Source organism: Campylobacter sp. CNRCH_2013_0855, assembly GCF_025773025.1.
Lineage (GTDB): Bacteria > Campylobacterota > Campylobacteria > Campylobacterales > Campylobacteraceae > Campylobacter_D > Campylobacter_D jejuni_C.
Window position 1 is genome coordinate 1 of record NZ_JAKMTE010000008.1, and the last position, 57671, is coordinate 57671.

The window sequence follows — 57671 nt, forward strand, 5'->3', positions numbered from 1 at the left end:
ATCAAATCCCCCCCCCCGTAAAGTAAGACATTAAAACTCCTTGATTGTTGTATTAAAAATAATTTTATATTATATAAAATAATTATTTATAAAAAGTTTAAATATATAAATATTTGAATATAAAATTAACTATTGAACAATCAATAATTATCTATTTAAAAGCAATGAAGGTTTCAAAATTTACCCATTTAAATACGCTTTCTACTTTAGAAAATCCTGCCTTTTTAAGCATAGTTATGTTTTCATTTTGAGTATAAGGTATGAGGACATTTTCCAAAGCTTCTCTTTTGCTTGAAATTTCTAACTTGCTATAACCTTGCTCTAGTTTATATTGCTCATAAATTTGTATCATTTTTTTAGCTATTTTGACATCTTCATAAAGAATTTTTTCACTAAGCACAAATATACCATTTTCATTTAGGTTTTGATAGATTTTATCAACTAATTCTTGTCTTTTAGGTGGGCGGATAAACTGTAAAGTATAAGTAGCTACAAAAACATCATTTTTAAAAAACTCAAAATCATCTAAATTTTTTTGATAAAATTCCACTCTAGCTCCAAAAGCTTGGCATTTACTTTTAGCAATCTCTAGCATAGCATTAGCCTCATCAACCCCACTTAAAAGAAAATCTTTTCTTTTTTCATAAAGTGCAAGCAGCAAACTAGCCGTAGAACAACCAAGATCGCAAATTTTTGCTTTTTGTGGGGCAAAATGATCTATGAGTTCAACTATGAGTTTTAAATTTTGCGTATAAAAAGGCACGGACCTTGACACCATATCATCAAAAACACTTGCTACGCTTTTATCAAATTCAAATTGTTTCTCTAAAGGTTTTTTAAAAATTTCATCTTTCATTTAATTTTCCTAAAATTTCTTTTGCTTTGTTAATATCTTTACTAATTTGTGCTTTTAATAAGGCTAAATCGTTAAATTTCTCATTAGCTCTTATATAGTCAATAAAACTTAACTCCACTAACTTTGCTTTTGTGTTTGTGAAATTTTCATCTAAAATATGCGTTTCTAGAGCAAAATTTTCATCAGTAGATCTTATGCCTATAAAACTTACACTATGATAACTTTTATTTTCAATCTTTACCAAAGTCGCATATACACCATCTTTAGGTAAAATAAAGTCTTTTGCGTATAAATTTAAAGTTGCAAAAAGCTCTTTAGCACCTATGCCTTGCCCTTTGATGATATTTGCTTGTATAGTATAAAATCTACCTAGAAAATTTTTAGCTTCTTTGACTTTTGCTTCTTTAAGTAAGGTTTTAATCATACTTGTATGAACACTTTTGTTTTGAATTTTAAACTCATCTACGATGATAGTGTTTATACCACAAAGGCCTTGTATGTCTTTGGCACTGCATTTTCTTTCTTTACCAAATTTAAAATCATAACCTACGATGATTTTTTCTAGTTTGGGAAATTCTTGCTTTAAAAGCTTTAAAAAATCCTCGCCTTTATAGTCTTTGATTTTATCAAAATCACAAAAAATCAAAGGAAAATCAACCAAATCTGCCCTAAAATCCTTAGGCGTTAGAGCTTCTTTTTTCTCTTTTGCGATGATAAACAAAGCTCCGTTTTCATCTAAATGCTTAAAAAGCTCAAAATGCCCCAAATGCATACCATCAAAACGCCCTATGGCTAAATTTGTGATTTTAGTTTTTTCTATAGGCGTAGAAAAACTCAACATTGCCTTCTTTTCCTTTTAAGTGCGACTCTTGGCTTGTTTGCAAGATCCAACCAAGCTTTGCGCAGGCTTTTTCAAAGCCCTCTTTGGCAGTTTTAATAGCTTTTATATCTTTTACCACTCCATTTTTATCGCGTTTAGCGTTTTTGCCTACTTCAAATTGAGGTTTAAAAAGCAAGATGATAAGATCTTTAGCAAATTTATCTATATGAAAAATCAAATGTGTTAAAGATATAAAACTCACATCACAAGTGATAACATCATATAAAATTTCACTTTTAAACTCACGCAAATCGGTGTTTTCACAAATTTGGATATTTTCTAAATTTCTTAAGCTTTCATGAAGTTGGTTAGAACCTACATCTAAAGCAGTGATATGTTTAGCATTATTTTGATGTAAAATTTGCACAAAACCCCCAGTCGATGAGCCTATATCTAAACAAATTTTATCTTTTATAGTAAATGCATGCTCTTGTAAAAAATGCTTAAGCTTAAAAGCAGCTCTACTTACAAAAAGCTCTTCTAAAAGCGTGAGTTTTAAACTCTCATCTTCTAAAGGATTTAAAGATGTGATTTTAAAAGAGGTTTTTTTAAACTCACCATTGAGTAAAATTTGCTTGTTTTCTATAAGCTCACAAGCTTTATTGCGAGAAATATTTAACTTTGTGCTTACAAAGACATCATACCTCATCACCACCGCCTAAAAGAGCGTTAAACTCAACTTCATTGATGCACTTAACTCCTAAACTTTGAGCCTTTTCAAGCTTTGAGCCTGCTTCACTTCCATATAATACAAAGTCAGTTTTCTTAGACACACTTGAACTTACTTTTGCTCCAAAGCTTTCGATTAGTTCTTTAAAATGATCGCGTGATTTGCTTAAAGTGCCTGTGATAACAAAGGTTTTATTAGAAATATTATCATTTATAATAAGCTCTTTTTTCTCATCCTCTAAATGCAAAATTTCATAAAAATGCTTAATGCGATTTGCATTAACATGAGTAAATTCTTCTAAGCTTTTAGCCATTTGTGCGCCAAAACCTTCTAAATTTGCATAAGCTTCATAGCTTTGCATAAACCATTCAAAACCAAAAGATTGAGCTAGTTTTTTAGCTGCTACTTCGCCAATATGCTCTATACCCAAAGCAGTGATAAACCTTGATAAAGGGCATTTTTTTGCATTTTCAATAGCGCTTAAAAGATTATTGATTTTTTTCTCTTTAAAGCCTTCCAAGCCTTCAAAATCGCTGTATTTTAAGAAAAATATGCTTTCTATATTAGTGATTTTTCCTTCTTTAAATAAAAGCTCGACGATATTTTCTCCAAGGCCGTCTATATTTAAACACTTTTTAGATACAAAATGTATAATGGAATTTACAAGTCTTGCTTTGCAGTCTAAGTTTTGACATTTTAAAAAAGCACCCTCATCTAAAAGCTCACTTAAACACTCAGGGCAAAGAGTTGGCTTGGCAATTTTACTTTCTAAACCATCACGTCTTTGGGTAAAAACTTTAGTGATTTTAGGTATAACATCTCCACTTCTTATCACACTTACACTATCGCCTATCATCACTCCAAGTCTAGCTATCTCATCAAAATTATGCAAGGTTGCAGACTTTACTATAACCCCGTCTAAATTTACAGGCTCTAGCACTGCTATAGGAGTAACTACCCCACTTCTTCCTACCTGCAAATTCACTCCAAGTAAGGTTGTAGTTTTTTCCAATGCAGGAAATTTAAACGCAGCCATAAATTTTGGAAATTTCACCGTATAACCCAAAAGCTTACAATGAGCTAAATCATCTACCCTTACAACCATACCATCCATCATCATAGGCTTTTGATCTCTTTTTTCTAAAAGCTCGTAGTATTTTTCCAAAACCTCATCTAAAGTTTTCACACAAAAAACAAAATCATCTTTTAAAAAACCAAGACTTCTTACAAACTCCATCACTTCAGAGTGCTTGCTAAATTCTAAAGAATTCTCCCCCACTCCCCAAGGATAAAATTTTAAATTTCTTTCTTTTGTAATACTTGTATCAAGCTGTCTTAGTGAACCACTTGCTGCATTGCGTGGATTTGCAAACAAACTCAAGCCATCTTTAGCTCTTTTTTCATTGATTTTTTCAAAATCTTCTTTTAAAATCACCACCTCACCACGAATTTCTATCTTGTCTTTATAAGGAATTTTTTGAGGTATGTTTGATATTTCTTTCACATTTAAAGTAATATCCTCACCCACTTCTCCATCGCCCCTTGTAGCGCCGCTGATTAAAATACCATTTTCATAAGTAAGATTTAAACTCGCTCCATCAAACTTAGGCTCTATGAAAAAACCAAACTCACATTTAGCTCTTTTTGCCCAAGCTCTAAGTTCAGTTTCATCAAAAACATCTTCCATAGACCACATTTTTGCACTATGTGCAAGTTTGTGAAATTCACTTTGTATAATAGGAGCGATGTTTTGTGTTGGAGAGTCTTTGGAAATCTTTTCTTGATGAAGCGTTTCAAATGCTTTTAACTCTCTTATAAGTTTATCGTATTCTTCATCACTTGCTAAAGGCTCATCATCTTCATAATAAGCCCTCATCCATTCTTTTGCTAATTTTACCTTTTCTAAATACTCTTGATAAATCATCATTACTCCAAAGAAAGTTCATCCATAGCTTTTGCAAGTTCAAACATTTGCTTATGCTCATACACATCATGTGCTCTTATAATGCTTGCACCATTTTTGAAAGCCTCCAAATGCAAATAAAGCGTACCCGCTAGTCTTTGCTCAACACTTGAGTTAAAATAAGCATTTATCACACTTTTCCTACTAGCTCCGATTAAAAGCTCTTTTTCAAAGCGTAAAAAATGCTCTAAATGTTTGATTAACATCATATTATGCCAAGGACTTTTACCAAAACCAATGCCAACATCTAAAATCACATCATCTAAACCAAGCTCACCTAGTCTTTCTAGCTTTTGTGCAAAAAAATCATCAAGCTCGGCTAATACATCTTCATAGAAAGGATTATCTTGCATATTTTGCGGGGTATTTTGTATATGCATGAGTGTGTAGGTAGCTTTGTATTTTAAAGCTAGTTTGGCTAAATTTTCATTTTTAAAACCGGTGATATCATTAATAAGTTTAAAGCCTTTATTTAAAGCATACTCTAAACAATACTCATCAAAGCTATCTAAACTAAAAATACATTTTTCATAAAGTTTTTCTTTATAAATTAAATCTAGGGTATTTTTTAAGCGCTTAAACTCTTCTTCTTTCCCGCAATACACACTACCAGGTCTTGAAGAAACCGCACCTATATCTATATAATCAGCCCCTTGAGAAATCATGAGTTCGATTTTTTCTAAAACTTCATTTTCTTTAACCCTACTTTGAGCATTAAAACTATCTTCATTAACATTAATCACACCCATGATTTTTGCGTGTTTGGGTTTAACGAAATTAGACTTTAAAAACAGTGCTAAATTTTTAAGTTTAAAATCTTGTAATTTTTCTTTTTCTATAAGCTTTTTAGCTTGATCTTGCGTTACCATAAGCAAGGCATTAGTATGTTCTTTACCTAGTATAACTTCTTTATGTGTTACAAGTTCAGCTCCAACCCTTAGTGCATCTTGTTTAAGTATATTTGCAGCAGGCGCTCTTAATTCTTTAATAAGAAAGAAATGAATTTGAGTTTTTTCACTCATAATTTTCTCACCTGCTTTGTGTGGCTTTATGTATTTAGAAATTTGTTCAAAGTCTGTGTTGGGATTGATTTTAATGATTTTCATTTTTTCTCTCGTGTAAAATTAAAGCTATGGTACTTAGTAAAATAGTTGGCTTTGCATTTAATTTAGCTAATTCATAAGCCTTATAAAAAAATTCAATTTCTTCATCATTTAATTTTATATCTTGTTTAAAACATTCATGACTTAAAGCACTAATTAATTCTAAACACTCATGCTTGTCTATATTTTCATATTGTTTTAATAATGAAGCAATTTGAGCTAGATCTATTTTTTTAAGATCTAAATTTAAAGACATTTTTTCTTTTTGAATTTTATGTTTTTCTACGATAAATCTTGAAAGTATAGTAGGCAAAAAAACATTTTTTGAAGGAGCTACGATGATAAAATACACATTTTTTGGTGGCTCTTCAAAAACTTTTAATAAAAAATTTTGTGCTTCTTCACGAAAAGATCTAGCTAGTATAACAATGATTTTAGCTTGTGCTTCAGCCATATAGCTTTCTTTCATAATAGCTCTTGCTGTTGCTTGGCCGTTTTTGTCATAGGTTAAGTCATTTAATCTTAATTCTAAGTCAGGATTTTTAGGTATGAAAAATCTAAGATTTTTTTGACCATATTCTTCTGTAAGCTTTTCTTGCATAAACTCAAAATCATTATGAATAATGATTTTATTTTTTAGATTCAAATTTCTACCTTAGAAAAAAGCACAGCCTCTAAGCTTTGCTCAAATACTTTGTATAAAGAAATAAGTTTATAGTCTAATTCCTTATCGCGCGAGGAAAGATAAAAGCTATTTTGCAACTGCTCATCAAAAAGCCAAAGCATACTTTCTTCTTTAGAATTAGCAATTTTAAATTTAAAACCTGTATTAGTTCCTATATAAAAAAAAGCATAGCCATTAGGAAAAGAAATGCTCAAAAGATCATTGAGTAAATCTATATCTTCTTGGGTATTGCAAGCCTTATTATAAATTCCTTTTAAAGACACAAAAGGCACTAAAGGTCTTGTGGTGTTAGCATTAATTTGGCTTAAAAAATACTCTTCAAACCAAGCTCTTTGCTCATCAGTAATCACAATAAAAGTATAACCTTGTAAAAGCAAAGCTAATTTAGAAGCTATCAAAGGCGACCATTCAAGACGCCTTTCTTCTAACCAACTTGCATAAGTGCCGTTTTCTCGGATTTGCTCTAGGGTAAATTTTAAAAAACTATTACTCATTTATACATCTAGTTTATAAACTTCATGCAATACTCTTACAGCTAATTCACCGTATTTTTCATGCACGATGACTGAAATTTTAATTTCGCTTGTAGAAATCATTTGTATGTTGATATTTTCATTTGCTAATGCTTTAAAAGCTGCCGAAGCTACTCCAGAGTGTGATTTCATACCCACACCCACAACTGAAACTTTTACCACAGCACTATCTGTTTCTATATTAGCATTAGCACCTAAAACTTTTTTCATAGCATTAGTTGCTAAATCAAGCTCGTTTTCAGGCACAGTAAAGCCCAAATTTGTAGCTCCATCTACACCTACATTTTGGATAATCATATCTACATTGATATTTTCATTTGCTAAAGTCCCAAAAATTTCAGCAGCAATTCCTGGCTTATCATCAATATTTCTTAAAGTAACCCTTGCTTGGTTTTTATCTAGTGCTATACCACTAACCAAAGCTTGTTCCATATTTTCCTCCTTAGTAATAATCGTACCTTCATTTTCATTAAAACTACTTCTAGTAACTAATTTTACATTTAATTTTTTAGCAAGCTCTACAGAGCGATTTTGTAAAACTTTAGCTCCTAAACTTGCAAGCTCTAGCATTTCTTCATAAGAAATTTTATCTAGCTTTTTAGCCTTTGGCTCAATTCTAGGATCAGTGGTATATACCCCATCTACATCAGTGTAAATTTCACACAAATCAGCATTTAAAGCTCCAGCTAGCGCTACCGCACTTAAGTCACTTCCACCACGACCCAAAGTAGTAACATTACCCATTCTATCAATACCTTGAAAGCCAGCAACTACTACAATATACCCCTCATCTAAGGCTTTGTTAATGTTTGTAGTATCAATATGTTCAATTCTTGCTTTAGTATAAACATCATCTGTAATAATCCCTGCATTGCGTCCGGAAAATGCAGTAGCTTTTAAACCCATTTCATTTAATGCAATAGCAAGCAAAGATGAAGTTACGCGCTCGCCACTGCTTAAAAGCATATCCATCTCACGACCCGAAGGATTTTTGCTAAAATGATGAGCAAAATCAATAAGCTCATTAGTCACTCCACTCATTGCTGAAACTACTACAACTAGTTTATCGCAAGTTTTTTTACTTTTTGCCACCCTTTTAGCAACTTCATCAATACGTTCAAGCGTTCCTACGCTCGTTCCTCCATATTTTTGTACGATCAGCATTAAATATACCCCCTTTCTTTAAAATATTTTAAAACCTTGATATATATAGGTTTTTTAAAATGGTTAATCATATCATAAACATCTTCTAATGAAGCAAATTTATATGCATCAAATTCAGGATTTTTGGTGTTTAGATTAATAATAGCTTTATTTTTTAATCTAACTAAAAAATATTTTTGGATTTGACCATCGTAAGGATACATTTTTTGTGCAACCTTAACCGGAAAGTCATAACTAATCCACTCAGGATGTTCAGCTAAAATTTCAATCTCATCTGTACCTATTTCTTCTTTTAACTCTCTAAATAATGCACTTTTAATTTCCTCACCATCATCTATACCACCTTGAGGAAATTGCCATATATCTTCCATATCATTACGTTTAGCAAGTAAAATTTTACTTTCAAAAGGATAAGCTGATGATAATATTATGGCGGCTACATTTGGCCTATATTTTTTTTCTTTTTCCATGATTTTCTTATCCTTGACTTTTAAATAATATAATTCTAACAAAAAAATACGAATTTATAATCACATTTTAAAGAAGTTTTATGCATTTATATATACATATACCATTTTGCGAAAGTAAGTGTTTTTATTGTTCTTTTACCTCGCTTAAAAAAAAGGACTTTGAAAAAGATTATTTAAATGCTTTAATGCAAGATATAAAATATCAACTAGATTTTTTTAAACTTGACAAAAATTCTATAAAGACCATTTTTATAGGTGGTGGCACGCCTAGTTTGATGGAAGTTAGTTTTTATGAAAAAATATTTATTTTTTTACAAAGTTATTTACAAAAAGATAGTGAAATCAGTATAGAAGCCAACCCCAACTCGAGTAATTTTTCATGGCTTAAAGAAATAAAAAATTTAGGTTTTAACCGTATTTCTTTTGGCGCGCAAAGTTTTCATGAAAAAAAATTACAATTTCTTGGACGTATTCATGATCAAAAAAGTATTTTTACAAGTATAGAAAATGCAAAAAAAGCAGGATTTAATAATATAAATTTGGACTTAATTTATGATACAAAACTTGATGATAAAAAAATGCTTGATTATGAAATTTCTAAACTAACCCTGCTTGATATTAGCCATGTGAGTGCTTATAATTTAACTATAGAAGAAAAAACTAGATTTGCTAAAAAATTTCATTATAAAAAAAACGCTCCGCGCCTTGCAAAGCATTTTATTAAAGCAATTGAAAGCCTTGGCTATAAACAATATGAAATCAGTAATTTTGGACAAATTTGTAAACACAACCTTGCTTACTGGCAAGGAAAAGACTATATAGGCTGTGGCTTAAGTGCAGTAGGATTTTTAAAAAATCAAAGATTTTACACTAAAAAAAGTTTAAAAGATTATATAGCAAATCCTTGTTTTAGAGAGATTGAAAATTTAAATTCAAAAGATTTGCGTTTAGAGCATATTTTTCTAGGACTTAGAAGTATTATAGGGGTGGATGAAATAAAGCTAGAACCTTTAGAAAAAGAAAAGGCAATGTTTCTTAGCAAAAAAGGAAAATTAGTCTATAAAAATGGAATTTTTTATAACACCAACTACCTCTTAAGCGATGAATTAGCTTTGTATATTAGTACTTAAACCTCAAAGCCCATTTAACAAGTAAAATCAAAACAGGCACCTCAATCAATGGACCTATAATAGCAGTAAAAGATTGTAATGAGCTTATACCAAAAGATGCAATGGATATAGCTATAGCAAGTTCGAAATTATTACCACTAGCACTAAAACTAATAGCTGTATTTTTTTCATAGTTTAAACCTAGTTTTTTACTTATAAACCAAGAACTATAAAACATTATCACAAAATATAAAAACAAAGGAATACAAATTTTAAATACATCCAAAGGTAAACTGAAAATATCACTTGATCTATAAGAACACATAATAATGATAGTAAAAAGCAAAGTAATAAGTGTAATAGGACTAATTTTGGGTAAGAATTTTTGATCAAACCATTCTTTGCTTTTTAAACTAATGAAAATAACCCTACTTAAAATCCCTAATAAAAAAGGTAAACCAAGATAAATTGCCACATTTTTCAAAATTTCATCCATTTTTACTTCTAGGTTATTTTGAAAACTCAAGCCCAAAAGAGAAGGAAAAAATTCTAAAAACAAGTACACATAAAAAGCAAAACACAAAATTTGAAAAATAGTATTAATACCCACTAAAGCAGCGGTGTACTCTTTATCAGCCTTAGCTAAATCACTCCAAACTACCACCATAGCTACACAACGAGCTAAACCTATGATGATAATACCTTGCATATAATCAAGATCATTTTTTAAAAATACCCAAGCTAATATAAACATTAAAATAGGACCAAAAATCCAATTTAAAAACAAAGAAAGTATTAAAGCTTTAATAGAGTGAAAAATTTTAAATATTTTTCTATACTCAACCTTAGCCAAAGGTGGATACATCATTAAAACCAAACACACCATAAGCAAAACATTATTTTGATTATAATTAAAACTCTCCCAAAAATTTGTAATATTAGGAAAAATAAACCCCAAAAACAAACCTAAAGCCATGGCTATAAAAATCCACAAAGTCAAAAATCTATCTATAAAACCAAGCATTTAAAGCTCTCCTTGTGTGATTTTTTCTAAAAGCTCTTTTAAGTTTTAATTCTAAACTTTCCACCACCTTAACAAATTTCTCATCATCAAAATCACTAGGATCTTCCAAACCAAAGTCAAAATGAAACCTTGCTCCAATGTTTGGACAAGCTACCCCACAACCCATTCCTACAACGATATCTAAATCCTTAGGTAAACTATCAAAACCTTTTACCTTGTAAGCACTTATGTCAAGTGCATATTTTTGCTTTAAAATCCTTATAGCTTTAGGATTAATTCCTTTAGAAATATCACTTCCTGCTGAATAAATCTCTAAATTTAAACCAAGTTCTTTACATATTTTCTTACACAAAGCTTCAGCTATTTGAGATCTACAACTATTGTGAATACAAATAAAAGCTATTTTCATTTTATTCCTTAGGGCACTCGCAAGAAAATCTTTTAAGCTCAGGAAGCTTTATAGAAAGCTCATTGATGTTTTTTAACACATCATTACAAAAATTATTTAAATGTTCTTTTACCCCATAATACGCCCAAACACCTTGTCTATCTACTTCTAAAAAATTAGCTTCTTTTAAAATTTTTAAGTGCCTTGAAAGCCTTGACTGACTCATATTTAAAGAGCTTTGTAAATCACATACACAAAGTTTTCCGTATTTTTGTAAAAAAGCTAAGATTAAAATCCTACTTTCATCATTAATCGCACTTGTTATTTTTAAAAATTCTTGCATAAAAATCCTTATATGAAAAATATTAAAAGTCCAAAACTAATTGCTATAGCAACAATCATACTTGTAAATAAAATCAAAAAGCTTGTTTTAAAAATTCTTTTAAGTAAAATAAGCTCAGGCAAAGAACACCCAGCTCCTGCTATTAAAAAACTCATCATTATACCAAGTGGAATTCCGCTAGTAGTTAAAGCTAGTGCTACAGGTATCATAGCCGTACAATTCATATAAAGTAAAACCCCTATAAAAGCTGCTATAAATATGCCAAATACTCCATAATCTTTCATATAATTTTGGAAAAAATCTTGCGGGAAAAAGCCGTGTATAAAAGCTCCAATACCCATACCTATAACAATATAAGGTAATATTTTTTTATATTCTTTAAAGCTTTGCATAAATAGCATTTTGATTTTATTGTCTTTTGTCTTAGACTTAAATTTCAAAACTTTACCGCTAACTTTAGAATTTTTAACAAAAATAGAACTAGATTTTTGACAATATGAGTTTTGAAAAGTATTATTAGAACAACAACTTGACTTTTGCTCTAAATCATTTTTTAAAAAGTCTTCATTAAAAAATCTTTGAGTGTTTATTTTAGAAACACAAAAAGCAAGAAATAAAATCACACAAAATAAAAATCCCACATAAAATAAAGAGATTTTTAAGCCAAAACTCACCACAAACATCACTACTATAATAGGATTGATTAAAGGCGAGGTGATTAAATAAGCTATACATACCCCAAGTGGTACTTTAGCTTTTAAAAATGCGTTTAAAAGCGGTATGCTTGAGCATGAGCAAAATGGAGTTAAACAGCCTAAAAGTATGGCTTTTATATAGCTTGTAAAAGAATCTTTCTTTAAATGCTCATTGAAAAATTTAGCATAGCGCTCATTTAAATAAGCAATAAGCATACTAACTAAAACAAATAAAACAGATATTTCTATGAATAAAATCAAAAAATCTTTTAAAATAAAAACTAATTTTTCCATGCTTTTCCTTTTTATTTTTAATTCATTATAACAAAAATATATCAATATATCAAGATATCTTTATATATTGATATAATAAAAGTAATAATATTTTTAAGTATTTTTATGTAAAATGTAGACCATATATTCAAGCGAAAGAAGACAAAATAATGAGTTTTGGTGAAATTTTAGTTATTTTAGTTGTAGCTATTTTAGTGCTTGGGCCTGAAAAATTACCTTCAACCATAGTTGAAATTGCAAAAATTTTAAAAGCCATTAAAAGCAATATTGATGAAGCAAAAGCAAGTATTAATAAAGAACTAAAAATAGCAGAATTAAAAGATGAAGCACAAAAATACAAAGATGAATTTTCACAAACTAATGAAAATATCAGAAAAAAACTAAGTTTTGAAGAATTTGATCAACTCAAAGAAGATATTTTAAATAATACCAAAGAATTAAAAAGTGAAATTAATGATTTAGAAAAAGATATACAAGAACTTTCTAATCTTGAAGAAAAAATTCAAAAAGATGAAAAAAATACTCAGAAAATGGAAAGCCAAGAATGTTTGAAGAATTAAAACCGCATTTAGTAGAACTTAGAAAAAGATTATTTATAAGTGTTGCTTGTGTTGTTGTGATGTTTTTTGTATGTTTTAGTTTTAATAGTTATATCATAGACATACTAAAAGCGCCTGTTGAAGCAGCCTTACCTGAAATTTCAAGACAAATGACTTTCGTTGAGTTACAAGAGCCTTTATTTACTGCGATGAAAGTTTCATTTTTTACAGCTTTTTTGATTTCTTTACCGGTTATTTTTTGGCAGTTTTGGAAGTTTGTAGCACCTGGACTTTATGATAATGAAAAAAGATTAGTAGTGCCTTTTGTAAGCTTTGCTAGTATTATGTTTGCACTTGGTGCTTTGTTTTGTTATTATATAGTTATACCTTTGGCTTTTAAATTTTTGATTGATTTTGGGGTGCAAACTCAAGATTTTAAACCTTTAATTAGTATAGGTTTATATGTAGGTTTTTTTACTAAATTAGTAATTGCTTTTGGTTTGGCTTTTGAGATGCCTGTAATAACATTTTTCTTTGCTAAACTTGGACTTGTTGATGATACTTTTTTAAAAAAACATTTTAGGGTTTCTGTTTTAGTGATTTTTGTTTTCTCGGCTATGATGACACCACCTGATGTTATATCACAATTTTTAATGGCCGTTCCTTTGTGTGGACTTTATGGGATTTCTATTTATATAGCTAAAAAAGTTAATCCTAGTCAAAAAGAAGATGATGAAAATGATTGATAAAGATCTTTTACTTTCTAGTTATGATTATGATTTACCTAATGAACTTATAGCAAATTTTCCTATTTTACCCAAAGAAAATGCTAAGCTTTTAGTTTATGAAAGATGTAAAGATCAAATTTCACATTTACATTTTAAGGACTTGGCTAAAATTTTACCACCTTGTGAAATCATCTTTAACGATACTAAAGTAATAAAAGCAAGAATTTATGGGAATAAAGAAAGTGGTAGTAAAATAGAACTTTTTATCAACCACCCTTTAAAAAACAATGATTTTTTAGTGCAAATTCGCGGTAAGGTTAAAGAAGGACAAATTTTATATTTTGAAAATTCTTTAAAAACTAAAATCAAAAAATTACACGATGATGGTACAAGAGAAGTGGAATTTTTTAATGATGATAAAAAACTTAATCATCATGAAGTTTTTGAAATTTTAGAAAAAATAGGCCATATACCTTTACCACCTTATATTAAAAGAGCAGATGAAGCACAAGATAGCATTAATTATCAAAGTATTTTTGCTAAAAACCAAGGTGCAGTTGCCGCACCTACTGCAAGCTTACACTTTGATGAAGCGATGATTGATGAACTTAAAATAAATCACAATATCCATACTATCACACTACATGTTGGCGCAGGAACTTTTAAAGGTGTAGAATGTGAAGATATACGTGAGCATAAAATGCATTCAGAATTTTTTCATATTAATGATGAAGTTTGTGCTTTGATTAATTCTTCTAAGAAAATACTAGGTGTTGGCACTACCGTTACTCGTTGCATAGAGTATTATCATAGAAAAAAATTAAAAGAAGGTTTTTGTGATTTGTTTTTACACCCACAAAACACTCCACAAAGACTTGATTATTTACTTACTAATTTTCACTTACCAAAATCGACTTTAATTATGCTTGTAGCAGCATTTATAGGTAGAGAAAAAACCTTAGATCTTTACCATAAAGCCATAGAAAACAACTATCGTTTTTACTCATATGGTGATGGAATGCTAATTATTTAGTCTTTCTCTTAATATATTTTTTATCAATATAACCCAAATCTATAAGTTTTTGATAAATTTTAGCAAGTATAGGTCCTCCTGTGCTACTACCACTTTTTCCATGTTCGATTAAAACCACTACTACATACTGCGGTTTTTCATAAGGCGCATAAGAAGTAATCCAAGCATGAGATCTTAAAAAATACTCTAAATCCTCTTCTTTAATACGCTTTTTTTCACTTTGGGAAATTCCAACTACTTGAGCTGTTCCTGTCTTAGCTGCTATAGTAATAGGAGAATTTCTTAAAAATCTTGCCGTAGTTCCACCATCAACATTGGCCACCTCATACATCGCACGCCTTAAAAGTGGGAGTTTTGATAATTCAAAAGTCGTAAAAACACTTTCATTATTGTCAAAATTTACCTTAGTAACATTATCATCAACACTATGTAAAAAATGCGGTGTGATATTTTTAGCTGTAGCAATCATAGCTGTAAATTTAGCCACTTGCATAGGAGTAGCAAGAAAATCACCTTGTCCTATGCTTGTATTTAAAGTTTCACCTTGATACCATGGTTGGTTGTATTTTTCTTTTTTCCATATTCTATTAGGAACTGTTCCTATAAATTCATTAGGTAAATCAACTCCTGTTTTTGCACCAAAACCTATTCTTTCAAAAACAGAACTAATGATGTCAATACCAACCTCCAAAGCTCCTTTATAAAAATATACATCACAGCTTTCTCTAATAGCATCATTCATATCTACATAACCATGACCTATAGCCTTCCAACATCTAAATTTTCTGCCACCAAGCTCAAAGTTAGAATCGCACAAATATTTGTGATTTTCATTTACTTTACCGCTATCTAAAAAAGCTAAAGCTGTACCCATTTTCACAACCGAACCTGGAGGATAAAGACCATTAATAAGTTTATTAGTAAAAGGATGATTTAAATCATTAGAAAGTTTATCCCATTCTTCTTGGCTAATACCTGTAACAAAAGGATTAAGATTATACTCAGGAAAACTACCCGCTGCTAAAATAGCTCCACTTTTTACATCCATTATTATAGCCGCACCTGCTAAATTTTCAAAAATACTAGCTAAGTATTCTTGTAAATCAAGATCTATGCTTAAAGTGATATTGCTTGAAGTAGGTTTTTTATAAGAAAGTTCTTCTATTTCTTTGTTTAACGCATTTACCTTGCTAACTTTTTCACCTTTTTGACCTTGCAAAATTTCATTATACGAACGCTCTATTCCACTACGTCCTACATAGCTAGTTAATCTTGCAATTTCATTTTCATTCATATCGTTTAAATTTGCTTTTCCAACATAACCTATAACATGACTAGCTAAAGCATCATAAGGATAAAATCTTTGAGTAGTAGATTTAACTTGCATATTTTCACGCAAATTAAGTTTAGTAAAATGCTTAATCATCGCATCATATTCTATAAATGGCACCACTTCTATATAATCTTGATTGTAATAAGAATCAGCTTTTATATAATTTCGTTTTAATTTGGTTATATTTAAATCAGGAAAAGCTTCTACTATAGCTTGCAATTCTTGCTCTAAAAGATTTCTATTTTTCTTTTTTATATGCAAATATGGCTTTATAGAGATTGAAAAACCTAATTTATTTACTGCTAAGGGTCTACCTTTAACATCTAAAATTTGCCCTCTTACAGGCGCTAAAAATTGTGTTTTAATGGCATTTTGCTTGGCTATTTCTTCATAATAAACATTAGATTTTATACTTATATAATACACTCTAGCAAGTAAAAGCATAAAAAAGCAAGCTATAAAACCCATTACTAAACGCATACGCATATTAGATTTTCCCTTTAAAAATAACAAAAGAAATCAAAGCTTCTACAATAAAAAACCATAAATATTCAATACCAAATTTTAAAATTTCACTATTATCCAAATAAGCCAAAAACACATCAAAAAGATAGATAAAAATATAAGCACAAAAAGTAAATATAACGAGTAAATAATGCCCTAACTTTAACTTGCTCTTAAACCAATCGACAAAAAAATGATAAAAGATAAAAAAGGCTATCCAAGAACTAAAAAGATAAAATCCATGGATAATATCAATTAATAAAAGATAAAACAAAGAAAAATACCATCTAAAATCAAGCTTATTAAGGGTTCTTTCTTTTTCTTTTAAAAGCACTATCATGTAACAAAAAAATACCCCGAACAAAGGAGGCATCCAATAATACACAGAACTTAGCACTTGATAAAAAATCAAAGATAAATAAAAAAATAAATAAGAAAAATCAAATCTATTTTTTACTAAATTTCTACTCCTCATTAAAACCCAAGCTCTCTAAAATAATTTTTTGTTCTAATTTATCAATACCACTTTTTTTCAAATTTGACACCAAAATGGCATTTTTATTTGCATTTAAAATTTTTGCTTTTTGACTTTGATTGAGCTTGTCTGCTTTTGTAAAAACTGTTATTTTTTTTTGATCAGCTCTAATAAAAGAATCTAAATATAAATCCAAATTTGCATCAATATCTAAATTTTCATGCCTTGAATCTATTAGATGGATAAAAAGCTTGATAGAACTGCGCTCTTTTAAAAACTCATCTAAATTTTTATTCCAAATAGCCTTAGTTTTTTTGCTCACTTTAGCATAACCAAAACCAGGTAAATCAATAAATATTAGTTTAAATTTATCCTCATCTTTTTTACAATCAACTTCAAAAAAATTAATGAGTTGGGTTTTACCTGGGGTTGAAGAGCTTTTTGCTAAATTTTTATTTTTGCATAGTGTGTTAATCAAAGAACTTTTACCCACATTAGAGCGTCCTAAAAAAGCGATTTCAGTGTATATAGGTTGTGGAGCTTCGTCTATTTTAGAAGCAGAAATTAAAAATTTAGCATTTAATATCATTCTTTTACTTCAAATACAAATTTCACAGGTTTTTTATCTTTACTCACTACTCTATAAGTCATATTTTTTCTATCTACTATGATTTTATCCCCTATGAGTTCTTTTTTTGACTGTACTTCTATAATTTTTGCATTGCCATTAATCTCATATGTATCCTTATCTACATTATAAACAAACTCATCACCACTTCCATGATAAGTTTTATCTTTCATCATGATTTTAAATTTAGCATCTTTAGTAGCTATATACTTAATAGGTTGTTTATTTTTCATATAAATGACTAATTTTTGCGAATTTAAAACATCATTACCTTTTTTAACTTCTACATCACCGGTTAATACACTTGTTTCATTTTTTTCATCTAAATAAAAATCTTTAGCATAAACTTCTATTTTTTGCGCACTAAATGCAAATAAATTTAACAAACACAAAAAAATTATTGCTCTAAAAACCATGCTTTTATTCCTTGAATTTTTAATTCTTTTTGATTCACATCATATAAAAAATTATCCCCAAAAATCTCATTTAAACCTACATATGCTTTAAAATTATCATTAGAAAATAAAATTTTATTTTTCATATCGTAAGTTGCTTTTTGGGTAAAAATAGAAGTTTGATTATGATCAAAATAACTTACATTACCTTCTAAAATGGATTTTTCATCATTTCTTACTAATAAATCCGAACTTAAATTATAATCAAGTGCTTGCACTTTAAAATCATCAAAAATATCTTTATCTTGGTATTTTACCCAACGACTTGCTTGATAGCTAGCTTTTGTAACAGATGTATTAAGCTCATAATCAAACACATCAAACGCTTGCATATTTGCCACATCTACCTTTTGCGGTTTTATGGCGAACAAATAAGGATCTTGAGTACTTAAAATCACCATAACAAAGGCAAATAAACTCATTAATATAGCAAAAATTTTTATCGCCAAAGTTTATCCCATTGAGCTTGCATATTATTATGTTCAATTAAAATTTCTATCATCTCACTTACCGCCCCATTACCACCTTTTCTGTTTAAAACTTTATCAGTTTTTAAAGCCTTATGTGCATCTTTTGGCTTAAAACTATAAGCAACTGCTTCAAGTAAACTCATATCATTATAATAATCCCCAATAGCAGCGCATTGAGAAAAATCTAAATTTAATTTTTCTAAAATTTCTTTAGCACAAGCTAGTTTATCGCTAATACCTTGATATACTAGATCAATTTTTAAATCTCTAGCTCTAAAATACACACACTCGCTAGTCCTGCCTGTAATAATAGCAACTTTTTTACCAAGCTTTTGCCAAGCCTCAATTGCTGCGCCATCTTTTACATTAAACTCTTTAATTTCACCATAATTTTGTGTGTAGATGATTTTACCATCTGTTAGACAACCATCTACATCTAAAAAAATAAGCTCTATCATAATTTTACTCTCTTACTATAAACGCACCTGGGAAAGATCCGCTATCAACAAAATCTCTTGCTTCTTGCTCGCTTCTAAAGCCTTTTAAAAATACTCTATGTAAACCATCTTTAGCACTTGTTTGTATAGTCGAAGTGTAAGAGTTATAGTTTTTATACCTACTTGCTATTAACTCTGCACCGCTTTTATTTCTAAATGCACCAATTTGCACCATAAAAGATCCACCTTGGAAAATATGGCCACTATCAGCAATCTCTCCACTACTACCTAAATTAGAATTAGTATGCACTGAACCTGAGTTTGCACTTGTTCCAAAGCCAATTACTTCAAGTCTTACAGGAGCTGTTCCTGCTTGAATCATATCAATATCTCTTGCAGCCATATTAGATAAATCTATAATCCTACCTGCCACAAAAGGTCCTCTATCATTAATCCTAACAGTAGTTTGACGGTGATTTTTTAAATTAGTTACTTTTACTATAGTATTCATAGGTAAAGTTTTATGAGCTGCAGTATAAGCATGTTGATCATAAGTTTCACCATTAGAAGTTTTTTTACCATGAAAACCCGGTCCATACCAACTAGCTATACCATCAGCAGTCTCACCTACTTCTACTACAGTTGGATAATAAGTTTTGCCATTAATAGTATAAGGCTTCATAGTGCCTTTTAAACTAGTGTTGTTATGTTTTATACTTTTAAAGTCCCTCTCTGGATAATACACAGTAGGCGTACTAATAGGCACCATACTACAAGCACTAAATAAAACTCCTACACAACTAACGACTAACGACTTTTGTATGAGAGTTTTTTGGTAATTTTTGAGTAGTTTTGATTTTTGCATTGTTATTCTCCTTAATTTTTAACACAAGTTTTTGATTAATATTGATTAAATTTCCTTTAATTTTATTATATTCTTTAATACTTTCAACGCTAATTTTGTGTTTTCTTGCAATAGTATAAAGACTATCACCCTCTTTTACTATATAAATTTTTGTATGTGGAATGGTTGTATCCACTTTGGCTAATTTTACATTTTCTAATGCCTTTTCTACTGCCACGCTTTTGCTTAAAGGGATATACATATAATAATCTTTTTTATCAGGTGGAGTAAAGTCATAATTAAAATGTGGATTATAACGCTTAAATTCATTATAAGACATCTTGGCTACTTTAGCAAGCTCTCTTAAAGAAACACTTGGTGGAACTGAAATTTTTTTAACCTCACTTGATAGGGCATAATTAAGCAAAGCACTATCTTGAGAAATCAAAAAGTCATTATTGTTTGCCAAAAATGCCATAGTAAGAATTTTTCTAATAAAAATCCTAGTTTCTAATGGTAAGTATTTTTTATCAGGATCAAGTAAGATTCTTAAATCATCACTTTTTGCTTTTTTTATAGCTTGGCGTAATTTGCCATCACCACAATTATAAGCCAAAATAGCCAAATACCATTTTCCAAATTGCTCTTTTAGTTGTTTTAAATAAGTAATAGCTGCATAAGTTGATTTTACTAAATCTTTTCTCTCATCTACATAAGGATCTATCCTTAAGCCTAAAGTTTGTGCTGTTGGCTTCATAAACTGCCAAACACCCACTGCTTTAGTTCTTGAAATACTGTGAATTTTCAAACCAGATTCTACAATCGCTAAGTATAAAAATTCTTGAGGGATATTTTCTTTTTCTAAGATTTTGCGGATAATCGGGGTAATTTTGTAAAATTCCCTCATAGTATCTACCAAAGTTTTAGAATGCATATCTATGGAAGATTCTTTAAATTCTAAAAAAATCATATCACTAAGATAGCTTGCTTCTATATCTAAATTTCTTAAAATTTGTGCTTGTTGTGTGTAATGCTCTGGAGTAAATTGTAAGGCCTTAGCATTTAAACATAATAATACTAAAATAAAAAATAAAAAACTTTTTTTCATTATAAACCTTGGAAAAATAAACGATTAGCGTTAAAATTAGTAAGTTTTATTATTTCATTTTTAGATAATTTTAAAAGCTCAGCCATTTTTTGAGCTACAAAATGCATCAAAATAGGATCATTTACCTTACCACGATATGGTTCTGGAGTTAAATAAGGTCCATCTGTTTCTAAGACTAGTTTATCCTTTGGAATTTTAGGTAAAATTTCCACTAATTTTTTTGCATTTTTAAAAGTTAAAACTCCACCTATACCAAAATAAAATCCTTCATCAGCTAACTGAAGTAAAAGCTCGCTAGCATTAAAACAATGCAAAACACCGCCTTGTAAATCTTTTGCATACTTTTTTAAAATATTAAAACTATCTTCATTGGCTTCACGCACATGCACAATCAAAGGTTTTTTGTATTCAATAGCTAGTTGTATTTGGGTTATAAAAACTTCTTTTTGCTTTGCTTTTATTTCTTCTTCATCTGCTTTTAAACGATAATAATCAAGTCCACACTCACCCACTGCAACGCATTTTTTATCATCTATAAATTCTTTTAAAACTTCTAAATCAAAATCATCTATATCGTAAGGATGTACCCCACAAGAAAAATACACATTTTTATAATTATGTGCAATTTCTCTTGCTCTTGGTAAATCTTTTATATCTGCACCGGGTATGATGATTTTATCTACTCCATTAGCAAAAGCATGATTTAATATTTCATCTAAATATCCAAAATAAGCTTGACTATCTAGATGACAATGCGTGTCTATGATTTTTTCACTAAAATCACAATCTAAAAACATACCTCTACCCTATTTTTACCATTAGACTTAGCTAAATCTAGTGCCTTTTGAGCATTATCTAATAAATCTTGCATTTGACTTATTTTAGCACCAAAAGCAACTCCTACAGAAACACTATAATCTACTTCATCTAAAGCTATTAAAACACTTTCTTTGGAAATATTAACTCTTATATTTGAAAACACTTTTAAAGCTTCTTTATGTCCAGTATTTTTCAACAACACGTAAAACTTACCATCTTCAATCTTAGTTGCTAAATCCATACCGCGAATTTGGTCTTTGATTTTTTTAGCCGTGTGCTTAATCACTCCATCACCACAATCATAGCTTAACTCATAATTAATTGTTGCAAGATTATCAATATCAATCAAAGCCAAAGCCATCTCTTCGTTTTCTTGCATATCTTCTAAGTAATCTAAAAATCTTTTTTCAAAATTTGCATAATCATCAAGCCCTGTTAGCAAATCCTTACCCAAACTATATTCATCAAGTAAAACGCATTTTTGCATATAATCTAAACAATTATTTACCCTGCAATTAAGCGATTCTTTTTGAAAAGGTCTAATAACATAATCATTCACACCCTTTCTAAAAGCCCTTGCTTCCAATGCATCATCTTTATCTCCAACCATAATTACACCAAGCTCTATTTTAGAATATTTTGAACGAATTTCTACAAGTAAATCTTCTCCATTAATTACTGGCATAGTTGCATCACAAATTACTAATTTTGTATCAGGATTATCACTTAAATAACTTAACGCTTCTTCTCCATGAGCTGCTGCTAAGACATTAAAAAGTTGATTATTTAAATTTTTCTTCATTTCTGCACGTAAAGTTACATTTGCGATTGCTAAAATTATCTTGGTTTTATTGTTTTTTTGAAGCATTCTAATAGAGTTTAGCATTTCATCAATACAGCTTTCACTTTCTTTTTGAATATAACCAATAATATCTTTTTCCATAAATTTCTTACGCGTTTGTCCATCGCTACTTCCTGTAAGAACTATAGCAGGAATATTTTTTTCTAAAATTACATCCACTACTTCTCCATTAGGTGCATCTGGCAAGCAAAGATCCACAAAGGCCATAAAATAATCATTTTTCACCAATTCTTTAGCACTATTCATATCAAAAGCAACATCTACTTTTAAACCTAAAGTATTTTCCACTTTTTTCGCCAAAAGTTTTGTAAGCATTTTATTATCATCAATAATTAAAATTTTTTGTTCCATGAATTAACTCTCTTTAACAATTTAAAATATAATTATATCATATAGAAATTTACTTTTTATTTTTAAAGTAAAGTTCTAGTAAATTCCAAAGCTTCTTGTGTGATATTTTCCCCACTTACCATTCTAGCAAGCTCTCTTACTCTTTCTTCTTTTTCTATTTTTCTTACCCTACTTTCATTTCCTATTTTTTCTACTAAAAAATGATTACTTGCTTTTGATGAAAGCTGCGGTAAATGTGAAATTGCAAAAATTTGATAAAATTTTGCAAGTTCTTTTAATACTTCAGCTATACTCATAGCTTCTTTGCCACTTAAATTTGCATCAATTTCGTCTAAAAATATTATCCCACTAGCCTTATTAGTGACATTACATTCAGTTGCAATAAAAGAAAGTCTTAGACGGTTCATCTCACCCGAGCTTAAATTTTTCAAACTAGCTTCATTGATATTTAAACTCACTTCATCTTTACCTAAAACACTCAAAGCACAGTCTTTAAGTTCTAATTTAACTTCCTTCATATAAAGTTTTTCAAGATAAAAATTAAGTAATTTTTCAAGCTCTTTTAATCTTTTTTTACGCAAAGTGCTTAATTTTTGACTTTTCTCATTTAAAAGTATTTTAGTGTTTTGTACTTTTTCTTCTAATTCCTTTTTTTCAAAACTTAAATTTTCATAATGAGCTAATTCTGCTTTTTTCTTCCCTAAAGCTTCTAAAGCTTCTTCTATGCTTCCATATTTTGAAATCAAAGAAGAAAGTTTTTCTATCCTATCAAGCACTTCTTCTATGTCAAAATCAAAATCATCAAAACTTTGACTTTCCCATACCACCCTTAACTCATTTAAACATTCTGAAAAAAATGAACTATCAACATCACTAATTTGTAAAGCTTCAACCACTGCTGATTCTAACTCAAAAATTCTACTTACCCTATTCCAAGCAGCATCAATTTTGTCTTTTTTTGAAAGCCTTTTTTTAAGACTCATTAATTCATCAAATTCACCAATTTTTGGGTTAATACTTTGGATTTTTTGTATTTCAAAGCTAGTAAATTCTTTTAACTCTTCTACTTTTTTTTCTTCTTCTTGGATTTTTTCTAATTTAATTTTATTTTCTATATATTCTTTATAAATGTTTTTATATTCATTTAAAAAATCTTGAAATTTCTTATCTTCTTTTGATTGCATAAAATCAAGTAAGTTTAAAAACCTTTCATTTGAAAACTCATTATTTTCTTTAGCTGAAAGATGTTTTACAAATTTCTTAGAAAGTAAAGCCAAATTCTTTTTTGAAATAAGTTGATTATTGATAAAATAACGTGAACTTTTATCTTTTAAAAGTTTAAATACATTTATTTCTTCATTTTCAATACCAAACTCATCTAACTCAAGCTCATCATTTAATAAAACTTCCACCATCTTTGCTTCACTCTCACTTAAAGCAAACGCTGCTAAAATAGCCTTAAAAAGCACAGACTTTCCAGCACCACTTAAGCCAGTAAAAACAGTAAGTCCAGCTTCTAAGTCTAATTTTGCTTGTTTAAAACCTAAATTTTCTTTAATTAAAATGCTTTCTATCATTACTTACCCCAATTTAACTTTTCTTTTAAAACTTGGAAATAATCTCTATCTTTTTTATGTATAAAACTAAGTTCTTTTTTACTAAGTCCTATAAGAATTTTATCATATTCTTTAGGATCAATCACTTCTTGTCCATCTAAATATAACAAACAATGCTCAACTTTTAATTCAAGTTCAAAACCATAAGGTAAAACTATAGGCCTTTGAGTTAAAGAATGAGAACAAACTGGAGTTAGAACAAAAATTTCACTCCAAGGATGTACTATAGGCCCACCTGCACTAATATTATAAGCAGTTGAACCACTTGAACTAGCTATGATTAAACCATCTCCATAATAAGCATTAAAAAGTTTATTTTCAAAAAAAACTTCCACATTTGCCATTAAAGCATTATCACGAGAAAAAACCGCGTCATTAAAAGCAAATTTTTTAATGATTTTATTCTTTTTACAAAGTGATATTTGAAGCATTTTGGCTTTTTCTATTTTAAAATCATTTTTAAAAAAATCTTTAAAAAAACTTTCTACCTCACTAAAAGAAAAAGCAGTTAAAAAACCTAAATTTCCCGCATTTATACCTAAAATAGGCTTTTTTGCTTGATAAGCTTGTCTGCATAAAGATAAAAGCGTGCCATCCCCACCTAGAGAAATCAAAAAATCTAATTTTTTTAAATCTTTTAGATTAATTTTTTCTTGATCTAATAACACAAGCTCTATATTTTTTTGCAAAAAAATTGTTTTTAAAAAAGCAATTTGCTCATTTAAATTTGTATTTAACCTGCAAAATAAGCCTATTTTTTGAATTTTTTCTATATTTATATTTTTTTTCATAAAAAAATTATAACAAAACTTAGCTAAGCAAAAGAATAAAATACTATAATAACAAAATTGAACAAAATTAAGCTAAGGAAAAATTTTGAGAACTCATTATAATACAGAGCTTAACATACAAAATGTTGGCGCGGAAGTAACATTATGTGGTTGGGTAAATTCTTACCGTGATCATGGAGGTGTAATTTTTATCGATCTTAGAGATCGTAGCGGACTTATACAGTTAGTATGTGATCCTGCAGATAATCAAGAAGCACATAATATAGCTTCATCAGTGAGAAATGAATATGTTTTAATAGCACAAGGTAAAATTCGCCCACGTGGTGAAGGACTTGTAAATCCAAAATTAAAAACCGGAGAAATAGAAGTTGTTATAAGCAAACTTACTATTGAAAATGAAAGTGCTGTAATACCTTTTGCCATAGGCGATGAAAGTGTAAATGAAGAATTAAGATTAAAATATAGATTTTTAGATTTAAGAAGCAAAAAACTTTATGATAATTTTGCTCTAAGATCAACTGCTTGTATTGCAACAAGAAATTCTTTAGCAAAAATGGGATTTTTAGAGGTTGAAACCCCTATTTTAACTAAAGCAACTCCAGAAGGCGCAAGGGATTATTTAGTACCATCACGCGTACATCAAGGTGAATTTTATGCCCTGCCTCAAAGTCCTCAACTTTTCAAACAACTTTTAATGTGTTCAGGATTTGATAGATATTTTCAAATTGCAAAATGTTTTAGAGATGAGGATTTAAGAGCAGATCGTCAACCTGAATTTACTCAAATAGACATAGAAATGAGTTTTTGTGAGCAAAAAGATATCATAGCTATGGCAGAAAATTTACTCAAAGATATTTTCAAAGCTTGCGGAAAAGAAATTAGCATACCTTTTAGACAAATGAGTTACAAAGAAGCTATGGAAAATTATGGCTCTGATAAACCTGATTTAAGATTTGATATGAAATTTATTGATGTGATTGATATTTTTGCAAAATCAAATAACGAAATTTTTGCAAATATTGCAAAAGATACAAAGAAAAATCGTATTAAAGCTTTAAGAGTTCCAAAAGGTGATACGATTTTCTCTAAACGCCAAATGCAAAGATTTGAAGAATTTGTGCGCAAATTTGGAGCAGCAGGACTTGCATTCATACAAATGAAAGAAGATGGTCCTAAGGGTCCACTTTGTAAATTCTTTAGCGAAGAGGATTTGAATGCTTTAATTCAAAGATGTGAATTAGAAGTTGGAGATGTAGTATTTTTTGGTGCAGGAGCTAAGAAAACTGTGCTTGATTATATGGGTAGATTTAGATTATTCCTTGCTGATGAAATGAAAATTATTGATGAGGATAGATTAGAATTTTTATGGGTTATTGATTTTCCTATGTTTGAGCAAAATGATGATGGAAGCTATTCTGCAATGCACCATCCATTTACTATGCCAAAAAATATTGATGAGCAAGATTTAGAAGAAATTAATTCTATTGCACACGATGTGGTATTAAATGGTGTAGAATTAGGTGGTGGTAGCATAAGAATTCATAAAAGCCCTATCCAACAAAAAGTCTTTAAGCTTTTAAATATTGACGAAGAAGAACAAAGAAAGAAATTTGGCTTCTTGCTTGATGCATTAAGCTTTGGAGCACCGCCACATGGTGGTATAGCGATAGGCCTTGATAGACTTATCATGCTTTTAACAAAATCTTCAAGCATTAGAGAAGTCATAGCATTTCCAAAAACCCAAAGAGCACAATGTCTTATGACTCAAGCTCCAAGCGAAGTAAGCAATGAACAAATGAGAGAACTAGGTATAAGATTAAGGGAGAATACTAAATGAAACAATTATTTTTAATCATAGGTGCACCAGGTAGTGGTAAAACAACCGATGCAAGCATCATAGCTAAAGATGATGCAAACATTACTCATTATTCTACAGGTGATTTACTAAGAGCAGAAGTGGCTAGTGGTAGTGAGCTTGGAAAGACTATTGATAGTTTTATTTCTAAAGGAAATTTAGTTCCTTTGGAAGTAGTAGTTAATACTATCATCACTGCTTTAAAAAATGCACCAACTAATACTATATTAATAGATGGTTATCCAAGAAGTGTTGAACAAATGCTTGAGTTTGATAAGGTATTAAAAAATCAAAATGAAGTAAATTTAAAAGGTGTTATAGAAGTTAAAGTTAGTGAAGAAGTTGCTAGAGAAAGAGTTTTAGGACGTGCTAGAGGTGCTGATGATAACGAAGAAGTTTTCAATAATAGAATGAAAGTTTATTTAGAACCTTTAAAAGAAATAACAAATTTCTATACTAAAGAAAATATCCACCATATAATCAATGGTGAAAGAAGTATTGAAGCTATCGTAACTGATATGAAAAATTTAATCAATGATTTATTAAAATAAAGGATAAAAAATGGATATTAGCAAAATCAAAGTTGGAGAAGTACCAAACAAACTTAATGCAGTTATTGAAATTCCTTATGGATCAAACATTAAATACGAGCTTGATAAAGAAAGCGGAGCCATCATGGTTGATCGCGTGATGTATTCAGCTATGTTTTATCCAGCAAACTATGGTTTTATACCAAATACTCTTGCAGATGATGGCGATCCTATTGATGTTTTAGTTTTAAATGAATACCCTATCCAAGCAGGAGCTGTGATTCCTTGTCGTTTAATAGGAGTATTATTAATGGAAGATGAAAGCGGTATGGATGAAAAATTACTTGCTGTTCCTGTAAGTAAAATTGACCCAAGATATGATAATATTAAATGTTTAGATGATTTACCAAAAGCAAGCTTAGATAAAATCAAAAATTTCTTTGAAACATATAAAATGCTTGAACCAAACAAATGGGTAAAAGTAAAAGAATTTGCAGGCATTGAAAAAGCAAGTGAAATTTTAGAAAATTCTATTAAAAATTATAAATAATCAAAGTCCTTTTGAGGACTTCACAAAGGAAAAAAATGAAAAGTATTATTGCTTTTAGTATAGCTTTTGTGGTGCTAATAGGCGCTAGTATTAGTTTTTATATGTGGTATTTTGAAGACGATTCAAACACTTATGTATATGATTATAAAAAAAGTAGTTCTTATCAAAACTACACTCCGCCAAGTACTCAATATAACCAAGAAAGAAATAATATAAGTGATAATACTTATTATCCATCACAACAAACAAATCAAGAGCCTTTAAAAGAAGAAACTCCAGTGCAAAATAATCCTATCATAGATGAAAATACAAGCACTCAAGAAGTCACGCCAACGACTCAAACAAACACAGCCGAAATTTCTAAAAATGAAATTATTGCACCTAAAGTAGCCCAAGAAGAACAAAAAGTTCTCGTTGAAAACAACAAACAAACAAGCGTAAAAAAAGAAAAAACAACAAAATATAAAAATACTATGCAAGAATACATTGCAAAAGGTAAAACTAGTAGATATGAGCCAAGATTAAGTGATGATTTTGTTAAAGTTTATGTATTAGATGGAAAAAGTTTAAGTGATTATAGAATTGATATGTTAAAAGAAATGATTAATCCTGTTAAAGCTAATTCCAAAGATTATAATTTAACTATTTTTATCGATATGCTTTCAAATGACAATATGAAATTAAGCATATATAATAAAGATATTGTTTTTGCTAAAAATAAGAAAAAATACAATTATGTAGATGTGAAAATTTCTGATTTGAAATTTTTATTTGAAAGAAATGGATATAGTGAATACAGCAATGAAAATTTACTTGAAAAAATCAATCAAAATCTAGCAAGAGAAGATATACTCAAAAGAGTTAAAATTCAAGGTTATGCAGACGATAGAGGTAGTACTTTTGCAAACTATATGATAGGACTAAATAGAGCAATGAACGTGGCTAAACACTTCTTTAGCTTTACTGAGATTATAGAAATAGAATCTTTAGGAAAAGACACCTATCCTACTAAAGATAAGTCTGATTCTCAAAGACAAAATAATCGTAAAGTAGAAATTAGTTTTTTATAACTAATTTCTAAATTTCAAAACTTCTTTAACAATTTTAAGCTAACATAACAATTTATTTTCATTCTCAAGGTAGCAATTATGTATGATAAATCACTAGAAAAAGAATATTATAAAATTTGCGAAGAACGCGGATATTTTGAAATCAATGGTAATGAAAAAATTCAAGAAAAAGGCAAAAATTTTTGTATTATGATGCCACCACCTAATGTAACAGGTGTTTTACATATAGGTCATGCTCTAACTTGTACTTTACAAGATATCACAACGCGTTATAAAAGAATGGATGGTTATAAGACTCTTTATCAACCAGGGCTTGATCATGCAGGGATTGCAACACAAAATGTTGTAGAAAAGCAACTTTTAGCTCAAGGTATTAAAAAAGAAGAACTTGGTAGAGAAGAATTTATAAAAAAAGTATGGGAATGGAAAGAACAAAGCGGTGGCACTATAGTTAAGCAAATGCGAATTTTGGGTATCACTCCTGCTTGGAGTCGTTTGCGTTTTACTATGGATGAGGGTTTAGTAAATGCGGTAAAAAAAGCCTTTGTGGATCTTTATGACAAAAAGCTTATTGTGCGTGGAAATTACATGGTAAATTGGTGCACTCATGATGGAGCATTAAGCGATATAGAAGTAGAACATAAAGAAAATAAAGGAAAATTATATTACTTAAAATATTTTTTAGAAAATTCTCAAGAATATATCATAGTAGCCACCACAAGACCAGAAACTTATTTTGGCGATAGCGCTGTGATGGTTAATCCAAACGATGAAAGGTTTAAACACTTAATAGGCAAAAATGTCATTTTACCTTTAATAGATAGAAAAATTCCTATTATTGCTGATGAGCATGTGGATATGGAATTTGGTACAGGCTTTGTGAAAGTAACCCCAGCACATGATCATAATGACTATGAAGTAGGCTTAAGACATCAACTTGAATTTATTGCTATCTTTGATGAAAAAGGTATTTTAAATGAACATTGCTTGCATTTTAAAGGCTTAGAAAGATTAGAAGCAAGAGATATTATTATAAAAGAATTACAAGAAAAAGGTTTTGTTGAAAAAATAGAAGATTACACTAATCAAGTAGGATATTGCTATCGTTGTAAAAATGTGGTTGAGCCATATATTTCTAAACAATGGTTTGTAAAAAATGAAATCGCAAAAGAAAGCATAGAAAAAGTTAATCTTGGTGGAAGCAAATTCTACCCTGCACATTGGATTAATAGTTTTAATGCTTGGATGAGGGATTTAAAAGATTGGTGTATTTCAAGACAACTTTGGTGGGGTCATCAAATTCCTGTGTATTATTGCGAATGCTCCCATGAATGGGCAAGCGAAGAAACTCCAAGTCAATGCCCAAAATGCCAAAGCACTAATTTCAAACAAGATCCTGATGTTTTAGATACTTGGTTTTCTTCAGGTCTTTGGGCTATGAGTACTTTAGGTTGGGGTAATAAAGACTGGGGCAAAAGCACACTTTGGCATGAAGATGATTTAAAAGACTTTTATCCAAATTCTTTATTAATCACTGGTTTTGATATTTTATTTTTCTGGGTTGCTAGAATGATGTTTCAAAGCACTAATGCCTTAGGTGATCTTCCTTTTAAAGATATATATTTGCATGCTTTAGTTAAAGATGAGCAAGGTAGAAAAATGAGTAAGTCTTTAGGTAATGTCATTGATCCTGTGCAAAGTGTGGATGAATACAGTGCTGATATCTTGCGTTTTACCCTTGCTCTTTTAGCTATCCAAGGTAGAGATATAAAATTAAGCAATGACAAACTCATACAAGTTAGAAATTTTACCAACAAGCTTTATAATGCAAGCAAATTTTTACTCTTAAATGAAGAAAAATTTGAAGATTTAGATAAAAGTAAAATTCAAACCAACTTGGCAAAATATATACTATCCCGTTTTGAAGTATGCGTAAAAGAAACAAGAGAAAATTTAGATAATTACCGCTTTAATGATGCGGCAAATACTTTGTACAGATTTTTTTGGGATGAATTTTGTGATTGGGGGATCGAGCTTAGCAAGGCTGAAAAATCAAGTATAAAAGAACTTGGAAGCATTTTTAAAGAAGCATTAAAACTTTTAAATCCTTTTATGCCATTTATTAGTGAGTATTTATACCATGAGTTAAGTAAAACTTCTATCCAAACTCATGATTCTATAATGATTTCAAGATATCCTAAATTTAATTCTAGAGATGAAAAAATAGAAAAATTATTCAATATCATTATAGAAAGTATAGTAAGCTTACGCCGTGCAAAAACCCTAGTAGAACTTGCAAATGCAAAAATTCAAAAAGCTTGTATAAAATTAAACGATGAGAGTTTAATGGCTGAGTTAAAAAATTACACTAATTTCATCTCAACACTTGCAAAATGTGAAAACATCGAGTTTATCAATACAAATTTAGAAAAATCCATTAGAGATGTAAGTGAGAATTTAGAAGTATTTATACCAACTCAAGATCTTGATTTAAGCGGTGTTTTAAATAGACTTAATAGTCAAAAAACAAAACTTGAAAAAGAATTTAGCAAGTTAGATGCTATGATGAAAAATGAAAAATTTATCTCTAATGCACCTGCTGCGGTTGTTGAGCAAAATAAAACTCAACTTGAAAATATTAAAGCTCAACTTGAAAAAATCAATGATGAAATTTCTAATTTAGAAGGCTAATAAGTGATAAAAATACAAAATCTTAAAAAATATTATGGCAAAGAATTAGTTATAAATGATGTTTCTTTAGAAGTTAAAGAAGGAGAAATTTATGCTCTTGTTGGACATAGCGGGGCAGGAAAATCAACTTTGCTAAGATGTATTAATGGTTTGGAAAATTATCAAAGCGGTAGTGTGGAAGTTTTTGGTAAAGAAATAGCTACCTTAAAAGAAAAAGAGTTAAGAGTATTTAGAAAAGATATAGGGATGATTTTTCAGCATTTTGCACTTATGAGTAGAAAAAATGTGTTTGAAAATGTAGCTATGCCTTTAGAAATTCATAATTTTAACAAAAGCACAATTCAAAAAAGAGTTAATGAACTTTTAGATCTTGTGGGACTTTTAGCTAAAAGCAAAGCTTATCCAAATGAGCTAAGTGGTGGGCAAAAGCAAAGGGTGGCCATAGCTAGAGCCCTTGCTTTAAATCCTAAAATTTTACTAAGCGATGAAGCTACTTCTGCACTTGATCCAAATACTACAAATAACATTTTAGAACTTATTGCCAAAATCAATCAAGAATTTAACATCAGTGTAGTATTAGTAACCCATGAAATGGAAGCAGTAAAACAAATAGCTCAAAAAGCTGTATTGCTAGAGCATGGACAAATCATAGGTCAAGGGAAAATCGAGGATTTATTCTTAAAGCCAAGTGAAAAAATGCGTGAATTCTTAGGTGAGAGTGATTTTTTACCACTAAATGGAGTTAATGTGCGCTTATATTTTTGCAAAGAAAAAGCAAACCAAAGCATTATCACTCATATGGCTAGAAGTTTAAATATTGATTTTAATATAGTTTGGGGTAAGATAGAAAAACTAAACAACAATGCTTTAGGAAATTTGGTGATCAATATAGAAGCTAAAGATCAAGAAAGAGTTTTAAATTATTTACAAGAAAATGGCGTTATTTGGGAGCTTGTGTAATGAATTTAGAAGCAATTTTAAGAAATTTTGAAAATATACTTTATCCGGCATTACTAGAAACTCTTTATATGAGTTTTACAGCCACTTTTTTAGCTTTTTTAATCGCACTTATCCCTGCAATTATACTTACTGTTACTGATAAAGGTGGCTTGTGGGAAAATAAAAGCATTTATAGCGTGCTTGATTTTATTATCAATATTTTAAGATCTTTTCCATTTTTAGTACTCATTGTGGTTTTAAGTCCTTTTACAAAATATCTCATTGGAATTAGCATAGGTACAACTGCTACGATAGTACCACTTACTATAGGAATTGCGCCTTATTTAGCCAAAATGATAGAAAGTGCTTTTAAAGAAATTGATCCTGCTATCATTGAAGCAGCAAGATCTTATGGAGCTAGCAAAGCTCAAATTATCTTTAAAGTAATGTTTAGTGAAGCTTTGCCAAGCATTATTAATGGTATCACTTTGATTTTAATCATCGTAATAGGATTTTCTGCTATGGCAGGAACTGTTGGTGGTGGTGGTTTGGGTGATGTGGCCATTCGCTATGGTTATGAGCGTTTTAGAACTGATATTATGATTCAAACCGTTGTGATTTTAATTATACTAGTGCAAATCATACAATTTATAGGAAATATTCTTTATAAAATCACCAAAAGATAAACAATGAAATATAAACTTGGTATTTTACTAGCAGCAACTAAAAATTCAAGCTTTACCATAAGAACTTTACTCATTAATATCATGGATGTTATGGGTAAGAAAGTAGATATATTTTATATTTTACATGATGGTTTTAGCTTGAATGATCAAAATATCATGCAAAAAATTGTTAAAAATAAAACAATTAAATTTCTTCCTTTTACCCAAGAAGATTTTTTAGCTGCTCTTGGTAAAAATTAAAACGATATTAATAATTTATTTTTCTTAAAAAGATGGACACATATGGCTTTTGCAAGATTGGGTAAAATTTACTTCAAACAGCTCTGCCTTTGGAAAAAAATCATAACAATAAACGAGTATATCAAACAGGGATTTTAGTTTTTACCGATCTTATACCAAATCCTTTACAGTGTTATCAATTCATCTATAATTATCTTTCGCAAAATACCAAAAACCGGCAGGATCAAGGAATTTTTTCCTTAATGACTTATGAAAATCACTTTAAAGTCAAAGATTTAAAAGACAAATACACAGGAAGCACTCATTATCTTACAAATCTTACACAAAATGCCTCTATAGTTCATGCTTGTGGCACTAATAGCCGTTTTTGGAATAGTAAATTTTGCAATCAAACATGGCCTAGATGGCAAGAATATTATGAAAAATGGTTAAAACTTGGAGGAAGTAAATATACAGGATCTTTTTATAAAGATAATAAACAATCCATTCAACGTACAAGTTATCATTTATCATACAAGCTAGGTTATGCCTTTATAGAATATGCTAAAAATAAGAAAAAATTCCTTTTTTACCTTTTACTTTGTTAAAGATTTACTATAAACACACAAAACTTGCCAAGCAATATCAAAAAGATTTAAAAACAAAACCTTATCTTAAACTTCCACCTTTATCAAGTTATGATGATTATAAAAGCGAGGGTATTAAAAATCAAAATACTTATTCTTACAAAATCGGACAAGCTCTTATTAAGGCTCAAAAAATTGGTATGGGGGGGGGTATATAAAATTTATAAAAGAACTCAAACATTTTGCTAAAGAATACAAAAACAAACAAAAATAAAACTTTTCCTATCTTATTAATATTTTTACAATATAATCAAGCATTTTAAAAACTATAAAAAGGAGTTAAAATGAAATTGTTAAAATTGCTCACTGTAAGCACAATTTTAGGTGCAAGTTTATTTGCTAATGAAGTTATTACTGTAGGTGCGACACCTGTTCCTCATGCTGAAATTTTAGAACAAACTAAAGATTTATTAAAAAAAGAAGGTTACACATTAGAAATTAAAGAATTTAATGACTATATTTTGCCAAATCTTAGCACAGATAGCAAAGAACTTGATGCAAATTTCTTCCAACATCAGCCTTATTTGGATGAGTTTAATACCAATAAAGGCACAAAATTAATTAGCGTTGCAAAAGTTCATATCGAACCAATGGCAGTTTATTCTAAAAAATATAAAAACATCCAAGATCTTCCACAAAATGCTACCATAGCTGTACCAAATGATCCAACAAATGAAAGCAGAGCTTTAGATATTATCGCTAGCACCAAGCTCGTTAGTTTTGAAAATAGTGCATTAAAAACTCCACTTGATATTAAAGATAATCCAAAAAATATCAAATTTAAAGAATTAAAAGCAGCACAACTTCCAAGAGCTTTAGATGATGTTGATTTTGCAGTGATTAATTCAAACTATGCTTTATCAGCAAATTTAAATCCTGTAAAAGATTCTATTTTAATAGAAAGTAAAGAAAGTCCTTACGCAAATATCTTAGTAACCACTCAAGATAATAAAGACAATCCTAAAATCAAAGCTTTAGTAAAGGCTTTGCAAAGTCAAAAAGTAAAAGATTTTATCAATAAAAAATACCAAGGTGCAGTAGTTCCTGCATTTTAAAATAAACCTTGAGTTTAAAACTCAAGGTTTATTTATTTTTAATAAGTTCTGTGGTAATTTTAGCTATTTCTAATTCTTCTTCTGTTGGAACAATTAAAATTTTAATTTTAGAGTCTTTTTTACTAATCTCACCATTTCTAAGTTGTGCATTTTTATCTAAATCTATATCAAATCCCAAATGCGCTAGTCTTTGACAAACTTTTGCTCTAACAATATTATCATTTTCGCCTATACCAGCTGTAAAAATCAACACATCAACTCTAGGTAAAATTGCAAAATAAGAGCCAATATATTTACTCAAACGATAACAAAACATATCAAGAGCAAGTCTTGCTTTTTCGTTATTTTCTTCAATTTGCGCTTCAATATCTCTAAAATCATTAAACCCACAAATTCCATAAACACCACTTTTTTTGTTCATTATAGTATCTAAATCAGATGGATTTAAATTTAATTCTTTTGCTAAAAATGGCAACACAGCAGGATCAATATCTCCACATCTAGTCCCCATAATCAAACCTTCTAGCGGTGTAAAGCCCATAGAAGTATCTATACATTTTCCATTTTCTATAGCGCAAACACTCGCACCATTTCCAAGATGAGCGCTAATTGCATTAAATTCATTAATATCTTTACCAAGTATATGTGCAGCTTGTTTACTTACATAAGAATGTGAAGTACCGTGAAAGCCGTATTTTCTTACTTGGTGTTTTTCATAAAACTCATAAGGCAAAGCATACATATAAGCATAATCAGGCATGCTTTGATGAAAAGCTGTGTCAAAAACTGTCACATTAGGAACTTTTGGAGCGGCTTTTATCATAGTTTTAATGCCTATTAAATGCGCAGGATTATGTAAAGGTGCTATGTGAGCAACCCTATCAATTTCTTTTAAAATTTCATCATCCACCAAACAATGTTTAGTTAAATTTGGACCTCCATGAACTATCCTATGTCCACACCCATCAAGCTCATTTAAATCATGTAAAATTCCACTTTGAGCAAATAGTTCATTTACCAATTCAATACCTTGCTCATGATCTTTAATCGCTAATTCTTTTTGGTATTTTTGACCATTTTTTAGATCTTTTAATTCTATTTTAGAGCTTTGCTCGCCTATTTTTTCCACTAAACCAGATGCTAGGGCTTCATCTTTTTCAAAAAGCTTAAATTTAATTGAAGATGAACCTGAATTTAAAACTAATATTTTCATTTTTCTCCTTATTCTTGTGCTTGAATAGCACTTAAAATCACAGTATTAATAATATCTTCTACCAAACAACCTCTACTTAAATCATTAATTGGCTTTTTAAGACCTTGTAAAATCGGGCCAATAGCTAAAGAATTTGCTGTTCTTTGCACTGCTTTATAGCAAATATTTGCCGCATTTAAATCAGGAAACACATATACATTTGCCTTTCCTGCTACTTTAGAATTTGGCATTTTACTTTTTGCTGTTAGCATATCATATGCTGCATCAAATTGTATAGGACCTTCTAGCTCAAGTTGAGGATATTTTTCTTTAGCTATTTTAGTAGCTTCTTTAATTGCATCCACGCTAACCCCACTTCCGCTATCTCCACTAGAATATGAAAGCAAAGCCACTTTAGGATCAAGTCCAAAAGCCTTAGCACTATTTGCACTTACATAAGCGATTTCAGCAAGTTGTTCAGGGGTTGGATTTGGCATAACAGCACAATCAGCAAAAACCAAAACCTTATCTTCTAAAGACATAAAAAACATACCAGAAACCAAACTCACATCAGGTTTTGTTTTGATAATTTGCAAAGCAGGACGAATAGTTTCAGCAGTAGTTGTACTTGCACCACTTACCATAGCATGCGCTTTTTGAGTATGTACAAGCAAGGTCGCAAAATATGTTTTATCTTGTACTAACTTTTTAGCTTCTTCTTTACTCATACCTTTACTTTTTCTAGCTTCATACAAAAGCTCTTCAAATTCTTCATTATATTGAGAATTTTTAGGATTTATAATACGTACACCATCGATATTAATATTTAAACTATTAGCTTTAGCACAAATTTCATTGCTATCGCCTAGCAAAATCAAATCAACAATCTCATTTTGCATTAAAAACTCACTAGCTTTTAATACTCTTTCATCAAAACTTTCAGGTAAAACCACTATTTTTTTATCTGCTTTTGCTTTTTCAAAAAGCTCATAAGAAAATCTTGCCTGAGTTTTATAGGTATATTCTTGTAATAAATCTTGAGTAAAATCTTCATTTTCTTTTAATAAAACAAAGTCGCTAAGCTTTTGGCTTAGTAAGAAATTTAACATAGTATGATTTTCATCTTGACTTTTTGCATATAATGGAGTATTTAGCTCTTTAGCTAAGGCTATATTTAAACTCAAATCACCCATCAAGCCAAAATCATCTACTCCAACCACTATAACAAAATCATTTTCTTTTTTTAATTTTTCATAATCTTGAATTATTTTTTTAAAAAAATCATTTGAATTTTGAGTAAATTTGCTTTGATAATCATTTTTTTCAAAACTACTAAAAAAATCTAGTTTAGTATTATTTTTTGAGCATATTAAAGCAATTTTTTCTTTATTTTTCTCACAAAAAATAGGAAAATAAAAAACTATTTTACCTTGAACTTTTTCTAAAGACTGTGTTAAAAATTTCTCATCAACACAATTTAATAAAAACATGGATTTCATTTTTTCCTCTTTTTTAACAAAATAATTGTTTTTTTGTAATATAATAATTTTAAAATTCATCACAATAATATAAGGTTATAAAGCTATGAAATTTAAAAATGTTAATTTTTACTTGTTACCTTTTGTAATGTTTGGTTGTAGTGCTACAGTCGATCCACATATTAATATGAAGCCCCCAACTTATGTAGAAGAATTAGCTCCAAAGCAAAATCATAACACCCAAAGTAATCCTGGATCGCTGTTTGGTAAAGGAGATAATCCTTTATTTTCTGATAAAAAAGCAATGAATGTAAATGATTTAGTTACCGTAGTCATTAGAGAGAATGCTACGCAAAACTCGCAAGGCTCCAAAGCTACAAGTAAAAACAATAATGTTAATTTAGGCGGAGGACAAATAACCACTGGTGCTGGACTTAGCAAAGCTAGAGATTTTATCAACGATTATACAAACATAGGTTATACCACAGCAAGTACTTCACAATATGAAGGTACAGGAAGCCAAACTAGAAGTGAAAATTTCCAAACCACCATTTCTGCTAGAGTAATTAAAGTTTTATCTAATGGAAATTATTTTATAGAGGGAAGTCGTGAGCTTTTAATCAATGGTGAAAAACAAATCATTCAGCTAAGTGGGGTTATAAGACCTTATGATATTTCTCAGGATAATATGATAGATAGTAAATATATAGCTGATGCGAAAATTCTTTATAAAACCGAAGGTGATATTGACAAATCTACACGCAAGCCTTGGGGAACAAAATTTATGGAGACCATTTGGCCTTTTTAAGCTAAATGGTTTTACATAAAACTTGGCGCATCATTAGAAAATAAAATCAAATCTCCATTTTGAGTTAATTTTGATAAAGCTTGTACAAGTTGAGATTTTTCTTTTAATACATAAAAATCTAATGTAATATATTTTTGCAAAATCGTGCTATTAGCCTCTGAAGTAATAATTACAAAATCAAAACATTCATTGATTATCTTACATAATTTTATATTTTCTTCTTCATTAACTTCAACTATACCAGGAGTTACCAAAATTTTTCTTCCTTGATAGTTTTTACAAAGCTCATAGCTTTGACTCATACCCTTAAAATTTCCATTAAAGCCATCATCTATGATAAATTTAGGTTCTTTAGAAATCACTTGCAAACGATGCTCTACTGCTTTTAATTTCGATACGCTTTTTATAATATTTTCTATTTTAATTCCTAAATAATGTGCAAGCAAAATACATACACTAATATTATAAGCATTAAAAGCACCTAATAAATTCGCATGAAAGTCATAAATACTATCATCTAATCTTATTTTAAAATCTAAACCTTCCAAACTTGCCCTAACATCACTTAAACAATCATCATAAAATTCATTTTCATATAAAGTGCTTGAATGTAAAAAGTATTTTTCCAAGCGCTTAGATTTTAAAGCTTGTAACTTAGCACTGCGGATATTATCTTGAGTTTTAAAATACTCCAAATGCGCCAAACCAATCTCACCAACTATGCAAATTTGAGGATTTAAAAACTCTGTAATTTCTAAAATATCATTTTGCTCTCTTGCGCCAGCTTCTACGATATAAATTTCAGTATTTTTTTCCAAATTTTCATTGATATCTTTTACTATACCCATAAAAGTATTAACACTTCTTGGAGTTTTATAGCACTTAAACTCATCTTTTAAAAGTTCGTATAAAAAATTTTTTATACTTGTTTTTCCAAAACTTGCAGTAATTAGAATAATTTTTAAATTTGGATTATCACAAATCTTTTTATTTGCCTTTTTTATAAATGTATTTTGGTTTATTTGTTCTACCAAAAAGCTTAATAAAAATGCGACTACTAAAGCTTCTAAACCAATCCAAAAAAATGGCATAAATACTAAAGTAAAAAGCGACAAAAATAAAAAATAACGCTTAATTCTAGCAGTAAAAACCAGCTTTTTATCTAAATTTTTATATAAGTATCCACCATATAGCAAAGATAAAGCAAAAACTATAAAATATAAATAAAAATTTCCACTATATAAAGAAAACACAAAAGCAAAATAAGGAATTATTAAAAAATATAAATGCCACAAGGGTTTAGCAAAATGTAAAATTATGCGTGAGAATTTATAAGAGTACCATTGTAAGGCTAAAATCAGGTAAAATCCAAGTAAAAAATTCAAACTTAAAAAAGCTATCATACTAATCATTTTTTAAAAATTCCTCATGTATTTTTTCATTTATAAAATCAGCATGTTTTAAAAAGAAAAAATGATCTCCATCTAATGCAAAAAATTTCCCTTTTTGTGCTAGAGAATGAATAATCGCTCCACTTTTTAAAGGCGTAGCCTTATCTTCATTACCCCAAAAAATCAAAATAGGATTTTTAAGTTTTTGAAATTCATTTTCCAAATTTTCATTAACAACCTTTTTAAAGGTTTCATACATCACTTCATTCATACCTTGAGCGTCTTTGCTAATAAAAAATTTCCTCCAAAAATCTCCGTAAGGAAGATTTTTTAAAATTTTAAATAAGGCTATTTTAAATTTCACTTTAAAACTTTTTGGTAAAACTACACCTGCGCTAGAGAGTAAAATCAAACCTTGAAAATTAGTATTTTGACACATAATAGTCGCAACTTTTCCGCCAAAAGAATGCCCCATTAAATAATCTGCTTTTTGTTCTATCGTAGTTAAAAAATCTTCTACAACCTTGGCATAAGCATAAGAATCCATAGGTGCATCTATACTTGAATTTCCAAAACCAGGCAAATCTAAATAAATTTGTTTAAAATCACTCAAAGGTTTTTCAAAAGCTTGTTTCATAAGCTCTTTATTAGCACCCCAACCATGTAAAATAAGAATTGTTTTTTCACATTTTGGATTGATGATTTCATAACTTAAATTATAAAAATACCCATTAGAATATACTCTAGTTTTTGCCATTTCTAGCCTTTTTTATCTTTGTAAATCTTTTCTAAAAGCATCACAGCTTCATTTAAACGCTCATATTCTTCAAAGTTCAAAAGTACAGCTTCAAATTTATTGTTTTTTACAATCACCACCCTACCATTTTCACTCTTTTTTGTTTTTTCAAGCATAGTACTGAAATTTCTTACCACTTCAGTTGCAGTATAAATTTCATCTTTGCTAAAAGTAGCCATGATTATAATTTACCTTTTTGTCCATTAATGCTGTGAATAAAAGCATAATCAATCTTAATTTGCTTTTCTAATTCTATATTTTTAGCTAAATTATTAATCACATTAGTAAAATCTTCAAATAAATAATTTGCTAATGATCCTGGATTTGGATTGATTTCATTTAAATAAACCTCATCATCTATCACAAAAAAATCACAGCGAATCAAAGCTCCTTTAAACAAAGGATTATAAATTCTTATAAAATTATCCCTTAGTTTTTGTTTTAACTCTTCACTAATATTTGCTTCACTGACTTTGGAACTTTCTGAAAAACCTAAATATTTTTGTTCAAAATCTAAAATTTCATTTTTTTTAGGCTCTTCAATGATAGAAAATTCCATTTTTTCACCTATCATACAACCTGCTAAGTTATACTCTTTAATATTGCTTACAAATTGTTCAACCACAACATCCTCATCAAATTCAAAAGCAACATCTTTAGCATACTTAAGCTCACTTTCATCTTTAACTATACTTATACCTATACTACTACCCAATCTTGCAGGCTTTAAAATACAAGGAAAGTCCAAAGAAATATTTTGCTCTTTATGTAAATTTAAAACTTTATAATCAAGTGTTTTTACTCCTACGCTTTGTGCATAAAGTTTAGTTAAAACCTTATTAAAAGATAAAACACTAGCTTCTATGCGTGGTCCTATGTATTTTATACCATAAAAATCAAGCAAAGCAGCTATTTTGCCATCTTCACCATCTTTTCCATGTACAATATTTATCGCTATATCAATATCAAGTTTTTTCTCACCTAACATAGTTTTTATAAAAAATCCACCCTGCTTTAACACCAAGGTTTTTTCTTTTTTATAAGCACCACTACTAAAAGTTTTTGCATTCATTTTTTCTTCATCTATAAGAAAAAATTCCTTATTTTTATCACAAAATATAAATTTTTTTTGCACTTTGAGTACTTTTTTTAATACCACAGCACTCACAATGCTAATTTCATGCTCATAAGAATTTGCACCAAAAATTACACCATATATCATTATATTTTTCCTTTTATTATGCTAATTTTTTCAAAGCCTCTTTAATAAGCTCACTAGTATTTTTACTCTCACAAGTTCTTAAAACTTTTAAAATATTTTCTTGTTTAAAGCCAAGTGAAAGTAAGGCTGCTAAAGCTTGTGCTTGGTCTTGATTAGAATTTTCTATATTGATTTTTGCATCACTTAACTCAGCTATAATTCTTTTTGCACTCTTTGGGCCAATACCAGGAACCTTTTTAAATACATTCTCATCGCCATTTTGTAAAGCTGCATAAAAAGTATTAGTATCTAAGCTTGAGCAAAGAGCCATAGCAGTAGTTGCTCCTATACCACTAATTTTAATTAATAATTCAAACATTCTTTGCTCGTTAATATCTAAAAATCCATATAATTTATGAGAGTCTTCTTTAATAATTTGAGTGATTAAAAACTCAACCTTTTGACCTTTTTCAAAATTACTTGAGCAAAAAAGTGATACATAAACACCATAACTTACTCCACTTGAAGTCTTTAAAATTACAAAAGTAGGCTCTTTTTTACTCACTATTCCTTCAATCGCCACTATCATTTAGCTTCTTCCTTGTAATTGCTAATAGAGCGAATTTCATAAACGCTCGTTCCATTTTCAGTATCTATTTTTTCAAGTTCAAAACATTGGATTTTTTCCTCACTATGAGGATGATAACTTAGCACTTTTCTAGGATTTAACAAATTAAATTTAATTTCATTTAGATCTGTCCATTTTCCGCTTTTATTAATAATTTTAGATTGTAAAAGTTCATCTTGAATTTTTTTAAGTTTTTCTATATTTGCTTTTTCTTCTTCTTTTGAAGTTTCTATTTTGTTAGCTAAAACACTTAAACTTTCGATTTTTTGATTAAAATCTTTAATAGTAGCTTTATAAGCTTGCGGTATAGCTCTTTTTGCGCTCATTAGTTCTTTTACTTTTTGCTGTAAAATTCTTACAGAATCTTTACTAACATGAATAATATGCTTAGTATCTTCAATTTCTTTAGCTAAGGCTTCTTGCTCTTTTTTTAACTCTTCAATATGTAAAAGTATTTCTTCTCCACTTTTTTCTTTATCAAAAGCTTTAAGATCTTGAATTACAAGTTTATTGCCACTTCCTTGAATTTTTTCAATATTAATTAGACTTTTAGCACTACAAAAACAATTTCCTCCAAGCTCCTGTATATAAATTTCATCTGCAATAATCTCCCCACCTATAGCCTTTTTAATATTTACCTTTTTAGCTTTAATAATTCCATTTTCCAAGGTTTCAGCTTCTAGTTCTTGAGCCTCACAATATCCTCTTAAAATATTAACTTCAACCTTTTGTCCTATAATGGTGCTTTTATGATGCATATTACCCTTAAGAACCACTTTTTTACCTCTTAAAACAGAATCTTGAGCTATATTACCAGTAACTTCTAGTTCCTGAGCTTCTACGGTAATTCTAGGACCTACGGCATCCTCTAATGAGTTAGTGTTTTTGATCACAACAATTACTCGCTTATCAAAACCAGCCCAAATAGAACCCGTACTTTTAAAATCAACTTTACTAAATTCTAAATAATTTTCTATCTCATAAATAGATTTTCTTTGGATAATAAAACCATCTTTTTTGGCAATATATTTTATACTTTCATCATCTTCTTTTGTTTCAAAATTATCTGAACAAATAACTTTTTCTTTGTTTGTTTTTGGCGGAAGAGTTTTTAAAATTTTAAACCTTAAATCTTTACCATCACTACCTTCTTTTGGCTTAATCTTCTCAATAGCCACCTCATCTTTTCCTATAGGTGCAACATAATTTCTATTCATCACGTCATTGTGTTTTTTTAGATTTTCTAGATAGTGATATTTAATTTCTTCATTTGTAGGCTCTTGTGGATCAACTCCCTTACACACTTCAAATTCAACTTCAAAATCAAATTTTTGTTTTTCCTTAACTTTGGTATTAAAATCAATAATTTGTTTTTTAAAATCAAAATTCCTAAATCCAAGCAAATACTTCTCTTTTATCATCGCTTTATAAATGGCCTCTAAAAGCTCTAGTGCTAATTTATCATGAAAGGCAATAACTTCACTAGCTCTAACATTAGCTTTTAATAAAGTACATATTTCGTTGGTATGCAAACTAATCTCAAAAGCTGGTGAGCGTACAAATTTTTTAAAATAAATTTCTATTTTATACTCTTGTTCTATATTTAAATCATGATTTAAAAATTTTTCATCTTCTTCAAAAATTTTCAATTCTTTTTCATTAACTTTTATCCATTTTTGATTATCATAAGTATAAGAAGTGCTAAAACTTAACAATCTAAAATCAAGCTCTTCAACTTCGCATTTATTTTCAGAAGCAAACATCAAAAGCTCTTTATAAGGGTCTTTAGTATATAAAATTTTCTTCTCTTCCATAGCTTAAGCTTCCTTATTGTATATAAAATTTTGATTTTAGCAAAAATAAAATCAAAATTTAGTTAAAATTATTGCTATAAAAAAATTTTATAATACTCAAACTAATGTTTAAAGAATGAAAATTAATGAGAAAAAATATTGTTTTTAAAAATTTCATCATCAATGCCTTAGGAATTTTATTTTCTAGGATTATGGGCGTTTTAAGAGATATTGTTTTAGCTTTATATTTAGGAGCTGGAATTTATAGTGATATTTTCTTTGTAGCTTTAAAAATGCCTGCTTTTTTTAGAAGAATTTTTGCAGAAGGGGCCTTTGGACAAGCTTTTTTACCAAGTTTTTTAAAAGCAAGTAAAAAAGGTGCTTTTTGCATAAATATCTTATTGCAATTTAGCATTATTGTTTTTTTAACCTGTGTTTTAGTAAGTTTTTTTGCTGAATTTTTTACAAAAATTTTCGCCTTTGGCTTTAATAAAGAAACGATTATCCTAGCCGCGCCTTTAGTTTCTATTAATTTTTGGTATTTGTTTTTTATTTTTTTAGTAACTTTTTTAGGCTCTTTGTTAAATTACAAACAAAATTTTTTCATCACTTCTTTTTCTGCTTCATTTTTTAATCTTTTTGTTGTCATTGCAGGTTTTTTTGTCAATCAAGATGAGCCTTTAGAGGCTTTGTATTATTTTTCATATGCGACTGTTTTAAGCGGTCTAGCTCAACTTATATGGCATATTTTTGCTTTAAAAAACACTAGAATTTTAAAAAGTATGTATTTAAGCATAAAACTTAAAAAAATAAAAACTAATTTAGATAAGTTCCACTCTACTTTTACTCATGGACTTTTAGGCTCTTCAGCAAACCAAATTAGTTCATTATTAGATACTACTATAGCTAGTTTTTTAATGGCCGGAAGTATTTCGTATTTGTATTATTCTAATAGGGTTTTTCAGCTTCCTTTAGCTCTTTTTGCAATCGCTCTAAGTCAAGTAAGCTTCCCAAAAATACTAAGACATTTAAAAGCAAATGAAGAACAAAAAGCCTTAGCTTTTATGCAAAAAGCTTTTGAGTATTTAAGCGTACTTTTGATTTTAGCTAGTATAGTAGGGATTATTTTAGCTAAAGAAATTGTGGAGTTTTTATTTCAAAGAGGAAATTTTAATCAAGAAGATACAAAAATCACTGCATTTTTATTACAAGCTTATCTTTTAGGACTTTTACCTTTTGGTTTGCAAAAACTTTTTTCTTTATGGCTTTATGCTAAATTTAAACAAAAAATAGCCGCTATAATAGCCTTTAAAACACTTTTTATATCAGCATTTTTTAGCATAGTGATTATTTTACTTATCAAAGAAGAAGCTTATAAAAGCTTAGGTATTGCACTCGCCTCATCTATTAGTGCTTTTTATTTACTGTATGCTAATATTAAAGAATTTGGTTTTAAAAATCTTTGGGGTATTTTTAGGGTTAAATTTTGGCTTATAAGTATAGTATTTTTAAGTTTATTTGCTTTAGGCTTATTTGAGATTAAAGATATTTTAATACAATTTTTAATTGAAATTTATCATTTTTTTAAAGGCTTATTTTAATGATTTTTTTTGATAGTGTTTTAAAGAAAAAATGCGAATTTATCCCACATGAGGCAAAAAAAGCAAATATTTATTTATGCGGACCTACTGTATATGATGATGCACATTTAGGACATGCAAGAAGTAGTGTATGTTTTGATTTTTTAAGAAGAGTTTTACTAGCAAGTGATTATGAAGTAATTTTTGCTAGAAATTACACTGATATTGATGATAAAATCTTAAAAAAAATGCAAGAAAGTGGTAAAAGCTTAGAAGAAATTACAAATTTTTATATTAAAAGATATGAAGAGGATATGAAAACACTTAATATCTTAGAGCCTAACTTTAAGCCAAAAGCTACAGCTTATATTGAGCAAATGATTACTTATATAGAAAAGCTTTTAGAATTAAACCTAGCTTATAAACTTGAAGATGGAATTTATTTTGATACCAGCAAGGATGATAAATACTTTTATATTTCTAAAAGAAACTTAGAAGATAATCAATCGCGCTTAGAAGAAAGTGTGGCTAAAAAAAATGATAGCGATTTTGTCTTGTGGAAATTTGATGAAAAATTTTATCCTGCAAGCTTTGGCAAAGGGAGACCAGGTTGGCACACAGAATGCGTTGTGATGATAGAGAGTCTTTTTAAAGATAAACTTGATATTCATGCAGGGGGCATAGATTTACTTTTTCCTCATCATGAAAATGAAGCTTGTCAGTGTCGTTGTAAAAACAATCATGAGTTGGCTAATTTTTGGCTGCATAATGGCTTTGTGCAAATTAATGGCGAAAAAATGAGCAAAAGCTTAGGAAATAGTTTTTTTCTAAAAGATTCTTTAAAACTTTTTAGTGGAGAGGTTTTGAGATTTTATCTTTTAAGCGTACATTATAGAGCACATTTTAACTATGCTTTAGAAGACTTACAAGCTACTAAAAAAAGACTTGATAAATTTTACCGCTTAAAAAAACGCTTAAATTTAAATGCTTTTATAGATGAAAAAACTACCATAGAAAGTGAAGTAGCTAAAAATATCTTAGAAGTTTTAAATGATGATTTAAATACCTCTAAAGCCTTGGCTTTACTTGATGAGTTTATCAATGAAAGTAATATTTATTTAGATAAAAACTCAAAAGACAAAGCTTATAAAATACAAGTAGAAAAAACTTTAAAAGAACTTGCTTTTATTTTTGGTATAGGTTTTATAGATACTATAAAATATTTTCAATTTGGCATTAGTGAAGAAAAATGTCAAGAAATAGAAGAAAAAATCACTCTACGCAACAAGGCAAAGCAAGAAAAAAACTATGCCCTAGCAGATCAAATCCGTGATGATTTAGCTAAAGAGAATATTCTTTTAATGGATACACCAAATGGTGTGGTATGGGAGAAAAATGGATAAAAATTACAAAGAAATGAAGCTTAAAGAGGTATTTACTCGCTTTAAGCCTTATTATAAAGATTATTGGTTTTATTTTGTTTTAGCTATTATTGGCATGCTTTTAACTAGTGGTGGCACAGCTGCTAGTGCATACATCATAGAGCCTATTTTAAATAAAATTTTTATAGAAAAAAATGTTGATTTGCTTTATTATATGCCTTTACTTGTTGTTTTAATTTATGCTTTAAAAAATCTTGGTGCTTATATGCAAGTTTATTATATATCTTATGTTGGGACAGATATTTTAAGAAGATTAAGAGAATTAGTTCTTGGCAATCTTTTACGCTTAGATATGAGCTTTTTTCATAAATACAGAAGCGGAGAATTAATCAGCCGGTGTACTTCTGATATTGGAGCTTTACAAAATATAGTTTCTACTATCATACCTGAAATTTTAAGAGAAAGTTTAACCGCGATTGGACTTTTAAGTGTTGTTATTTATCAAAGTCCAAAACTTGCTTTTTTTGCTTTAGTTATTTTACCTTTAGCAATTTACCCTCTTGCTATTTTTGCTAAAAAAATCAAAAAAATAGGACGCAATACTCAAGAAAAAAATTCTGATCTTACTTCAAGATTAAGTGAAATCTTTTCTAATATAGAGCTTATTAAAGCATCTAATGCAGGTAAAAATGAAATGCAAAAATTCAGCCAAACTAATAGCGAAGTTTGTAAACTTTCCTTAAAAGGCATTAGAATTGAGGCTTTAAGTAGCCCTTTAATGGAATCTATGGGTTCAATTGGTTTTGCTGTGGTGATTATAGTGGGTGGTAAAGAAGTAATCGATGGAAGTTTAAGTATAGGTTCTTTTTTTAGCTTTACTACAGCTTTATTTATGGCTTACACTCCTATTAAAAGACTTTCTTCACTTTATACAAGATTACAAAATGCAGTAGCAGCTAGCGAGAGAACTTTTTATTTAACTGATTTAGAACCACAGATTAAAGGTGGTAAAGAAAAACTTACAGAAAATATCCAAAATATTCATTTTAAAAATGTCTCTTTAAGCTATCAAAAAGATAAAAAGGTATTAAAAGATGTAAATTTTTCTTTTAATAAAGGAGAAATTCTAGCCTTAGTTGGATCAAGCGGTGGAGGAAAATCTTCTATTATCAATCTTTTAATGTATTTTTTTGAAAAAGATAGTGGTGAAATTTTAATCAATCAAAAAGACATTAGTTCTTTTGATATTGTTAGTTTAAGAGAAAATATTTCTTTAGTAACTCAAAATATTTATATATTTAATGACACTATAGCTCAAAATATTGCTTATGCTAAAGAATACGATGAAGCGCGTGTAATAGAGGTTTTAAAACAAGCTAATGCTTATGATTTTGTTCAAGAGCTTGGTGGTATACATACTGAATTAAAAGAGCATGGAAAAAATCTCTCAGGTGGGCAAAAACAACGCATTGCTATAGCAAGAGCTTTATACAAAAATCCTCAAATTTTAATTTTTGATGAAGCAACTTCAGCACTTGATAATGAAAGTGAAAAAGCCATAGTAAAAACTATAGAAAACTTAAAAAAAGATCGCTTAATACTTATCATCGCTCATAGACTTAGCACCATAGAAAACGCTGATAAAATCGCTGTGCTTGATAAAGGAAAAATAGCTTCTGTAGGAAATGATGCTTATTTGATGCAACATTGTGAAATTTATCAAAAATTAAAACAAAAAGCACAAAAAACTGATAAAGTCAAAGAAAATGAAAACTAAGAATTATCATTTTTTTAGTACAATATGCTATTTTGTAAAAAAGGAAAAATATGACTTATGAAAGCTTAAAACCTTTAATATATAAATTAGATCCAGAAAATGCTCATGCTTTAGCTGAATTTAGCATGCGAACGCTAGATTGTATATTTCCTGGAGGGCTTAGTTTTTTTGCAAAAGATTGTGTAATAAATGATGAAATTTTAAATCAAGAAATTTTTAATTTAAATTTTTATAATCCTGTGGGCTTAGCAGGTGGCTTTGATAAAAATGCAACTATGATAAGACCGCTAAGTGCTTTAGGTTTTGGCTTTTTAGAATATGGAACTTTCACCCCAAAACCTCAAAGTGGCAACGAAAAACCTAGACTTTTTAGACTTGTTGAACAAGAAAGTATTCAAAATGCTATGGGTTTTAATAATAAAGGTAAAGATGCTATCGCAAAAGAAGTAAAAAAAGTCTATCCTTTTAGCATACCTTTAGTGGCAAATATAGGCAAAAATAAAATCACTCCAAATGAAGAAGCTATTAATGATTATATTATTTTATTAAAAGAATTTAAAGATTTGTGTGATTTATTTGTGATTAATATATCCTCTCCAAATACCAAAAATTTAAGAGATTTACAAAGTGAGGAATTTGTAAGCATCTTATTTAATCAAGCAAAAGAAATTACAAATAAACCTGTGATTTTAAAAATTGCTCCAGATATGAATATAGATAGTGCAATTTCACTTTGCAAAAGTGCAATTAAAGCAAAAGCTGATGGTATTATCATGGCAAATACTAGTATAGATTATTCTTTGATTGATAATACAAGAACCTTTGGCGGAATTAGTGGTAGATTAATCACCCAAAAAAGTGCGACATTTTTTAAAGAAGTAGCTAAAGAAATTTATAAAGATACTATTTTAATAGCAAGTGGTGGTATAGATAGTGCCGAACTTGCTTATGAGCGCATTAAAAATGGAGCTAGTTTAGTTCAAATTTATACAGCTATGATTTTTAAAGGACCAAGCATTGTTAAAAATATCAATCAAGGACTAATTGAGCTTTTAAAACAAGATGGTTTTAATCATATTAGTCAAGCTATAGGAGTTAATTTTAAATGATTAATTATAAAAAAATCACCCTTGAAAATGAACTTGAAATTTATACTTTACCTGTAAATAAAAAAAGTGGGGTTATAAGTATAGATATTTTTTATAAAGTTGGTTCAAGAAATGAAAAAATGGGAAAAAGTGGCATAGCTCATATGCTTGAACATTTAAATTTTAAAAGTACAAAAAATTTAAAAGCGGGTGAATTTGATGAAATAGTTAAAGGTTTTGGTGGAGTAGATAATGCGAGCACTGGCTTTGACTATACGCATTATTTTATAAAATGCTCTAGTGAAAATTTAGATAAATCCTTATGGCTTTTTGCTGAATTAATGCGTAATTTAAATTTAAAGGATGATGAGTTTCAACCCGAAAGAAATGTAGTTTTAGAAGAAAGACGTTGGAGAACGGATAATAATCCTTTAGGATATTTATATTTTAGATTATACAATCATGCCTTTTTACATCATCCATATCATTGGACTCCAATAGGCTTTTTTAAAGATATACAAAATTGGAAAATAGAAGATATACAAGATTTTCATCAAACTTTTTATCAACCCAAAAATGCTATTTTGCTTGTGAGTGGCGATATTAATGAAGATGAAGTTTTTGCTTTAGCTAAAAAACATTTTCAAGATATAAAAAACACCAAAGAAATCCCTATAGTTCATGAAAAAGAACCTGAACAAGATGGTGCTAAACGCGTGATCTTGCACAAAGAAAGCGATACGCAACTACTAGCACTTGCATACAAAATTCCTGCATTTAATCATGAAGATATGCCAAAACTTTGCGCATTGAGTGAGCTTTTAGGTAATGGAAAAAGTTCTTTAATAAGTGAAATTTTAATTGATAAATTAGAACTTATCAATGAATTTTACGCTTATGCAAGTGAAAATATAGATGAGAATTTATTTATATTTATTTGTGTTTGCAACGAAGGTATAAAAGCAGAAGATGTTGAAAAAGAGCTTTTGAAAATTCTTGAAGATGTAAAAAATGCTAAATTTGATGATGCTATCATGGAAAAAATCAAAAATACTGTAAAAAGTGATTTTATTTTTTCATTAAGCAATGCAAGTAGCGTTGCAAATATTTATGGATCTTATCTTGCAAAAGGTGATTTAAAACCTTTGCTTGATTATGAAAAAAATATAGAAAATCTAAGCAAAGATGATTTAATTCATTGTGCTAGAAAATATTTCAATGAAAACAAATCCACTACAATAATCTTAAAAAGGGGTGAAAATGGACAATAACATCATCATAGGAGCAATGACAGCTTTAATAACTCCATTTAAAAATGGAAAATTAGACGAACAAACTTATCACAAACTCATCAAAAGACAAATAGCAAATGGAATTGATGCAATAGTGCCTGTTGGAACAACCGGAGAAAGTGCCACCTTAACCCATGAAGAACATAGAATTTGTATAGAAATAGCTTTAGATGCTTGCAAGGGAAGTTCTTGTAAGGTTTTAGCAGGAGCGGGAAGCAATGCTACACATGAAGCTGTAAGTTTGGCTAAATTTGCACAAGAACATGGGGCTGATGGAATTTTAAGCGTTACTCCATATTATAACAAACCCACACAAGAAGGTTTGTATTTACATTATAAAGAAATAGCAAAAAGTATAGATATACCTGTGCTTTTATACAACGTGCCAGGAAGAACAGGTTGTGAACTTCAAACAGAAACTATTATAAGATTATTTAGAGATTGTGAAAATATTTATGGAGTAAAAGAAGCTAGTGGGAGTATTGATAAATGCGTTGATTTGCTAGCACATGAGCCTAGAATAATGCTTTTAAGCGGGGAAGATGCAATTAATTATCCTATACTTTCAAATGGCGGTAAAGGTGTGATTTCAGTTACTTCAAATTTACTTCCTGATATGATTTCAAAATTAACTCATCTAGCTTTAGAAGAAAAATATATTGAAGCTAAAAAAATTAATGATGAGTTGTATAATATCAATAAAATTTTATTTTGCGAAAGCAATCCTATACCTATTAAAGCAGCAATGTATATAGCAGGTTTAACTCCTACTTTAGAATATCGTTTGCCACTTTGTAAACCTAGTGATTGCAATTTAGCAAAAATAGAAGCGATTATGAAAAACTATAATATCAAAGGATTTTAATGGATACTTTTTTTCAAAACAAAACTTTAGTAATTAGCGGTGGAACAAGAGGGATTGGTAAAGCTATTGTATATGAGTTTGCAAAAGTAGGAGCTAATGTAGCTTTTACTTATAATTCTAACGCAGATTTAGCTCAAGAAATTGTAAAAGATTTAGAAAATAACTATAAAATCAAAGCTAAAGCTTATGAGTTTAACATACTTGAACCAGAAACCTATAAAGACTTATTTGAAAAAATCGATCAAGATTTTGACAGAATAGATTTTTTCATCTCTAATGCTATTATCTCAGGTCGTGCCGTTGTAGGTGGATATACTAAATTTATGAAATTAAAACCTCGTGGAATAAATAATATTTTCACAGCAACTGTAAATGCTTTTGTAGTTGGAGCACAAGAAGCAGCAAAAAGAATGGAAAAAGTTGGTGGGGGTAGTATATTATCTATTTCTTCAACAGGAAATTTAGTGCATATTGAAAACTATGCAGGACACGGTACAGCAAAAGCAGCAGTTGAGGCTATGGCAAGATATGCTGCAACTGAACTTGGTTCTAAAAACATTCGCGTAAATGTAGTAAGTGGTGGGCCAATTGACACTGATGCGCTTAAAGCATTTACAAATTATGAAGAAGTTAAAAATGCAACTATTAATCTTAGCCCACTAAACCGTATTGGACAGCCTCAAGATTTAGCAGGAGCATGTTTATTTTTATGTTCTGATAAAGCAAATTGGATTACAGGACACACCTTAATCGTAGATGGTGGTACAACTTTTAAATGATTCATTACCCCATTTTGGGGTATTTTCTTTAAACACAAGGATTAATAAACAATGAATTTACCTAATATCTTAGCATTTATAAGGATATTATTAGCCCCGCTTTTATTTTTTTTGCTTATTAATGATTTTGAAAATATTCATCCTAGTTGGGTAAATTATTTTGCTTGTGTTGTTTTTGGTATAGCCGCTTTAACTGATTTTTTTGATGGTTATATTGCAAGAACTTGGAATCAAACCACAAAACTTGGAGCCATTATAGATCCACTAGCTGATAAAATGCTTGTTTTGGCTGCTTTTTTAGGATTATTACTCACCCAAAAAGCTGACCCTTGGATGATTTATATTATTTTAGTAAGAGAGTTTTTTATAACCGGTTTTCGAGTGGTTATGGTGAGTGAAAAATTTGATGTGAGTGCTTCTTTTGCAGGAAAAATAAAAACAACCTTTCAAATGATAGCTATTATATTTTTAATCATGCAATGGCCTTTTGCTAATACATTGTTGTTTATTGCCTTAGTACTTACACTTTATTCAGCCTTTGAATACATACTAGCTTATATAAAACATTTAAAAAAGGTATAATTTGAAATCATATTTATTTTTATTTATTATCTTAGCTATTGGCTTTAAATTTTATTCTTTTAGCTTTTTAATAACGCTTTTGGTTATATCTTTTTTAATTTTTTTTCACGAGCTAGGACATTTTTTAGCCGCAAAACATATGAAAGTCGATGTAGAGATTTTTAGCATAGGTTTTGGAAAAGCTGTTTTTAAAAAAACCTACAAAAATACAGAATACCGCTTATCTGCTCTACCTTTTGGTGGTTATGTTAAACTTAAAGGACAAGATGATTTAAATCCTAGTGAAAAAAATTACGAACCAAATAGCTATAACACTCTAAGTCCTCTAGCTAGAATTTACATACTTTTTGCAGGACCATTTTTTAACTTTTTTCTAGCATTTTTGCTTTATGTAGCCATAGGTTTTTTAGGTGTGCAAAAACTTGCACCTGTTATTGGCAATATAGCACCAAACTCAGCTGCACAAAAAGCAAATTTACAAATTGGAGATAAAATCCTAGCTATAGATGGAATTAAAATCCAAAGCTTTGAAGAAATTGGCAAACTTGTGCATATAAAACCAACCTTACTTAGCATAGAGCGTGATAACAAACTCATCAATATCACCCTAACTCCACAAATTGATCAAGGATATAATGAGTTTTATCAAAAAGTTCAAAAACCATTAATTGGCATAGCGCCTAAGGGTGAATTTGTTACTATTTATCATCCAGGAATTAGTAGTTTAAAATACGCTTATGAAGAAAGCATAGAGGCTTCTTTGCTCATTTTTAAAGGACTTGCTAAAATCATCAGCGGGGAATTAGATGCTAAAAATATGGGTGGAATCATCACTATGGTTGATATAACCTCCAAAGCAGCAAATACTAGCATAGTGGTTTTATTTTTAATCACAGCTTTAATTTCTATCAATCTTGGAGTGTTAAATTTACTTCCTATTCCAGCACTAGATGGAGGACATATACTTTTTAATCTTTATGAATTAATCTTTAAAAAAGAAGTACCAAAAGTATGTTTTGAATATCTTAGTTATTTTGGCATGGCTTTGCTTTTAAGTTTAATGGTATTTGTAACTTATAATGATATCACGCGTTTTATGAGTAATTAATAAGCCCTAGTGGCAAAATCATAACGGTTAAATTCGCCTATATTATTTTTACGGTAAAAGCTATTATAAAATTGCTTACTTAAACTTTGCTCATAATTTAGTCTAAATCTTACCCACATTGCTGTTTGATCTTTAGCACTAGTTTTTTCATCTTGATAATTAAGTGATAAATCTAAAATAGAAATTGGAGAATAAGTAATATTATATTGATTTTGCAATTCTTTTATATTAGAATTAACATTTAAAACATTCAAATATGGTAAATCAAATACAACTCCAAGCTCTGTACTATCATCACTATCGTTTTCTTTAATCTTGTAGTGATTAGCATATGCTTTAAAATAATGACCAAATTGTAATTCAGCGCCAAAACTATTTTTAGTATAAGCTTCTTTATATTGATCATTAAAATAATTAAAGCCAAAATTAAACTCATCAAATTCATAACGATTAATAAGACCCAAAGAATAAGCTTGTTCTAATTGCCCTATTCTTGCTTGTTTTTCTAAAAGCAAAGTAGCATTATCATAATCTAGTATAGAATTAATATTTTTAATATTTACATTTAAAGCATTATAATCCAAACTTGCTTCTGTTTTATCTTTGGAACTTAAATTTAAAACCTGTCCCAAAGACTTACTAGCAAAGGATTCAAAATCAATATTTTGAGTTTGATATTCTTGTGGCTTTTGAAAAAATACCTGTTTAGAAACTGTATTTGCTTTTTGTTTTTTAGTAATGTTGGCTTCGCCCTCACTTAAACTTTCCTCTAAATTTAAAGCAAATGCATTTATGCATATACAGCTTAAAAAAATGTATTTTTTCACTCAACCTCTTATTTATATATGCTTTTTATATTCTATTTCGCTTATCATCCTTTCATTTATATCTTGAATTTGCTTAATATGAGCATAAATTTTTCTTTCCTCTTTAACAAGCTGATCATTTTTTATATAATTAAATAATCCTTCTATATAAGAATTTAAATCTTTATTTAAAATGAAAATATTATCTTTAGAATCAAATTTAGCCAAATTTTTATCTTCTATATATTCTACTTTAGAATTAATCACACAAGAACAAGCCAAATATGTTTTTAAACAACATTCCAAATAAAGTAAAATTTTATTAGTATCCATACTTGTTTTAGAAATTTCATCTAGTAAAATTTTAGCCTTTTTATCAACTCCAGTAAAAACTTCCTGAAATTCTTCTAAACTCGAATTAGAATTTTTAGCAACCTCATAAGCTTCATTGGTTATTTCTTTAATATTACCCATTTGTTCTATGAGAATATTTATCATCGTAGAAATTTCCTTAGCTGCAACTTGAGTTTTTTCAGCCAAAGTTCTAACTTCATCAGCCACAACAGCAAAACCTCTTCCATGCTCTCCTGCACGCGCAGCCTCAATAGCAGCATTTAACGCTAAAAGATTAGTTTGCTCTGTAATATCTTCAATAATACCTATAAAAGAAGAAACACTATTAATTTGTTGAGAAAAAGTATCCATTAAAGTATGAATTTGCCCTATATTTACACCCAAATTACCCAAATCACTTGAAATTACTTCTGCATTTTTTGCACTTTTAGAAGAATGGATGGAAATATCATTTGCTTGATCATACACCTCATGCATAATATTTGCAGTTTCATTCAACTTTGTATTAATAAGCGCCAATTCTTTTTGCAAAGAATTAGACATATCCTTAGAAACATTTTCCACTATAACGCTTTTTACAGATAAGTTTTGAGTTTTTTCTATTTCCAAAGTCGCCTCATTAATAATTTTAGCATTATAAGCAAAAGCACCCATTAAACCTTCTAATCTTGCTTTTCTATAAAATCTTTGCTCTTTCACAGCTAAAATCGCATTAAGAATTTCTCTATTAAAAGCTTCTATTTGATCTGCTAAATCATTCACAACCCAACTTAATTGTCCTACACCAGATTTTTCAAAAGGTATATGTGTAATTCTTGCTTCCAAATTACCTTTTGCAAGTTCATTCAATACTTGAGTAGATCTTAAAACTTCTTTATTTCTATAATAAGCACTAGCAATACCAAATAACACTATAGAAGTTCCTAAAACACAAAAAACAAAGCCAAATGTTTTACCTTCCATTATTTCCAATACAGCCATCAAACAAAATAAAAATAAAGCAAAATAATTCACAAATTGATTAATATTATATTGATAAAACCAATTCTTCATAACTCATCCCCTTTTGGCTTAAAATTTCATCTAACATCTTTCTTGATGCTTTCTTCCCACCTTTTTGTTCTTCTAACAATAGCTCTTTATATATTTTTTCTATTTTTTCAACAGCTTCCCTTCTGGGATTTAAGCGCATAGAGTGATAACCAACTATCTCGCCACTAGCGTCAAATGAAGGCGTAATAAAGGCCAAAACCCAATAAAAAGATCCATCTTTGGATAAATTTTTTACGTAAGCAATAACTTCTTTTTTATTTTTTATACCCTCCCAAAGAATTTCAAAAACAACCTTTGGCATATCAG

General features: G+C 29.2%; 60 protein-coding genes and 1 pseudogene (1 of these 61 running past the window's edge). 25 read left to right on the forward strand and 36 right to left on the reverse strand.

Translation table 11 applies throughout. The features are described from left to right. Positions 1–151: 151 nt before the first annotated feature. Genes cmoA through L8X40_RS05545 form a run of 9 tightly spaced genes read right to left on the reverse strand, consistent with a single transcriptional unit; the run spans position 152 to position 8324 of the window. Positions 152–856 carry a carboxy-S-adenosyl-L-methionine synthase CmoA gene (gene cmoA, locus L8X40_RS05505; RefSeq protein ID WP_214100096.1) on the reverse strand — a complete coding sequence of 235 codons (705 nt, stop codon included), beginning with the start codon at positions 854–856 and terminating at the stop codon, positions 152–154. After that, entirely contained in the window at positions 846–1697 is an 852-nt protein-coding gene (locus tag L8X40_RS05510; protein ID WP_263667493.1) for a bifunctional riboflavin kinase/FAD synthetase, read from the reverse strand. The genes cmoA and L8X40_RS05510 overlap by 11 nt, the downstream gene beginning before the upstream one ends. After that, positions 1663–2385, reverse strand: a complete 723-nt coding sequence (locus L8X40_RS05515; protein WP_263667494.1) for a TlyA family RNA methyltransferase — start codon at positions 2383–2385, stop codon at positions 1663–1665. The genes L8X40_RS05510 and L8X40_RS05515 overlap by 35 nt, the downstream gene beginning before the upstream one ends. Further along, positions 2375–4330: an NAD-dependent DNA ligase LigA gene (ligA, locus tag L8X40_RS05520; RefSeq protein ID WP_263667514.1), complete on the reverse strand. Its 1956-nt coding sequence runs from the start codon at positions 4328–4330 to the stop codon at positions 2375–2377. The genes L8X40_RS05515 and ligA overlap by 11 nt, the downstream gene beginning before the upstream one ends. A gap of 2 nt (positions 4331–4332) precedes the next feature. Beyond that, the gene (gene folP, locus L8X40_RS05525) at positions 4333–5475 is read right to left on the reverse strand and encodes a dihydropteroate synthase (RefSeq protein WP_261530063.1); all 1143 of its coding nucleotides are present in this window, start codon (positions 5473–5475) and stop codon (positions 4333–4335) included. Then, a complete protein-coding gene (locus tag L8X40_RS05530; RefSeq protein WP_315903300.1) occupies positions 5462–6073 on the reverse strand; it encodes a DNA polymerase III subunit delta' in 612 nt (203 codons plus the stop codon). The genes folP and L8X40_RS05530 overlap by 14 nt, the downstream gene beginning before the upstream one ends. 41 nt (positions 6074–6114) lie before the next feature. Continuing rightward, positions 6115–6651 (reverse strand): HobA family DNA replication regulator, encoded by a 537-nt coding sequence (locus L8X40_RS05535; protein ID WP_087699011.1) that lies wholly within the window; start codon positions 6649–6651, stop codon positions 6115–6117. Beyond that, positions 6652–7854: an aspartate kinase gene (locus tag L8X40_RS05540; protein WP_087699012.1), complete on the reverse strand. Its 1203-nt coding sequence runs from the start codon at positions 7852–7854 to the stop codon at positions 6652–6654. Then, the gene (locus L8X40_RS05545; RefSeq protein WP_087699013.1) at positions 7854–8324 is read right to left on the reverse strand and encodes an RNA pyrophosphohydrolase; all 471 of its coding nucleotides are present in this window, start codon (positions 8322–8324) and stop codon (positions 7854–7856) included. Before L8X40_RS05545 ends, L8X40_RS05540 begins: the two co-directional genes overlap by 1 nt. An 80-nt stretch (positions 8325–8404) precedes the next feature. On the opposite strand from L8X40_RS05545, the gene hemW reads away from it, so the two are divergent. Then, the gene (gene hemW / locus L8X40_RS05550) at positions 8405–9454 is read left to right on the forward strand and encodes a radical SAM family heme chaperone HemW (protein ID WP_261530060.1); all 1050 of its coding nucleotides are present in this window, start codon (positions 8405–8407) and stop codon (positions 9452–9454) included. Here the strand turns inward: hemW and arsB are convergent. From arsB to L8X40_RS05570, 4 genes are read right to left on the reverse strand one after another with little or no spacing between them, the layout of a single operon-like run. Further along, positions 9444–10457 carry an ACR3 family arsenite efflux transporter gene (gene arsB / locus L8X40_RS05555; protein ID WP_263667495.1) on the reverse strand — a complete coding sequence of 338 codons (1014 nt, stop codon included), beginning with the start codon at positions 10455–10457 and terminating at the stop codon, positions 9444–9446. The genes hemW and arsB overlap by 11 nt on opposite strands. Continuing rightward, positions 10438–10866, reverse strand: a complete 429-nt coding sequence (locus tag L8X40_RS05560) for an arsenate reductase ArsC (protein WP_263667496.1) — start codon at positions 10864–10866, stop codon at positions 10438–10440. The genes arsB and L8X40_RS05560 overlap by 20 nt, the downstream gene beginning before the upstream one ends. A 1-nt stretch (position 10867) precedes the next feature. Then, positions 10868–11188 (reverse strand): ArsR/SmtB family transcription factor, encoded by a 321-nt coding sequence (locus L8X40_RS05565; RefSeq protein WP_214126265.1) that lies wholly within the window; start codon positions 11186–11188, stop codon positions 10868–10870. 8 nt (positions 11189–11196) lie between these two features. Next, positions 11197–12177 (reverse strand): permease, encoded by a 981-nt coding sequence (locus L8X40_RS05570; RefSeq protein ID WP_263667497.1) that lies wholly within the window; start codon positions 12175–12177, stop codon positions 11197–11199. Between the two features lie 149 nt (positions 12178–12326). Here L8X40_RS05570 and tatB point away from each other — a divergent pair, with 149 nt between their 5' ends. The 3 genes from tatB to queA are packed head-to-tail and all read left to right on the forward strand — an operon-like array spanning position 12327 to position 14477. Continuing rightward, entirely contained in the window at positions 12327–12737 is a 411-nt protein-coding gene (tatB, locus tag L8X40_RS05575; RefSeq protein ID WP_087699019.1) for a Sec-independent protein translocase protein TatB, read from the forward strand. After that, entirely contained in the window at positions 12722–13462 is a 741-nt protein-coding gene (gene tatC, locus L8X40_RS05580) for a twin-arginine translocase subunit TatC (RefSeq protein WP_214126268.1), read from the forward strand. The genes tatB and tatC overlap by 16 nt, the downstream gene beginning before the upstream one ends. Further along, positions 13449–14477 (forward strand): tRNA preQ1(34) S-adenosylmethionine ribosyltransferase-isomerase QueA, encoded by a 1029-nt coding sequence (queA, locus tag L8X40_RS05585; protein WP_261530054.1) that lies wholly within the window; start codon positions 13449–13451, stop codon positions 14475–14477. The genes tatC and queA overlap by 14 nt, the downstream gene beginning before the upstream one ends. Here queA and mrdA read toward each other — a convergent pair. From mrdA to L8X40_RS05645, 12 genes are all read right to left on the reverse strand, one after another. Next, positions 14470–16296, reverse strand: a complete 1827-nt coding sequence (gene mrdA, locus L8X40_RS05590) for a penicillin-binding protein 2 (RefSeq protein ID WP_263667498.1) — start codon at positions 16294–16296, stop codon at positions 14470–14472. The two genes, queA and mrdA, sit on opposite strands and share 8 nt — an antisense overlap. 1 nt (position 16297) lies before the next feature. Then, a complete protein-coding gene (locus L8X40_RS05595) occupies positions 16298–16654 on the reverse strand; it encodes a hypothetical protein (protein WP_261530049.1) in 357 nt (118 codons plus the stop codon). 124 nt (positions 16655–16778) lie between these two features. After that, positions 16779–17378, reverse strand: coding sequence for a ribosome biogenesis GTP-binding protein YihA/YsxC (gene yihA / locus L8X40_RS05600; protein ID WP_087699024.1), 600 nt, complete (start codon positions 17376–17378; stop codon positions 16779–16781). Then, positions 17375–17833 (reverse strand): lipopolysaccharide transport periplasmic protein LptA, encoded by a 459-nt coding sequence (lptA, locus tag L8X40_RS05605; RefSeq protein ID WP_261544892.1) that lies wholly within the window; start codon positions 17831–17833, stop codon positions 17375–17377. Before lptA ends, yihA begins: the two co-directional genes overlap by 4 nt. Further along, complete coding sequence (locus L8X40_RS05610) at positions 17815–18321, reverse strand: hypothetical protein (protein ID WP_087699026.1); 507 nt, start codon at positions 18319–18321, stop codon at positions 17815–17817. The genes lptA and L8X40_RS05610 overlap by 19 nt, the downstream gene beginning before the upstream one ends. Continuing rightward, a complete protein-coding gene (locus tag L8X40_RS05615; protein WP_087699027.1) occupies positions 18312–18800 on the reverse strand; it encodes an HAD hydrolase family protein in 489 nt (162 codons plus the stop codon). Before L8X40_RS05615 ends, L8X40_RS05610 begins: the two co-directional genes overlap by 10 nt. 4 nt (positions 18801–18804) lie before the next feature. Next, positions 18805–19644 carry a septal ring lytic transglycosylase RlpA family protein gene (locus L8X40_RS05620; protein WP_087699028.1) on the reverse strand — a complete coding sequence of 280 codons (840 nt, stop codon included), beginning with the start codon at positions 19642–19644 and terminating at the stop codon, positions 18805–18807. Further along, positions 19580–20731, reverse strand: coding sequence for a lytic transglycosylase domain-containing protein (locus L8X40_RS05625; RefSeq protein ID WP_214100084.1), 1152 nt, complete (start codon positions 20729–20731; stop codon positions 19580–19582). The genes L8X40_RS05620 and L8X40_RS05625 overlap by 65 nt, the downstream gene beginning before the upstream one ends. Beyond that, positions 20731–21528, reverse strand: a complete 798-nt coding sequence (locus L8X40_RS05630; RefSeq protein ID WP_087699030.1) for a TatD family hydrolase — start codon at positions 21526–21528, stop codon at positions 20731–20733. The genes L8X40_RS05625 and L8X40_RS05630 overlap by 1 nt, the downstream gene beginning before the upstream one ends. Next, positions 21519–22763, reverse strand: coding sequence for a response regulator (locus L8X40_RS05635; protein ID WP_087699031.1), 1245 nt, complete (start codon positions 22761–22763; stop codon positions 21519–21521). Before L8X40_RS05635 ends, L8X40_RS05630 begins: the two co-directional genes overlap by 10 nt. A gap of 62 nt (positions 22764–22825) precedes the next feature. After that, positions 22826–24340, reverse strand: coding sequence for an AAA family ATPase (locus L8X40_RS05640; RefSeq protein WP_263667499.1), 1515 nt, complete (start codon positions 24338–24340; stop codon positions 22826–22828). Continuing rightward, the gene (locus tag L8X40_RS05645) at positions 24340–25170 is read right to left on the reverse strand and encodes an NAD(+)/NADH kinase (RefSeq protein WP_087699033.1); all 831 of its coding nucleotides are present in this window, start codon (positions 25168–25170) and stop codon (positions 24340–24342) included. Before L8X40_RS05645 ends, L8X40_RS05640 begins: the two co-directional genes overlap by 1 nt. 85 nt (positions 25171–25255) lie before the next feature. Here L8X40_RS05645 and aspS point away from each other — a divergent pair, with 85 nt between their 5' ends. From aspS to L8X40_RS05700, 11 genes and pseudogenes are all read left to right on the forward strand, one after another. After that, positions 25256–27007: an aspartate--tRNA ligase gene (gene aspS, locus L8X40_RS05650; RefSeq protein ID WP_214100081.1), complete on the forward strand. Its 1752-nt coding sequence runs from the start codon at positions 25256–25258 to the stop codon at positions 27005–27007. Next, entirely contained in the window at positions 27004–27576 is a 573-nt protein-coding gene (locus tag L8X40_RS05655; protein ID WP_263667500.1) for an adenylate kinase, read from the forward strand. The genes aspS and L8X40_RS05655 overlap by 4 nt, the downstream gene beginning before the upstream one ends. Positions 27577–27586: 10 nt before the next feature. Beyond that, the gene (ppa, locus tag L8X40_RS05660; RefSeq protein ID WP_039668281.1) at positions 27587–28105 is read left to right on the forward strand and encodes an inorganic diphosphatase; all 519 of its coding nucleotides are present in this window, start codon (positions 27587–27589) and stop codon (positions 28103–28105) included. A gap of 35 nt (positions 28106–28140) precedes the next feature. Continuing rightward, positions 28141–29175 carry a hypothetical protein gene (locus L8X40_RS05665; RefSeq protein ID WP_261530041.1) on the forward strand — a complete coding sequence of 345 codons (1035 nt, stop codon included), beginning with the start codon at positions 28141–28143 and terminating at the stop codon, positions 29173–29175. Positions 29176–29253: 78 nt separating this feature from the next. After that, entirely contained in the window at positions 29254–31866 is a 2613-nt protein-coding gene (locus tag L8X40_RS05670) for a valine--tRNA ligase (protein WP_263667502.1), read from the forward strand. Positions 31867–31869: 3 nt separating this feature from the next. After that, complete coding sequence (locus tag L8X40_RS05675) at positions 31870–32826, forward strand: methionine ABC transporter ATP-binding protein (protein ID WP_263667503.1); 957 nt, start codon at positions 31870–31872, stop codon at positions 32824–32826. A 2-nt stretch (positions 32827–32828) separates the two neighbouring features. Next, a pseudogene (locus L8X40_RS05680) lies at positions 32829–33485 on the forward strand (methionine ABC transporter permease); the annotation flags it as partial. Positions 33486–33494: 9 nt separating this feature from the next. Then, on the forward strand, positions 33495–33731 hold the full coding sequence (locus L8X40_RS05685; protein ID WP_087699041.1) for a hypothetical protein: 237 nt from the start codon (positions 33495–33497) through the stop codon (positions 33729–33731). A gap of 242 nt (positions 33732–33973) precedes the next feature. Beyond that, positions 33974–34318, forward strand: a complete 345-nt coding sequence (locus L8X40_RS05690) for a hypothetical protein (protein WP_087699042.1) — start codon at positions 33974–33976, stop codon at positions 34316–34318. Continuing rightward, positions 34312–34515: a hypothetical protein gene (locus L8X40_RS05695; RefSeq protein WP_263667504.1), complete on the forward strand. Its 204-nt coding sequence runs from the start codon at positions 34312–34314 to the stop codon at positions 34513–34515. Before L8X40_RS05690 ends, L8X40_RS05695 begins: the two co-directional genes overlap by 7 nt. 126 nt (positions 34516–34641) lie before the next feature. Next, on the forward strand, positions 34642–35412 hold the full coding sequence (locus tag L8X40_RS05700) for a MetQ/NlpA family ABC transporter substrate-binding protein (RefSeq protein ID WP_087699044.1): 771 nt from the start codon (positions 34642–34644) through the stop codon (positions 35410–35412). Positions 35413–35440: 28 nt separating this feature from the next. On the opposite strand, the gene L8X40_RS05705 is transcribed toward L8X40_RS05700, so the two are convergent. After that, entirely contained in the window at positions 35441–36625 is a 1185-nt protein-coding gene (locus L8X40_RS05705; RefSeq protein ID WP_087699045.1) for an acetate kinase, read from the reverse strand. An 8-nt stretch (positions 36626–36633) separates the two neighbouring features. Then, on the reverse strand, positions 36634–38103 hold the full coding sequence (gene pta, locus L8X40_RS05710; protein WP_214100076.1) for a phosphate acetyltransferase: 1470 nt from the start codon (positions 38101–38103) through the stop codon (positions 36634–36636). 85 nt (positions 38104–38188) lie between these two features. Between pta and flgH the strand changes: the two genes are divergently transcribed. Further along, entirely contained in the window at positions 38189–38890 is a 702-nt protein-coding gene (gene flgH / locus L8X40_RS05715) for a flagellar basal body L-ring protein FlgH (protein WP_214100075.1), read from the forward strand. 11 nt (positions 38891–38901) lie between these two features. On the opposite strand, the gene L8X40_RS05720 is transcribed toward flgH, so the two are convergent. From L8X40_RS05720 to L8X40_RS05745, 6 genes are read right to left on the reverse strand one after another with little or no spacing between them, the layout of a single operon-like run. Next, positions 38902–40302 (reverse strand): Mur ligase family protein, encoded by a 1401-nt coding sequence (locus tag L8X40_RS05720; protein WP_214126284.1) that lies wholly within the window; start codon positions 40300–40302, stop codon positions 38902–38904. After that, positions 40295–41038: an alpha/beta fold hydrolase gene (locus L8X40_RS05725; RefSeq protein WP_087699048.1), complete on the reverse strand. Its 744-nt coding sequence runs from the start codon at positions 41036–41038 to the stop codon at positions 40295–40297. The genes L8X40_RS05720 and L8X40_RS05725 overlap by 8 nt, the downstream gene beginning before the upstream one ends. 2 nt (positions 41039–41040) lie before the next feature. Then, a complete protein-coding gene (locus L8X40_RS05730) occupies positions 41041–41256 on the reverse strand; it encodes a type II toxin-antitoxin system Phd/YefM family antitoxin (protein ID WP_087699049.1) in 216 nt (71 codons plus the stop codon). A gap of 2 nt (positions 41257–41258) precedes the next feature. Further along, positions 41259–42299, reverse strand: a complete 1041-nt coding sequence (locus tag L8X40_RS05735) for a D-alanine--D-alanine ligase (protein ID WP_214126286.1) — start codon at positions 42297–42299, stop codon at positions 41259–41261. A gap of 16 nt (positions 42300–42315) precedes the next feature. After that, positions 42316–42867, reverse strand: a complete 552-nt coding sequence (gene ruvA, locus L8X40_RS05740) for a Holliday junction branch migration protein RuvA (protein ID WP_214126287.1) — start codon at positions 42865–42867, stop codon at positions 42316–42318. Next, positions 42864–44720, reverse strand: coding sequence for a FapA family protein (locus L8X40_RS05745; protein WP_263667506.1), 1857 nt, complete (start codon positions 44718–44720; stop codon positions 42864–42866). Before L8X40_RS05745 ends, ruvA begins: the two co-directional genes overlap by 4 nt. A gap of 125 nt (positions 44721–44845) precedes the next feature. Between L8X40_RS05745 and murJ the strand changes: the two genes are divergently transcribed. The 9 genes from murJ to rseP are packed head-to-tail and all read left to right on the forward strand — an operon-like array spanning position 44846 to position 55152. Next, positions 44846–46300, forward strand: coding sequence for a murein biosynthesis integral membrane protein MurJ (murJ, locus tag L8X40_RS05750; protein ID WP_263667507.1), 1455 nt, complete (start codon positions 44846–44848; stop codon positions 46298–46300). Next, the gene (gene cysS / locus L8X40_RS05755) at positions 46300–47682 is read left to right on the forward strand and encodes a cysteine--tRNA ligase (RefSeq protein WP_087699054.1); all 1383 of its coding nucleotides are present in this window, start codon (positions 46300–46302) and stop codon (positions 47680–47682) included. Before murJ ends, cysS begins: the two co-directional genes overlap by 1 nt. After that, entirely contained in the window at positions 47675–49438 is a 1764-nt protein-coding gene (locus L8X40_RS05760) for an ABC transporter ATP-binding protein (protein WP_214135866.1), read from the forward strand. The genes cysS and L8X40_RS05760 overlap by 8 nt, the downstream gene beginning before the upstream one ends. Before the next feature lie 50 nt (positions 49439–49488). Further along, the gene (locus L8X40_RS05765; RefSeq protein WP_087699056.1) at positions 49489–50547 is read left to right on the forward strand and encodes a quinone-dependent dihydroorotate dehydrogenase; all 1059 of its coding nucleotides are present in this window, start codon (positions 49489–49491) and stop codon (positions 50545–50547) included. Beyond that, positions 50544–51797 carry a M16 family metallopeptidase gene (locus L8X40_RS05770; protein ID WP_263667508.1) on the forward strand — a complete coding sequence of 418 codons (1254 nt, stop codon included), beginning with the start codon at positions 50544–50546 and terminating at the stop codon, positions 51795–51797. The genes L8X40_RS05765 and L8X40_RS05770 overlap by 4 nt, the downstream gene beginning before the upstream one ends. Continuing rightward, on the forward strand, positions 51787–52683 hold the full coding sequence (gene dapA, locus L8X40_RS05775) for a 4-hydroxy-tetrahydrodipicolinate synthase (protein ID WP_087699058.1): 897 nt from the start codon (positions 51787–51789) through the stop codon (positions 52681–52683). Before L8X40_RS05770 ends, dapA begins: the two co-directional genes overlap by 11 nt. Further along, complete coding sequence (locus L8X40_RS05780; RefSeq protein ID WP_087699059.1) at positions 52683–53462, forward strand: enoyl-ACP reductase; 780 nt, start codon at positions 52683–52685, stop codon at positions 53460–53462. Before dapA ends, L8X40_RS05780 begins: the two co-directional genes overlap by 1 nt. Positions 53463–53513: 51 nt before the next feature. Beyond that, positions 53514–54044 (forward strand): CDP-diacylglycerol--glycerol-3-phosphate 3-phosphatidyltransferase, encoded by a 531-nt coding sequence (pgsA, locus tag L8X40_RS05785; protein WP_039618023.1) that lies wholly within the window; start codon positions 53514–53516, stop codon positions 54042–54044. Position 54045: 1 nt separating this feature from the next. Continuing rightward, positions 54046–55152 carry an RIP metalloprotease RseP gene (gene rseP, locus L8X40_RS05790; protein ID WP_263667509.1) on the forward strand — a complete coding sequence of 369 codons (1107 nt, stop codon included), beginning with the start codon at positions 54046–54048 and terminating at the stop codon, positions 55150–55152. On the opposite strand, the gene L8X40_RS05795 is transcribed toward rseP, so the two are convergent. The 3 genes in view from L8X40_RS05795 to L8X40_RS05805 are tightly spaced (at most 12 nt apart) and all read right to left on the reverse strand, a layout consistent with a single transcriptional unit that may run on beyond the window. Beyond that, on the reverse strand, positions 55149–55979 hold the full coding sequence (locus L8X40_RS05795; protein WP_214100063.1) for an inverse autotransporter beta domain-containing protein: 831 nt from the start codon (positions 55977–55979) through the stop codon (positions 55149–55151). The two genes, rseP and L8X40_RS05795, sit on opposite strands and share 4 nt — an antisense overlap. Positions 55980–55991: 12 nt before the next feature. Beyond that, a complete protein-coding gene (locus L8X40_RS08515; protein ID WP_087699062.1) occupies positions 55992–57365 on the reverse strand; it encodes a methyl-accepting chemotaxis protein in 1374 nt (457 codons plus the stop codon). Further along, positions 57340–57671, reverse strand: partial view of a PAS domain-containing protein gene (locus tag L8X40_RS05805; protein WP_047208186.1) — the 3' portion only. The gene runs 172 nt beyond the window's last position; only the last 332 of its 504 coding nucleotides appear in the window; its start codon lies beyond the right edge, outside the window — the gene reads right to left on this strand; it ends in the stop codon at positions 57340–57342. The genes L8X40_RS08515 and L8X40_RS05805 overlap by 26 nt, the downstream gene beginning before the upstream one ends.

Bases quoted from the DNA above. Each gene is read 5' to 3' on its own strand.
- cmoA (WP_214100096.1), bottom strand. From the start codon at position 856: ATGAAAGATGAAATTTTTAAAAAACCTTTAGAGAAACAATTTGAATTT.
- L8X40_RS05510 (WP_263667493.1), bottom strand. From the start codon at position 1,697: ATGTTGAGTTTTTCTACGCCTATAGAAAAAACTAAAATCACAAATTTA.
- L8X40_RS05515 (WP_263667494.1), bottom strand. From the start codon at position 2,385: ATGAGGTATGATGTCTTTGTAAGCACAAAGTTAAATATTTCTCGCAAT.
- ligA (WP_263667514.1), bottom strand. From the start codon at position 4,330: ATGATTTATCAAGAGTATTTAGAAAAGGTAAAATTAGCAAAAGAATGG.
- folP (WP_261530063.1), bottom strand. From the start codon at position 5,475: ATGAAAATCATTAAAATCAATCCCAACACAGACTTTGAACAAATTTCT.
- L8X40_RS05530 (WP_315903300.1), bottom strand. From the start codon at position 6,073: ATGCAAGAAAAGCTTACAGAAGAATATGGTCAAAAAAATCTTAGATTT.
- L8X40_RS05535 (WP_087699011.1), bottom strand. From the start codon at position 6,651: ATGAGTAATAGTTTTTTAAAATTTACCCTAGAGCAAATCCGAGAAAAC.
- L8X40_RS05540 (WP_087699012.1), bottom strand. From the start codon at position 7,854: ATGCTGATCGTACAAAAATATGGAGGAACGAGCGTAGGAACGCTTGAA.
- L8X40_RS05545 (WP_087699013.1), bottom strand. From the start codon at position 8,324: ATGGAAAAAGAAAAAAAATATAGGCCAAATGTAGCCGCCATAATATTA.
- hemW (WP_261530060.1), top strand. From the start codon at position 8,405: ATGCATTTATATATACATATACCATTTTGCGAAAGTAAGTGTTTTTAT.
- arsB (WP_263667495.1), bottom strand. From the start codon at position 10,457: ATGCTTGGTTTTATAGATAGATTTTTGACTTTGTGGATTTTTATAGCC.
- L8X40_RS05560 (WP_263667496.1), bottom strand. From the start codon at position 10,866: ATGAAAATAGCTTTTATTTGTATTCACAATAGTTGTAGATCTCAAATA.
- L8X40_RS05565 (WP_214126265.1), bottom strand. From the start codon at position 11,188: ATGCAAGAATTTTTAAAAATAACAAGTGCGATTAATGATGAAAGTAGG.
- L8X40_RS05570 (WP_263667497.1), bottom strand. From the start codon at position 12,177: ATGGAAAAATTAGTTTTTATTTTAAAAGATTTTTTGATTTTATTCATA.
- tatB (WP_087699019.1), top strand. From the start codon at position 12,327: ATGAGTTTTGGTGAAATTTTAGTTATTTTAGTTGTAGCTATTTTAGTG.
- tatC (WP_214126268.1), top strand. From the start codon at position 12,722: ATGTTTGAAGAATTAAAACCGCATTTAGTAGAACTTAGAAAAAGATTA.
- queA (WP_261530054.1), top strand. From the start codon at position 13,449: ATGAAAATGATTGATAAAGATCTTTTACTTTCTAGTTATGATTATGAT.
- mrdA (WP_263667498.1), bottom strand. From the start codon at position 16,296: ATGCGTATGCGTTTAGTAATGGGTTTTATAGCTTGCTTTTTTATGCTT.
- L8X40_RS05595 (WP_261530049.1), bottom strand. From the start codon at position 16,654: ATGATAGTGCTTTTAAAAGAAAAAGAAAGAACCCTTAATAAGCTTGAT.
- yihA (WP_087699024.1), bottom strand. From the start codon at position 17,378: ATGATATTAAATGCTAAATTTTTAATTTCTGCTTCTAAAATAGACGAA.
- lptA (WP_261544892.1), bottom strand. From the start codon at position 17,833: ATGGTTTTTAGAGCAATAATTTTTTTGTGTTTGTTAAATTTATTTGCA.
- L8X40_RS05615 (WP_087699027.1), bottom strand. From the start codon at position 18,800: ATGATAGAGCTTATTTTTTTAGATGTAGATGGTTGTCTAACAGATGGT.
- L8X40_RS05620 (WP_087699028.1), bottom strand. From the start codon at position 19,644: ATGCAAAAATCAAAACTACTCAAAAATTACCAAAAAACTCTCATACAA.
- L8X40_RS05625 (WP_214100084.1), bottom strand. From the start codon at position 20,731: ATGAAAAAAAGTTTTTTATTTTTTATTTTAGTATTATTATGTTTAAAT.
- L8X40_RS05630 (WP_087699030.1), bottom strand. From the start codon at position 21,528: ATGTTTTTAGATTGTGATTTTAGTGAAAAAATCATAGACACGCATTGT.
- L8X40_RS05635 (WP_087699031.1), bottom strand. From the start codon at position 22,763: ATGGAACAAAAAATTTTAATTATTGATGATAATAAAATGCTTACAAAA.
- L8X40_RS05640 (WP_263667499.1), bottom strand. From the start codon at position 24,340: ATGATAGAAAGCATTTTAATTAAAGAAAATTTAGGTTTTAAACAAGCA.
- L8X40_RS05645 (WP_087699033.1), bottom strand. From the start codon at position 25,170: ATGAAAAAAAATATAAATATAGAAAAAATTCAAAAAATAGGCTTATTT.
- L8X40_RS05655 (WP_263667500.1), top strand. From the start codon at position 27,004: ATGAAACAATTATTTTTAATCATAGGTGCACCAGGTAGTGGTAAAACA.
- ppa (WP_039668281.1), top strand. From the start codon at position 27,587: ATGGATATTAGCAAAATCAAAGTTGGAGAAGTACCAAACAAACTTAAT.
- L8X40_RS05665 (WP_261530041.1), top strand. From the start codon at position 28,141: ATGAAAAGTATTATTGCTTTTAGTATAGCTTTTGTGGTGCTAATAGGC.
- L8X40_RS05670 (WP_263667502.1), top strand. From the start codon at position 29,254: ATGTATGATAAATCACTAGAAAAAGAATATTATAAAATTTGCGAAGAA.
- L8X40_RS05685 (WP_087699041.1), top strand. From the start codon at position 33,495: ATGAAATATAAACTTGGTATTTTACTAGCAGCAACTAAAAATTCAAGC.
- L8X40_RS05690 (WP_087699042.1), top strand. From the start codon at position 33,974: ATGACTTATGAAAATCACTTTAAAGTCAAAGATTTAAAAGACAAATAC.
- L8X40_RS05700 (WP_087699044.1), top strand. From the start codon at position 34,642: ATGAAATTGTTAAAATTGCTCACTGTAAGCACAATTTTAGGTGCAAGT.
- L8X40_RS05705 (WP_087699045.1), bottom strand. From the start codon at position 36,625: ATGAAAATATTAGTTTTAAATTCAGGTTCATCTTCAATTAAATTTAAG.
- pta (WP_214100076.1), bottom strand. From the start codon at position 38,103: ATGAAATCCATGTTTTTATTAAATTGTGTTGATGAGAAATTTTTAACA.
- flgH (WP_214100075.1), top strand. From the start codon at position 38,189: ATGAAATTTAAAAATGTTAATTTTTACTTGTTACCTTTTGTAATGTTT.
- L8X40_RS05720 (WP_214126284.1), bottom strand. From the start codon at position 40,302: ATGATTAGTATGATAGCTTTTTTAAGTTTGAATTTTTTACTTGGATTT.
- L8X40_RS05725 (WP_087699048.1), bottom strand. From the start codon at position 41,038: ATGGCAAAAACTAGAGTATATTCTAATGGGTATTTTTATAATTTAAGT.
- L8X40_RS05730 (WP_087699049.1), bottom strand. From the start codon at position 41,256: ATGGCTACTTTTAGCAAAGATGAAATTTATACTGCAACTGAAGTGGTA.
- L8X40_RS05735 (WP_214126286.1), bottom strand. From the start codon at position 42,299: ATGATATATGGTGTAATTTTTGGTGCAAATTCTTATGAGCATGAAATT.
- ruvA (WP_214126287.1), bottom strand. From the start codon at position 42,867: ATGATAGTGGCGATTGAAGGAATAGTGAGTAAAAAAGAGCCTACTTTT.
- L8X40_RS05745 (WP_263667506.1), bottom strand. From the start codon at position 44,720: ATGGAAGAGAAGAAAATTTTATATACTAAAGACCCTTATAAAGAGCTT.
- murJ (WP_263667507.1), top strand. From the start codon at position 44,846: ATGAGAAAAAATATTGTTTTTAAAAATTTCATCATCAATGCCTTAGGA.
- cysS (WP_087699054.1), top strand. From the start codon at position 46,300: ATGATTTTTTTTGATAGTGTTTTAAAGAAAAAATGCGAATTTATCCCA.
- L8X40_RS05760 (WP_214135866.1), top strand. From the start codon at position 47,675: ATGGATAAAAATTACAAAGAAATGAAGCTTAAAGAGGTATTTACTCGC.
- L8X40_RS05765 (WP_087699056.1), top strand. From the start codon at position 49,489: ATGACTTATGAAAGCTTAAAACCTTTAATATATAAATTAGATCCAGAA.
- L8X40_RS05770 (WP_263667508.1), top strand. From the start codon at position 50,544: ATGATTAATTATAAAAAAATCACCCTTGAAAATGAACTTGAAATTTAT.
- dapA (WP_087699058.1), top strand. From the start codon at position 51,787: ATGGACAATAACATCATCATAGGAGCAATGACAGCTTTAATAACTCCA.
- L8X40_RS05780 (WP_087699059.1), top strand. From the start codon at position 52,683: ATGGATACTTTTTTTCAAAACAAAACTTTAGTAATTAGCGGTGGAACA.
- pgsA (WP_039618023.1), top strand. From the start codon at position 53,514: ATGAATTTACCTAATATCTTAGCATTTATAAGGATATTATTAGCCCCG.
- L8X40_RS08515 (WP_087699062.1), bottom strand. From the start codon at position 57,365: ATGAAGAATTGGTTTTATCAATATAATATTAATCAATTTGTGAATTAT.